General features: G+C 63.8%; 52 protein-coding genes (1 of these 52 running past the window's edge). 28 read left to right on the forward strand and 24 right to left on the reverse strand.

The features are described from left to right. Positions 1 to 215 precede the first annotated feature (215 nt). Positions 216 to 428: a hypervirulence associated TUDOR domain-containing protein gene (locus tag HZR81_RS12755; protein WP_161611888.1), complete on the forward strand. Its 213-nt coding sequence runs from the start codon at positions 216 to 218 to the stop codon at positions 426 to 428. A gap of 3 nt (positions 429 to 431) precedes the next feature. Beyond that, positions 432 to 1013 (forward strand): DUF488 domain-containing protein, encoded by a 582-nt coding sequence (locus tag HZR81_RS12760; RefSeq protein ID WP_500128296.1) that lies wholly within the window; start codon positions 432 to 434, stop codon positions 1011 to 1013. 44 nt (positions 1014 to 1057) lie between these two features. Here HZR81_RS12760 and HZR81_RS12765 read toward each other — a convergent pair whose 3' ends face one another. From HZR81_RS12765 to HZR81_RS12775, 3 genes are all read right to left on the reverse strand, one after another. Continuing rightward, on the reverse strand, positions 1058 to 1894 hold the full coding sequence (locus HZR81_RS12765) for a CvfB family protein (protein WP_500128297.1): 837 nt from the start codon (positions 1892 to 1894) through the stop codon (positions 1058 to 1060). A gap of 41 nt (positions 1895 to 1935) precedes the next feature. Continuing rightward, positions 1936 to 4263 (reverse strand): glucose/quinate/shikimate family membrane-bound PQQ-dependent dehydrogenase, encoded by a 2328-nt coding sequence (locus HZR81_RS12770; protein ID WP_500128298.1) that lies wholly within the window; start codon positions 4261 to 4263, stop codon positions 1936 to 1938. A gap of 168 nt (positions 4264 to 4431) precedes the next feature. Further along, positions 4432 to 5580 (reverse strand): PQQ-dependent sugar dehydrogenase, encoded by a 1149-nt coding sequence (locus HZR81_RS12775; protein WP_500128299.1) that lies wholly within the window; start codon positions 5578 to 5580, stop codon positions 4432 to 4434. Between the two features lie 180 nt (positions 5581 to 5760). On the opposite strand from HZR81_RS12775, the gene HZR81_RS12780 reads away from it, so the two are divergent. The 4 genes from HZR81_RS12780 (at position 5761) to HZR81_RS12795 (ending at position 8274) form a co-directional block, all read left to right on the forward strand. After that, entirely contained in the window at positions 5761 to 5940 is a 180-nt protein-coding gene (locus HZR81_RS12780; protein WP_267932459.1) for a PFL_1563 family small protein, read from the forward strand. Between the two features lie 82 nt (positions 5941 to 6022). Then, complete coding sequence (locus HZR81_RS12785) at positions 6023 to 6748, forward strand: RNA pseudouridine synthase (RefSeq protein ID WP_500128300.1); 726 nt, start codon at positions 6023 to 6025, stop codon at positions 6746 to 6748. 128 nt (positions 6749 to 6876) lie between these two features. After that, positions 6877 to 7647 (forward strand): PAAT family amino acid ABC transporter substrate-binding protein, encoded by a 771-nt coding sequence (locus HZR81_RS12790; RefSeq protein WP_500128301.1) that lies wholly within the window; start codon positions 6877 to 6879, stop codon positions 7645 to 7647. A 78-nt stretch (positions 7648 to 7725) separates the two neighbouring features. Beyond that, on the forward strand, positions 7726 to 8274 hold the full coding sequence (locus HZR81_RS12795) for a hypothetical protein (protein WP_063541409.1): 549 nt from the start codon (positions 7726 to 7728) through the stop codon (positions 8272 to 8274). A gap of 41 nt (positions 8275 to 8315) precedes the next feature. On the opposite strand, the gene HZR81_RS12800 is transcribed toward HZR81_RS12795, so the two are convergent. Next, positions 8316 to 8504: a hypothetical protein gene (locus HZR81_RS12800; protein ID WP_063541407.1), complete on the reverse strand. Its 189-nt coding sequence runs from the start codon at positions 8502 to 8504 to the stop codon at positions 8316 to 8318. Positions 8505 to 8680: 176 nt separating this feature from the next. On the opposite strand from HZR81_RS12800, the gene HZR81_RS12805 reads away from it, so the two are divergent. Next, the gene (locus HZR81_RS12805) at positions 8681 to 9541 is read left to right on the forward strand and encodes a DUF6279 family lipoprotein (protein WP_500128302.1); all 861 of its coding nucleotides are present in this window, start codon (positions 8681 to 8683) and stop codon (positions 9539 to 9541) included. A 10-nt stretch (positions 9542 to 9551) separates the two neighbouring features. Here HZR81_RS12805 and HZR81_RS12810 read toward each other — a convergent pair whose 3' ends face one another. Further along, a complete protein-coding gene (locus HZR81_RS12810; RefSeq protein ID WP_500128303.1) occupies positions 9552 to 13868 on the reverse strand; it encodes a DEAD/DEAH box helicase in 4317 nt (1438 codons plus the stop codon). A gap of 117 nt (positions 13869 to 13985) precedes the next feature. Here HZR81_RS12810 and HZR81_RS12815 point away from each other — a divergent pair, with 117 nt between their 5' ends. Further along, the gene (locus HZR81_RS12815; RefSeq protein WP_013982271.1) at positions 13986 to 14291 is read left to right on the forward strand and encodes a hypothetical protein; all 306 of its coding nucleotides are present in this window, start codon (positions 13986 to 13988) and stop codon (positions 14289 to 14291) included. A 9-nt stretch (positions 14292 to 14300) separates the two neighbouring features. Beyond that, positions 14301 to 14996, forward strand: coding sequence for an SDR family oxidoreductase (locus HZR81_RS12820; protein WP_500128304.1), 696 nt, complete (start codon positions 14301 to 14303; stop codon positions 14994 to 14996). 9 nt (positions 14997 to 15005) lie between these two features. Here the strand turns inward: HZR81_RS12820 and HZR81_RS12825 are convergent, their stop codons facing one another. Continuing rightward, on the reverse strand, positions 15006 to 15821 hold the full coding sequence (locus HZR81_RS12825; RefSeq protein WP_476477824.1) for an OBAP family protein: 816 nt from the start codon (positions 15819 to 15821) through the stop codon (positions 15006 to 15008). Between the two features lie 152 nt (positions 15822 to 15973). On the opposite strand from HZR81_RS12825, the gene egtB reads away from it, so the two are divergent. From egtB to HZR81_RS12840, 3 genes are read left to right on the forward strand one after another with little or no spacing between them, the layout of a single operon-like run. Next, positions 15974 to 17263 carry an ergothioneine biosynthesis protein EgtB gene (gene egtB, locus HZR81_RS12830; RefSeq protein WP_500128305.1) on the forward strand — a complete coding sequence of 430 codons (1290 nt, stop codon included), beginning with the start codon at positions 15974 to 15976 and terminating at the stop codon, positions 17261 to 17263. A 2-nt stretch (positions 17264 to 17265) separates the two neighbouring features. Continuing rightward, on the forward strand, positions 17266 to 18228 hold the full coding sequence (gene egtD / locus HZR81_RS12835; RefSeq protein ID WP_063541395.1) for an L-histidine N(alpha)-methyltransferase: 963 nt from the start codon (positions 17266 to 17268) through the stop codon (positions 18226 to 18228). A 3-nt stretch (positions 18229 to 18231) separates the two neighbouring features. Continuing rightward, complete coding sequence (locus HZR81_RS12840) at positions 18232 to 19995, forward strand: S8/S53 family peptidase (RefSeq protein WP_500128307.1); 1764 nt, start codon at positions 18232 to 18234, stop codon at positions 19993 to 19995. A 6-nt stretch (positions 19996 to 20001) separates the two neighbouring features. On the opposite strand, the gene HZR81_RS12845 is transcribed toward HZR81_RS12840, so the two are convergent. Further along, positions 20002 to 20475, reverse strand: coding sequence for a MarR family winged helix-turn-helix transcriptional regulator (locus HZR81_RS12845; RefSeq protein WP_110777701.1), 474 nt, complete (start codon positions 20473 to 20475; stop codon positions 20002 to 20004). Positions 20476 to 20650: 175 nt separating this feature from the next. Between HZR81_RS12845 and HZR81_RS12850 the strand changes: the two genes are divergently transcribed. From HZR81_RS12850 to HZR81_RS12870, 5 genes are all read left to right on the forward strand, one after another. Next, positions 20651 to 22423, forward strand: coding sequence for an N-acetylglutaminylglutamine amidotransferase (locus HZR81_RS12850; protein WP_133456310.1), 1773 nt, complete (start codon positions 20651 to 20653; stop codon positions 22421 to 22423). A 135-nt stretch (positions 22424 to 22558) separates the two neighbouring features. Next, the gene (gene ngg, locus HZR81_RS12855; protein ID WP_500128308.1) at positions 22559 to 24298 is read left to right on the forward strand and encodes an N-acetylglutaminylglutamine synthetase; all 1740 of its coding nucleotides are present in this window, start codon (positions 22559 to 22561) and stop codon (positions 24296 to 24298) included. Between the two features lie 119 nt (positions 24299 to 24417). After that, on the forward strand, positions 24418 to 25617 hold the full coding sequence (locus HZR81_RS12860; protein ID WP_133455971.1) for an osmoprotectant NAGGN system M42 family peptidase: 1200 nt from the start codon (positions 24418 to 24420) through the stop codon (positions 25615 to 25617). A gap of 195 nt (positions 25618 to 25812) precedes the next feature. Further along, entirely contained in the window at positions 25813 to 28557 is a 2745-nt protein-coding gene (locus tag HZR81_RS12865; protein ID WP_500128310.1) for a hybrid sensor histidine kinase/response regulator, read from the forward strand. Positions 28558 to 28600: 43 nt separating this feature from the next. Next, the gene (locus HZR81_RS12870) at positions 28601 to 28828 is read left to right on the forward strand and encodes a YheU family protein (RefSeq protein ID WP_063541387.1); all 228 of its coding nucleotides are present in this window, start codon (positions 28601 to 28603) and stop codon (positions 28826 to 28828) included. Positions 28829 to 28840: 12 nt separating this feature from the next. Here the strand turns inward: HZR81_RS12870 and HZR81_RS12875 are convergent, their stop codons facing one another. The 5 genes from HZR81_RS12875 to HZR81_RS12895 form a co-directional block, all read right to left on the reverse strand. Continuing rightward, positions 28841 to 29269, reverse strand: a complete 429-nt coding sequence (locus tag HZR81_RS12875; protein ID WP_011912607.1) for a hypothetical protein — start codon at positions 29267 to 29269, stop codon at positions 28841 to 28843. Between the two features lie 112 nt (positions 29270 to 29381). Then, a complete protein-coding gene (locus HZR81_RS12880) occupies positions 29382 to 30512 on the reverse strand; it encodes an MFS transporter (RefSeq protein WP_500128335.1) in 1131 nt (376 codons plus the stop codon). Between the two features lie 128 nt (positions 30513 to 30640). Then, complete coding sequence (locus tag HZR81_RS12885) at positions 30641 to 31450, reverse strand: SDR family oxidoreductase (RefSeq protein WP_042926125.1); 810 nt, start codon at positions 31448 to 31450, stop codon at positions 30641 to 30643. Between the two features lie 239 nt (positions 31451 to 31689). Next, positions 31690 to 33345: a cation acetate symporter gene (locus tag HZR81_RS12890; RefSeq protein WP_371104796.1), complete on the reverse strand. Its 1656-nt coding sequence runs from the start codon at positions 33343 to 33345 to the stop codon at positions 31690 to 31692. Further along, positions 33345 to 33659, reverse strand: a complete 315-nt coding sequence (locus tag HZR81_RS12895) for a DUF485 domain-containing protein (RefSeq protein ID WP_125862343.1) — start codon at positions 33657 to 33659, stop codon at positions 33345 to 33347. Before HZR81_RS12895 ends, HZR81_RS12890 begins: the two co-directional genes overlap by 1 nt. A 280-nt stretch (positions 33660 to 33939) precedes the next feature. On the opposite strand from HZR81_RS12895, the gene HZR81_RS12900 reads away from it, so the two are divergent. The 4 genes from HZR81_RS12900 to HZR81_RS12915 all read left to right on the forward strand — a co-directional run bounded on the left by HZR81_RS12900 (position 33940) and on the right by HZR81_RS12915 (position 37369). Beyond that, a complete protein-coding gene (locus tag HZR81_RS12900) occupies positions 33940 to 34161 on the forward strand; it encodes a DUF2061 domain-containing protein (protein WP_045631971.1) in 222 nt (73 codons plus the stop codon). Positions 34162 to 34379: 218 nt separating this feature from the next. Further along, a complete protein-coding gene (locus tag HZR81_RS12905; protein WP_200599882.1) occupies positions 34380 to 35672 on the forward strand; it encodes an alpha/beta fold hydrolase in 1293 nt (430 codons plus the stop codon). 4 nt (positions 35673 to 35676) lie between these two features. After that, positions 35677 to 36432, forward strand: coding sequence for an MlaA family lipoprotein (locus HZR81_RS12910; RefSeq protein WP_013982255.1), 756 nt, complete (start codon positions 35677 to 35679; stop codon positions 36430 to 36432). Positions 36433 to 36526: 94 nt separating this feature from the next. After that, positions 36527 to 37369 (forward strand): pirin family protein, encoded by an 843-nt coding sequence (locus HZR81_RS12915; RefSeq protein ID WP_444816617.1) that lies wholly within the window; start codon positions 36527 to 36529, stop codon positions 37367 to 37369. Positions 37370 to 37441: 72 nt separating this feature from the next. On the opposite strand, the gene HZR81_RS12920 is transcribed toward HZR81_RS12915, so the two are convergent. After that, positions 37442 to 38386, reverse strand: a complete 945-nt coding sequence (locus HZR81_RS12920; RefSeq protein ID WP_500128311.1) for a lipid A biosynthesis lauroyl acyltransferase — start codon at positions 38384 to 38386, stop codon at positions 37442 to 37444. Positions 38387 to 38544: 158 nt separating this feature from the next. Between HZR81_RS12920 and minC the strand changes: the two genes are divergently transcribed. From minC to HZR81_RS12945, 5 genes are all read left to right on the forward strand, one after another. Further along, complete coding sequence (minC, locus tag HZR81_RS12925; RefSeq protein WP_500128312.1) at positions 38545 to 39270, forward strand: septum site-determining protein MinC; 726 nt, start codon at positions 38545 to 38547, stop codon at positions 39268 to 39270. 95 nt (positions 39271 to 39365) lie between these two features. Further along, complete coding sequence (gene minD, locus HZR81_RS12930; RefSeq protein WP_013982251.1) at positions 39366 to 40181, forward strand: septum site-determining protein MinD; 816 nt, start codon at positions 39366 to 39368, stop codon at positions 40179 to 40181. Then, positions 40178 to 40435 carry a cell division topological specificity factor MinE gene (gene minE / locus HZR81_RS12935; RefSeq protein ID WP_003301267.1) on the forward strand — a complete coding sequence of 86 codons (258 nt, stop codon included), beginning with the start codon at positions 40178 to 40180 and terminating at the stop codon, positions 40433 to 40435. The genes minD and minE overlap by 4 nt, the downstream gene beginning before the upstream one ends. A 255-nt stretch (positions 40436 to 40690) precedes the next feature. After that, positions 40691 to 41326 carry an RluA family pseudouridine synthase gene (locus HZR81_RS12940; RefSeq protein ID WP_152481024.1) on the forward strand — a complete coding sequence of 212 codons (636 nt, stop codon included), beginning with the start codon at positions 40691 to 40693 and terminating at the stop codon, positions 41324 to 41326. A gap of 92 nt (positions 41327 to 41418) precedes the next feature. Beyond that, positions 41419 to 42708, forward strand: coding sequence for a M18 family aminopeptidase (locus tag HZR81_RS12945; protein WP_063541376.1), 1290 nt, complete (start codon positions 41419 to 41421; stop codon positions 42706 to 42708). Positions 42709 to 42757: 49 nt separating this feature from the next. Here HZR81_RS12945 and HZR81_RS12950 read toward each other — a convergent pair whose 3' ends face one another. Then, entirely contained in the window at positions 42758 to 43720 is a 963-nt protein-coding gene (locus HZR81_RS12950) for an NAD(P)H-quinone oxidoreductase (RefSeq protein ID WP_152481023.1), read from the reverse strand. A 175-nt stretch (positions 43721 to 43895) separates the two neighbouring features. Here HZR81_RS12950 and HZR81_RS12955 point away from each other — a divergent pair, with 175 nt between their 5' ends. Further along, positions 43896 to 45983, forward strand: a complete 2088-nt coding sequence (locus HZR81_RS12955; protein WP_152482058.1) for a carboxy terminal-processing peptidase — start codon at positions 43896 to 43898, stop codon at positions 45981 to 45983. A gap of 93 nt (positions 45984 to 46076) precedes the next feature. After that, positions 46077 to 47870, forward strand: a complete 1794-nt coding sequence (locus HZR81_RS12960; protein WP_500128313.1) for an EAL domain-containing protein — start codon at positions 46077 to 46079, stop codon at positions 47868 to 47870. On the opposite strand, the gene HZR81_RS12965 is transcribed toward HZR81_RS12960, so the two are convergent. From HZR81_RS12965 to flgH, 10 genes are all read right to left on the reverse strand, one after another. Beyond that, on the reverse strand, positions 47837 to 48304 hold the full coding sequence (locus tag HZR81_RS12965) for a tetratricopeptide repeat protein (protein ID WP_500128336.1): 468 nt from the start codon (positions 48302 to 48304) through the stop codon (positions 47837 to 47839). The two genes, HZR81_RS12960 and HZR81_RS12965, sit on opposite strands and share 34 nt — an antisense overlap. Positions 48305 to 48306: 2 nt before the next feature. Then, on the reverse strand, positions 48307 to 48684 hold the full coding sequence (locus tag HZR81_RS12970; protein ID WP_152481021.1) for a hypothetical protein: 378 nt from the start codon (positions 48682 to 48684) through the stop codon (positions 48307 to 48309). After that, a complete protein-coding gene (locus HZR81_RS12975) occupies positions 48681 to 49007 on the reverse strand; it encodes a helix-turn-helix domain-containing protein (protein ID WP_063541371.1) in 327 nt (108 codons plus the stop codon). Before HZR81_RS12975 ends, HZR81_RS12970 begins: the two co-directional genes overlap by 4 nt. Before the next feature lie 154 nt (positions 49008 to 49161). After that, positions 49162 to 49608: a YkvA family protein gene (locus HZR81_RS12980; protein WP_063541370.1), complete on the reverse strand. Its 447-nt coding sequence runs from the start codon at positions 49606 to 49608 to the stop codon at positions 49162 to 49164. Positions 49609 to 49981: 373 nt separating this feature from the next. Further along, positions 49982 to 50296, reverse strand: a complete 315-nt coding sequence (locus HZR81_RS12985; RefSeq protein ID WP_133455983.1) for a ComEA family DNA-binding protein — start codon at positions 50294 to 50296, stop codon at positions 49982 to 49984. A 122-nt stretch (positions 50297 to 50418) separates the two neighbouring features. Next, positions 50419 to 51648 (reverse strand): flagellar hook-associated protein FlgL, encoded by a 1230-nt coding sequence (gene flgL / locus HZR81_RS12990; RefSeq protein ID WP_500128314.1) that lies wholly within the window; start codon positions 51646 to 51648, stop codon positions 50419 to 50421. Positions 51649 to 51661: 13 nt separating this feature from the next. Continuing rightward, the gene (gene flgK, locus HZR81_RS12995; RefSeq protein WP_500128315.1) at positions 51662 to 53701 is read right to left on the reverse strand and encodes a flagellar hook-associated protein FlgK; all 2040 of its coding nucleotides are present in this window, start codon (positions 53699 to 53701) and stop codon (positions 51662 to 51664) included. A 3-nt stretch (positions 53702 to 53704) separates the two neighbouring features. Next, positions 53705 to 54880, reverse strand: coding sequence for a flagellar assembly peptidoglycan hydrolase FlgJ (gene flgJ, locus HZR81_RS13000; protein WP_500128316.1), 1176 nt, complete (start codon positions 54878 to 54880; stop codon positions 53705 to 53707). Positions 54881 to 54890: 10 nt separating this feature from the next. Further along, positions 54891 to 55991 (reverse strand): flagellar basal body P-ring protein FlgI, encoded by a 1101-nt coding sequence (locus HZR81_RS13005; RefSeq protein WP_156244624.1) that lies wholly within the window; start codon positions 55989 to 55991, stop codon positions 54891 to 54893. An 11-nt stretch (positions 55992 to 56002) separates the two neighbouring features. Further along, positions 56003 to 56585: the 3' portion of a flagellar basal body L-ring protein FlgH gene (gene flgH, locus HZR81_RS13010; protein WP_102840775.1), read on the reverse strand. 128 nt of this gene lie beyond the right edge of the window; 583 of the gene's 711 nt are visible here — the last part of the coding sequence; its start codon lies beyond the right edge, outside the window — the gene reads right to left on this strand; the stop codon is at positions 56003 to 56005.

A 56585-nucleotide genomic window follows, 5' to 3' on the forward strand; every position in this document is an offset into this window, starting at 1 on the left:
CTAGTTGGTTACCTGGCGCCAAAATGAGCGTCGGCTTTTTGAACTTTCGTGATCACCAGAGGGATTAACCGCTATCAAAGCTTGCCGACGAACGGTATATAGCGGAGCAGCGAAACAGCCCTTCGTGTCGGATAAAAAACCAAGTGCCGGAAACAACCGATCTTCATCGGCCGATGGCTGTCGGAAGCCTTACCGAACGACGAAACGGAGGCACCATGAGCCAGAAGTACAAAGTGGGCGATCACGTCAGCTGGAATTCGGAAGCAGGACGGGTCAGCGGTCACATCACCCGAGTGCACACGGCCGACACCGAATTCATGGGCCGCACACGGCGCGCCAGCCCGGACGAGCCGCAATACGAGATCAAGAGCGACAAGACCGACCATGTGGCGATGCATAAAGAGTCGGCGCTCAGGAAGCTGAGCTGAGGCATGGTTCAGCCAGCCACGGTGTGGACCATCGGCCACTCGACGCGCTCGCTGGAGCAGCTGATCGAGCTACTGCGCCACCATCAGATCGAGGCTATCGCCGACGTCCGCCGCTTTCCCGGCTCAAGGCGATTGCCGCAGTTCGGCGAGGCAGCCTTGCGCGAAGGTCTGGAAGCGCACGGACTGCACTATCAATGGATCGAGGAACTGGGCGGCAGACGGCGGCCTCTGAAGGATTCGTTAAACCTGGCCTGGCGCAACAGCTCGTTTCGCGGCTATGCCGACCATCTGCGCAGCGATGAATTCGACCGCGGCCTGCAGCGCCTACTGGAAATGGCGGCGCAACGGCGCACGGCGATGATGTGCGCCGAGGTGCTCTGGTGGCGCTGCCATCGTTCGCTGGTCTCGGACGTGTTGAAAATGCGCGGTATCGAAGTCCTGCATATCCAGGACGAGAAGCCGCCGGCCGCCCACCCGTTCACCGCCCCTGCCCGCCTGGTCGACGGGCAGCTGAGCTATGCGGAGGGCAAAGGCGAGTCGTTGAGAAAGGAAGTCGGCAGCGGGCAGATCAAGCTGGATCTGTAGCAGCCGCTGGGTGGTCACTGCGACCACCCGGCCAGGGGATTGGCTCAGGCGCGTTCGATGCGATCGGGGTGGATGACGATGCGGCCCTGCTTGTAAAGACCACCGATGGCCTTCTTGAAGTTGCCCTTGCTGACGCCGAAGCGGCGGGCAATTTCTTCGGCCGGGCTCTTGTCGCTGACATCCAGCGAGCCCTGGTTTTCTTCCAGTTTCTGCAGGATCAGCGCCTGCAGCGCATCGGTCGCCTCACTACCCACCGGCTGCAGGCTCAGGCTGATCTTGCCGTCGGGCCGCAGCTCCTTGATATAGCCACGCTCGCGCATGCCTCCACGGAGAAACTTGAACACCTCGTTCTTGTGAATCAGGCCCCAGTGCTGGCCATTGATGATCGCCTTGAAACCGAGATCGGTCGCCTCGACGATCAGCAGGTCCACCGCCTCTCCTACCTTGTAATTCGCCGCGGTCTTGTCCAGGTAGCGATCCAGGCGTGCCGTGGCGGTAATGCGTCGGGTGCGCTTGTCGACGTAGACGTAGACCACGCAGTAATCACCCACCTGCAGCGGCCGCTTCTCCTCCGAATGCGGCAAGAGCAAGTCCTTGGGCAGGCCCCAGTCGAGGAACAGGCCAACGCGGTTGATCTCCGCCACCTTCAGACTGGCGAATTCACCGACCTGCACCTTGGGCTTTTCGGTGATGGCGATCAGCTTGTCCTCGCTGTCGAGGTAGATGAAGACGTTCAGCCAGTCATCCACCTCGGTCGGCGTGTCCTTGGGGACGTAGCGGTTGGGCAGCAGGATTTCGCCGTCCGGGCCGCCGTCGAGATAGAGGCCGAAACCGGTGTGCTTGACGATCTGCAGGCTGTTGTAGCGTCCGATTGCGGCCATGTGGGCGGTCCCGAATATAAAGGCGGCGATTCTAGCGCCTGTCAGCGTGGCAATGCATAGGCGATCACCGAATCACCGGCTTTGGTGCCCAGCGAGCCATGTCCGCCGGCGACCACCACCACCATCTGCCGACCCGAGCGGCTCTCGTAGGTCATCGGCGTGGCCTGACCGCCGGCCGGCAGACGCGCTTTCCATAGTTCGCGGCCGGTGCTGACATCGTACGCACGCAGGTAGTAGTCCAGCGTGCCGCTCAAGAACGCCACACCCCCGGCGGTGAGCATCGGTCCGCCAAGGCTCGGCACGCCCATCTTGAACGGCAGCGGAATCGGCGCACGGTCGCGCACCGTGCCGTTCTTGCGCAGCCAATGCGTCTTGCCGGTACGCAGATCGGCGCCGGCCACGTAGCCCCACGGCGGCGCGGTGCATGGCAGGCCAATGGGCGATACGAAAGCCTTCAGCTCAACGGCGAAGGGCGAGCCGAAGTTCTCGTTGAGAAACGGCTCCTCCTCGGATACGTAAGTCGTCTCGGCGTCCTCGCGCGGAATCAGGCGCGAGGTGAATGCCAGATAGGCCGGCGCGCTGAACACCATCTGCCGCACCGGATCGACCGCTACCCCGCCCCAGTTGAACACGCCGAAATTGCCCGGATGCACCAGCGTGCCCTGCGTTGAAGGCGGCGTGTAACGGCCTTCGTAGCGCAAGGAATGGAACTGGATATGGCACATCATCTGGTCGATCAGCGTGGCGCCCCACAGGTCCTTGCCCTGCAGCTTCGGCGGCTCATAGGACAGTGCCGAGGCTGGCTGCGTCTTGGCGACCCAGTCGCCCTCGGCCGCGCCCTGCGGCGCCGGCACCTCGCGTACCGGCAGGATCGGCTCGCCCGTGCGACGGTCCAGCACATAAATGTCGCCCTGCTTGGTCGGCGCCACCAGCGCCGGGACCGGGCCCTCTTCGGTCTGGATATCGACCAGGCTTGGCTGCGCCGGCACGTCCATGTCCCACAGATCATGGCGCACGGTCTGGAACACCCAGCGCAGCTCGCCGCTCTCCAGATCCAGCGCAACGATCGAAGAAGAAAAGCGTTCGCTGTTCTCGCTCCGTCGACCACCCCATTGATCGGGCACCTGATTGCCCAGCGGCACGTAGATCAAACCCAGCGCCTCGTCTGCACTGGAAATGCTCCAGCTGTTCGGGCTGCTGGCGCTGTAGGTTTCACCCGCTGCAATGGGCGCGGTCTCGTCTGGATTGCCAGGATCCCAGTTCCACTTCAGCTCGCCGGTGTAGACGTCATAGGCACGGATCACTCCGGAAGGCTCATTGGCGCGAACATTGTCGTTCACCGCCCCGCCGATGATGACCAGGTCGCGCGCCACCACTGGCGGCGAGGTCGAGTAGTAGAAGCCCTCCTTGACGTGGGGCATGTTGGCCCACAGGTCCACCTCGCCGTTATCGCCAAAACCGGGACAGATCTCACCGGTCTTGGCATCCAGGGCGATCAGCCGCGCGTCGGCGGTGGGCATGAACAGCCGCTGGCGACAGCTCTGCGTCTCGTTGCCGGCCGGTGCGGCGTGGTAGGACAGCCCGCGACAGGTCAGATGTTGGCGGTTGACCGAATGCGGCACCTTGGGATCGAAGCGCCAGCGTTCCTGTCCGGTCTCGGCATCCAGTGCGATGACGAAGTTGTGCGGCGTGCACAGGTACAGGCTGTCATCGATCTTCAGCGGCGTGACTTCGTAGGTGGTCTCGTTCGGATCTTCGGGGCCGCGCAGGTCACCGGTATGGTAATGCCACACCGGCTCCAGACGCTCGACATTGGCCGGCGTGATCTGCGCCAGCGGCGAGTAGCGCTGACCGTGCTGCGTGCGCCCATAGGCATGCCAGTCGCCGGCCGGCACGCTGTCGGTAGCGGGCGCTTCTGCCAACGGTGGCGGCAGCATGCCCTTGATGTCATGGCTGTCGTGGCCGATGGCATAGACCGCCGTACCGCCCCACAGCAGCACCGCCAGCAGCAACGGCAGTGCAGCACCACCCCACGCACGCCAGCCGAAATGCTGCCAGCCCAGCCGCTGCACGACCCAAGGCATGAGCAGCCACAACCCGAGCGGCGCGATGATGCTGCCGCGAGGAGCCAGCTGCCACCAGTCGGGCCCTACCTCGTACAGGGCCCAACCGAGCGCCCCGAGCATGAGCAGTGCATAGACCCACAAGGCTGCGCGTCTGCGCATCAGCAGGAGGACGCCCGTCAGCAGAAAACCGCCAGCCACGACCGCGAAATACCAGGTGCCTCCGAGACTGATGACTTTCGCGCCGCCGGCAGCCAGCGCCAAGCCGATGACGATGCAGAACAATCCGCTGATGACCACAGCCACGGCATTTCTCCCTCGATCTTGTTATCGAACCCGTACAACCCCTTTCAGGGGGCCGCCATCAGCGGCCGCCTGAAAAGTGGGACAGGCAATGCGCGGGAATGCTCCGTGCCGATCGAAGATCGCTGCATCGGCCGCGGTCAGCCACCACGGCCATGTCGATCATAGACGTCAGCGGGATTCGAGCCCGACCTGCAGCAGCTTGCCGTTACCGGCATCGGTGAGCAGGTAGAGAAAGCCATCCGGCCCGACACGGACATCGCGTATGCGCGCGCCCATGTCCTTGAGCAGACGCTCCTCACCGACGATGCGATCGCCGTCCAGGCGCAGACGGATCAGTGACTGATCCACCAGAGCACCGATGAACAGGCTGTGCTGCCAGGCTGGGAAACGCTCGGCGTCGTAGAACGCCATGCCACTGACGCCGGGGGATTTCGTCCAGACGTGATGCGGCGGCTCGGTGCCCGGCACGGTCTTGCCCTTGGCTTCGGGGATCGGCAGCATGCTGTAGTTGATGCCATGGGTCGCCAGCGGCCAGCCATAGTTCTTGCCGGCTTGCGGAATGTTGATCTCGTCGCCGCCCCGCGGGCCGTGCTCGTGGGTCCAGAGCACTCCGCTCCAGGGGTTGAGTGCAGCGCCCTGCTGATTGCGGTGGCCATAGGACCAGATTTCCGGCCGCGCACCATCCTGGCCAACGTAGGGGTTGTCCTGCGGCACACTGCCGTCGGGCCGGATGCGCACCACCTTGCCCTGGTGCTTGTCGAGGTCCTGTGCAGTGGAGCGCTGATTGTTCTCACCCAGGGCGACGAATAGATGGCCGTCGCCATCGAACACCAGCCGCGAGCCGAAATGCACACCACTGGACAGCTTCGGTTGCTGGCGGAAGATCACCTTGAAGTTCTCCAGCCGGGACAGATCCTCACTGAGCCTACCGCGCCCTACGGCCGTTCCGGCCATGCCCTGTTCGCCGGCTTCGGCATAGCTGAGATACACCAGCCGGTCGGTCTGAAAGTCCGGCGACAACCGTACGTCCAGCAAGCCGCCCTGCGAGCGGGCGAATACATCCGGCACCCCGGCCAGCGGCTCGGAAAGATGGCCATCCAGATCGACCAGACGCAGATGTCCCGGCCGTTCGGTCACCAGCATCCGCTTGCCGTCCGGCAGAAAGGCCAATCCCCACGGGTTCTCCAGACCGGTGATGATTTCTTTCACCCTGACCGTGCCAGCCTCGCTGGGATATTCCTGCGGCTCGGCGACGAGCTGGAGCGAGAACGCACAACCGACGCCGAAGAGCGCGGAGCGAATGACGTGACGATGCATGGCGTTCCTCCCAAGTAGCCTGACGCGGCAAGCTCCGCGCCACAACGCTCTATTGAAGACCAGCGCGGCGCGGCAAGCGTTGCGAAAACACTTCAGGAAATGACCACCTGTAAAAAGCTGAACAAAATTTGATCAAATCTGTATAATGCCCGGTTCGACTGATTGAAGGAAAAGCGATCCATGGCCACCAAGACCACCACCGCCAAGCGCAAGCCCGAACCTGCTACCGAAACCAGCCAATCCCTTGCCGCACAGATGGCAGCCTTTCTCAAGGCTGGCGGCGAAATCCAGACCATCCCCAATGGCGTGAGCGGCCAGACCCAAGGCCCGTCCCGCCAGATCACCATCAGCAAGAAGTGATCGACTGATCCGAACCGCTTTCGGCGAGCCGTTCCATGGCTCGCCGCGTTCCGCCTCCCTTCTGATCCTTTTCGAGCATCCCATGACCGACCCCGTGCGCCTTGCCAAACGCGTCGCCGAGCAATTCGGCTGTTCCCGGCGCGAGGCCGAGCTGTATGTCGAGGGCGGCTGGGTCACCGTCGACGGCGAGCTGATCGAAGCGCCCTTCGTCAAGGTCGGGCCCGAACAGCGCATCGAGCTAAAGGCAGGTGCCACTGCCCGCGAAGTCGCCCCCGTCACCCTCTTGCTGCACAAGCCGGCCGGCCTGGCGATCGGAGCCGAGGCGGAACGCATCCGCCAGGTGCTGCTGGATGGCGAACACTGGCAGGACGATCCCAACCGCATCGAGCCACTGCAACGTCACCTGCTGCGGCAACACCATCTGCTGCCGCTGGATGATGACGCCAGCGGCCTGGCGATCTTCACTCAGCAGCGCGAAGTGATCCGTGTGCTGACCGGTGCACGGGACAAACCGGAGCAGGAGTACATCGTCGAAGTCACCGGCGAGGCCGAAGAAGGCGGCCTGGCGCTGCTGGCCAAGGGCATCGGTCATCGTGGCAAGATCCTGCCCAAGGCCAAGGTCAGCTGGCAGAGCGAGAGCCGCCTGCGCGTGGTGCTCAAGGAGCCCGCGCCGGGTGATGTACGCATGCTCTGCGAGGCCATCGGCCTGCGTGTCATCGCCAGCAAGCGCATCCGCATCGGCCGGCTGTCGATGGCCAAGTTGCCGGTGGGGCACTGGCGCTTCCTCGGCGAGCACGAACGCTTCTGACGCCTCGGCCCGAGCCCGCCCGCAGCGCCGGTCGGCGGAGCGCACTTGCCTAACGGGCAACTGTGAACCAGTCTTTGCCGCGTATCGCGGCAAATCGCCACGACATCTCACCCGAACACAGGATCGTGATGCGGACTCTTCTGCTCTGGCTGTTGATCTGTTTTTCAGCTCCGGCACTGGCAGCCGAGCCCGTCGCCGTCTGGGCGTACCAGCCCTCTCCTCCGTTCGCCTCCGGTCAAGGCCGCGGGCTCTCCGAGGCGCTGGTAGAGCTGCTCAATGAACACCCGAGCAATCAGGATCGTTTCGAGTTTCGCCTGAGTCAGCTGCCACGCAAGCGCCTCGACGCCCGGCTCGCCGCCAACGAGCCAGGCATCCTGCTCTGGGCCACGCCGGAATTCTTTCCCGAGCACCTGACCACCGGCGCCAGCTGGACGCCTCCGCTGCTCTGCGACATCCAGGATTTCGTTTCCCACCGTGACGCACCGGTCGACTACGATGGGCCACGCTCACTGCACGGCAAGCGTCTGGGCGGCATCCTCGGTCACCGCTACCGCGAGTTGCAACCCGACATCGACAAGGGATTGATCCGCCGCGAAGACGTGCACAGCGACCTGCAGAACCTGAACAAGCTCCTCTCCGAGCGCATCGATGTGGTGCTCATGCCACGCTCTTCCCGCCTGTTCTATAGCCTGACCGAGACATCGGCGGACCAGCTGTACGTCTCGCCCAAGCCGCTCTATGTCTTCGATCGCCACCTGCTGATGACTGCCAGCCTGCCCGCCGAAACCACACAATTCATGCAGCAGATGATTGCCGACCTGCCCCACAGCGCACGCTGGCTCAAGCTGCTCAGGCGCTACGGCCTGCACGAGATGAGCGCACCCTGCCCCAGATACTGAGCGAACGTAAGCGCCACTGGCGAATCGAAGCTGGCACACCGCATACTGGCGAAAAGAGAACGGAGTACCAATTCAGCCATGAAAAAGGCATTGCTGTTCGGCCTGTTTTTGGCCCTCGGCGGCTGCGCCAGCCAGTCCTGCGATCGCGTCTGGAGCGACAGCTGTCGAGCCGAGCGCCTGCTTTACCAGAACGACCTGATGCAGGCGAAGATCCTGATCTCGGTCGGCAACGAGGATGGCTACGAGCTGGCGCAGGCCCTGCTCGATCGCAGCGCGCGCCTCGACCGGCGGGGTGAAACCGAGTTCTACCAGGCGCTGCTACTGATCCGCCAGGGCCCGGAACCGTCCGAAGTGCTGCAACTGCTGGAGCAGGCCAAGCGCAAGGGTCATCCACATGCGGTGGCGTTGCTCTACAAGATCTATCAGGAACCCTACCTGCTCGCCGAAGCCGATCCGGAAAGGGCCGAGGGCTACCGCCAAGCCTATGGCGAGCTTGATGTCGCGCGCAGCGGTTACCCGTCGTTCGAAAAGTCGCTGGAACTGGTCGACCAGCTGGTCGCCCCGCCGCCGCCTGCCGCCGAATATCAGGCCCCCTGTCCGCAGCACTGCCTGGAGCAGGCCCGCTGACCCGTCATTGACACTTGTCGCGCCGCTCCAGACGGCGCCGCTTACGGTGCAGGGGTCTGCAAGATGCGTGGCTCCTGCTCGCCGTCAGCCACCGCACGGGCTTCCTGCTCGGAGCCATAGGGTCCCCCGATGATCGTGCCGTCCAGCTCCACGACCCAGCACACCGCCCAGGTCGGGCGCCAGGCCTTGGGTACGTCGTCGCCGCTGAGATGCTTGATCTGAGTGCTCATGGCTGCTCTCCACTGCTGTAGGAATGTCCACCGCCGCGCGCTACGCGGCGGGCGCTTATTCTGAAGACCACGGCATGGCCGACTTTGCTCGCCCCCGGCAAGCAGATCCCCCTTCGATCGAACCACCGCCAGCGCCTTGGCTCTACGGAAAAGGCGCCGACCGCGAGGAACCGAGGATGCGTACCACCCGACTGCTTGTGCTAACGCTGCTGATCGCGACGCTGCTGGCGGGCTGCAGTCGCGCCACGCTGGTCTATCGCAACCTCGACACGCTGATTCCCTGGACACTCAACGATTACCTGGACCTGGACCGCACCCAGCAGCGCGAACTGCGCCAACGGCTGCGCGAACATCTGGCCTGGCACTGCAGCACCCAGTTGCCGGAACTCCTTGCCAGGCTTGACCGGCTGGAGCGAAGCAGTGCCGACGGCCAACTCGAGCCGAGCGATCTGGAGCCACACTACCGCGGCGTACGCGACGCCATGCACAGCATCGCGGTGGAAGTCACCCCGACCGCCACCGATCTGCTGCGGGCATTGAACGACGCGCAAGTCGAGGAACTGCGCAAGGCGCTGGACGAGAACCGCCGTGAACACCGAGAGAAATACCTCGAGCCGCCCCTGGAGCAGCAGATCCGCGAACGCGCCGAGCGCATGCAGGAGCGCCTGCAATACTGGTTCGGCCCGCTGAACGCGCAGCAGCGCCAGCGCGTGCTGCGCTGGGCGCACACCCTGAGCGAGCAGAACAGCCGCTGGCTGCGCAACCGCGAGCAATGGCAGGCGATGCTGCTAGCCGCCGTCGAGCAGCGCCACGGCGGCGATTTCGATAAGCGTATCGCCCGGCTCTTGCAGGATCGCGAAGCGCTGCTGAACGAAGATGACCGCGCGGCGCTGCAACGCGCAGAACAGGCCGGTCTGGAACTGGTGGCCGACCTCCATCGTCTGGCCGACGACGGCCAGCGCGCCCATCTGAGCGGCCGGCTGGCGCAGCTGCAGAGCGACTTCGGCAGTCTGAAGTGCCTGGCCCAGGCCGGCTGACGGCCGGGCCTCAGCGCCCCGTCGAGGTCAGCCGGCGCAGGGCCTCACGCTGCGTCGGCTCGTCGAGGTCGAGCAACCACTGCGGCTTGCCCGCCACCAGCGCCGCCAGCGGCACGCCATCGCGGTAGAGGATGCGGTTGCCCGGCAGCGCCGGCACCTTGCTGCCCGGCAACAGCGTCCCCAACTGATTCAGCGGATCGACCGCCGAGACCGCCAGCAGCTCGCCCGCCAACGGTCGCTTGCGCACCTCGCGCAACAGCGCCAGCGCTTCCGGCAAGGCGAACTGCTCGCCCGCCACGCCTGCGACGAAACGCCCGCCGCGGATCTCGCCACGCGCTTCCAGCCGGTGGTAGACCCGCAACAGCTCGCGCCAGGGCGGCAACCAGTCCGCCTCGCGCGCCAGCAGTCGCCAGAACACCACGCCGTAACGGCGCAGCAGCACGCGGGCAATATGCTCCAGCGCCTGGATCGGAAGAACGGCGTGCCCGGCGACATCCCCCGCCACCGGCTTGCGCACAAGCGCCCAACGCCCCGCGTCGGCCATACTGCCGATAAAGGCGCCTCCGCGGGTTCGCCGCGCCGTGCGCGAACGCTTGCTGGCCGGCGTCAGCAGCGCGCGCAGGCCGGCGAAGCTGTCGGCGTTCACCAGCCCGACCGCCACCAGTTCGCCCAGGGCGTCCTCCAGTTCGCTGCGCAGCAGATGGGCATCGTGCTGCAGTTCGTCGAAGAACAGCGCGCCATGGGTCTGCAGGCAATCGAACACGCGCTGCGCCCGCGATGACAGTTCCGGCGCGGGCGCGTCGCTGGCCAATGCATGCCAGGCACCGAGCTGGCGCCGCGGCAACAGTACGATGGGCGTGCCACGTACCGGCCCGCCGCTGGCCTTGAGACGCCCGGACAGCCGCGTCCAGACAATGCGACCGGAGCGGCACAGCTCATCCAGCCAGGTGCTGCCGTAATCCTTCAGACGGGCCGGCAGCAAATCGCTTTCCCAGGCCGTCGCGGCCGCCTGGAAGCCTTCCAGCTGCTCGACCAGAGTGCCCAGCGCCTCGCGCCCCTGCATGCGGGTGCCCGCCGACAAATGCTGCCAGTCGGCGAGAAAGCGCATGCAGTCGGCAAGCTCCACCGGCTCGATCTCGCGGCGCAGGCGCTTGACCGTGTAGCGATGGATGCGCGCCAGCAGGTGCCGCTCGCACCACTCGTCCTCGCTCGCTCCCGGGCTGAAGCGCCCGCGCAGCACATAGCCCTGGGCCTCCAGACGGGTCAGCGCCAGCGCCACCGCCGAGGCCGGCAGGGCCAGCGGTCTAGCAATCAGCGGCACCGGCAGCGGCGCGAAACCGCTCAGACGGGCGCGGATCAGTTCCACCAGCGCCTCCTCTTCGTCGAGCAGCTGGTCATAGCCGGCCGGCAATGGCAGACGCGGCTCGCAGGCCGCCTGCGGATAGATCGAACGCAGCCAGGCCAGGCGCTCCAGCGGGGTCCAGAGCGCGCGGTCGTGAGCCACCTGCAGGCGTGTCGCCCGCCCCGCGCGGGCCAGCTCGGCGAGCCATTGCAGCCAGTGCGGCTGCCCCGCCGCCTCGGCCTCGGCGATGCAGCCCAGCGCCGTCAGCGCCTCATGCAGCTCGTCGCTGTTGCGCGCCTCCGGCCAGGCCTCCGCCCCCACCGCCGCTATCGCCTCGGGGTCCAGCGCGCCAAGGTCGTCGGCTGATTCCGGATCGCTCCAGCGACGGGCGAGCACCGCCTGGGTGCGTCGCTCTTCCAACGGGGCGTCGTCGAGAAAGGCGTACGGGCGCGCGCCGAGGATTTCCATGGCCAGTGGCGACGGCGCCGGCAGGTCACGTGTCAGCAGCTCGACCTCTCCCCGCTCCATGCGCCGCAGCAGCGCCAGCCAACCCTCGCTGTCCATGGCCTCGTGCAGGCAGTCGTCGAGGGTCTGGCGCACCAGCGGGTGGTCAGGAATCTCCCGTTCACCCACGATGTTCTCCAGGCAGGCCACCTGATCGGGGAACACCGTGGCCAGCAGGTCTTCGCTTTTCATCCGCTGCAGCTGCGGCGCCACCTTGCGCCCGCCGGCCATGCGCGGCAGGGCCAGCGCGGTAGTGGCGATCCAGCGCCAGCGCACGCCGAACAGCGGCGCGTCGAGCAGCGCCTGGATCAGCACCTGTTCGGCACTGGCCGAATGCAGGTAGCGCCAGACCTCATCCAGCGCGAAGCTGTGACTGGTCGACAGCGAGAGGATGATCGCGTCCTCGGTGGCTGCCGCCTGCAGCTCGAAGTTGAAGGTGCGACAGAAGCGCTTGCGCAGCGCCAGGCCCCAGGCGCGGTTGATGCGGCTGCCATAGGGCGAGTGGATCACCAGCTGGGTGCCGCCGGACTCATCGAAGAAGCGCTCCATGATCAGCCGCCGCTGGGTCGGCAACGCGCCCAGCGCCGCACGTGCACGGGACAGGTATTCGACGATCTGCTGCGCGGCTTCGCGTGGGATGCCCGGGGTACCGGCGAGCCAATCGATCACCGGCTGCAGGCGTTCGGCCGCTTGCGACTCGGCGCTGGCCAGCCGCTGGTCGATTTCCCCACGCAGGCGGGCGACCGCGAAGGACAGCTCGTCGCTGCGCCCTGGCGCTTCGCCGAGCCAGAACGGGATGCTTGGCGGCATGCCCTGGGCGTCCTCCACGCGCACCCGCCCCGCCTCGATCTTGAGGATGCGGTAGGAGGTGTTGCCGAGCTGGAACACGTCCCCGGCCAGGCTCTCCACGGCGAAATCCTCGTTCACCGTGCCGATGTTCAGCCCCTGCGGCTCCAGCAGCACGGCGTAGTCGGAGTTGTCGGCGATGGTGCCGCCGGAGGTCAGCGCGGTTAGCCGCCCGCCGCGGCGGCCGCGCAGGCTGCGGGTCGCCAGGTCGCGATGCAGATAGCCGCCGCGCGCGCCGTGGCGAGTGGTATAGCCTTCGGCGAGCATCCTCAGCAGCGCCTGATAAGTGGCGTCATCCAGCACCGCATAGGGCATCGCCCGGCGCAGCAGCGCCAGCAGCGCGTCCTCCTGCCATTCTCGGCTGGATACCTCGGCGACGATCTGCTGGGCCAGCACGTCCAGCGGCGCCGGGGGAATTCTCAGCGTGTCCAGTTCGCCGCGGCGCACGGCATCGAGCAGCGCGGCGCATTCGATCAGGTCATCACGCGAGCTGGGAAACAGGCGCCCCTTGGATACACCCGCCACCTGGTGACCGGCGCGTCCTACTCGCTGCAGGAAAGCGGCGATCGAGCGCGGCGAGCCGAGCTGGCAGACCAGTTCCACGTCGCCGATATCGATGCCCAGTTCCAGCGAGGCGGTGGCCACCAGCACCCGCAGTTCGCCGCGTTTGAGCTTCTGCTCGGCCGTCAGCCGCTGCTCGCGCGCCAGGCTGCCATGGTGCGCCGCCACCACCGCGCCGCCCAGCCGTTCGGCCAGATGGCGGGTGGTGCGCTCGGCCATGCGGCGCGTGTTGACGAACACCAGGGTGGTCCGATGCTCGCCGGCGAGCGCGGCCAGGCGGTCGTAGACCAGCGCCCAGGCATCGTTGCTCATCACCGCTTCCAGCGGCACCGGCGGGACTTCCAGCGCCAGGTCGCGGGCGCGGCCATGGCCAATATCGACGATTTCGCAAGGGCGCTCGGTTCCGACCAGAAAGCGCGCAACCGCGTCTATGGGCTTCTGTGTGGCGGACAACCCGACGCGCACCAGCGGTCGTTCGCAGAGCGCCTCCAGCCGCTCCAGCGACAACGCCAGGTGGCTGCCGCGCTTGTTGCCGGCGATGGCGTGAATCTCGTCGACGATCACGCTGCGCACATCGCGCAGCATCTGCCGCCCGGACTCGGAGCCGAGCAGCACGTAGAGCGATTCCGGCGTGGTGACCAGGATGTGCGGCACCCGCTTGCGCATCGCGTTGCGCTCGGCCTGCGGCGTGTCGCCGGTGCGCACAGCGGTGCGAATGTCCACCGGCGGCAGGCCGAGCCGTTGCAGCTCGGCGCCGATGCCGGCCAGCGGTTGCTCGAGGTTGATATGGATATCGTTGGACAGCGCCTTGAGCGGCGACACGTAGAGCACCTGGGTGCCGTCGACCAGCCCGCCCTCGGTCAGGCCCTGCTGCACCAGCGCGTCGATGGCAGCGAGAAAGGCGGTCAGCGTCTTGCCCGAACCGGTCGGCGCGGCGACCAGGGTCGAGCGACCGGCGCGTACCAACGGCCAGGCTGCTGCCTGAGCCGGTGTCGGGGCGGGAAAGCTGCGGGAAAACCAGCCCGCCACGGCGGGATGGAAGCGGCACAGCGGATCGGGGGCAGGCATGCTCATGCCGATGAATATGGTGCCGCGCCTGCCATTGCACAAGCGACAGCCGGTCGGCTGTGGGGAAACGGCACCGGCATATGGCGGTCAACTCCAGACAACGGCAACGCAACGGAGACGATCATGACCACAACGCCCCTGAGCCTGGACAACGCGATGCAACTGGCCTCGGAAGCCTTTCTGCCCTGTGGCTGCGTGACCAGCGCCAACCCCGAAGACGACAGCTTCGGTTTCACCGTGATGAACGGCAGCGGCGAAGAACTCGCCCGGGTGGCGCAGGTGCGCGACTACGCCGACCCGCTGCGCATGGCCCAGGTCATCGAGCAGACCCGCCAGGAGCTGATCGACAAGGGCTGTACCCTGGAGCCCTGGACGATGCCCTTCATCACCGACGCCAGCGCCATTCCGGAAACCACTCCGAACTACTGAGGAGGCGGCATGAGCGATCCCGTTCTGTTGATCACCGGCGCCTCGTCCGGGATCGGTGCGGCCACCGCGCGCCAGGCCGCCCAGGCCGGCTATCGCCTGGCACTGGCCGCGCGTTCGGCGGACAAGCTGCAGCGGCTGGTTGATGAAATCGGTTCGCAGCGCGCCATCGCCATCCGCTGCGACGTCACCGACCATGCCGACCAGCAGGCCATGGTGCAGCAGGTGCTGGAGCGCTTCGGCCAGCTCGATGCGGTCTACGCCAACGCCGGCATACCGGGCAGCGAAGGCGGCTTCAGCGCGGCCGACCCGGCGGTATGGAAGGAAATGCTGCTGACCAACGTCTACGGCGTCGGGCTGACGCTGCGCTGCACGCTCGACGCGCTCAAGGCCAGCCGCGGCCATCTGCTGCTCACCGGCTCGGCGGCCGGGCGCTTCGTCATTCCCGGTTCGATGTACAGCGCCAGCAAATGGGCGGTGACCGGCATGGGCCTGAGCGTGCGCGAGGAGCTGCGCGGCAGCGGTGTACGGGTCACGCTGATCGAGCCGGGCATGGTCGATACGCCGCTGTTCGACGAGCCGCCGGCTTACGCCCTGCAACCGGAGGACATCGGCCGTGCGGTGGTCTATGCCCTGTCGCAACCGGCCCATGTGGACGTCAACGAAATCCTGATCCGCCCGACACCACCCCTGCAGGACAGTCCATAGGCACGGCGTTCAGCGCGGGTCGCTGCGTTGCTGCTGTTGCTGCAGGTGGCCCGACTCGTTGATCTCCGCCGGACCGACCGTATCGCCATGCCGGTGTTCACCTGCGCCACGCACCCGCTGCAACTGGATGACCTCGCCCTGCTCCCAGGCATTGGCGGCAGGATGGACCGAGGGTTGTGGAATCGATTGGCGGTTGCGGCGGGTCTCCCGGGTATCCACGCCAATACGCCGATCGCGCGCCTTTTCCAGCGCCGGATCGAGCTGGCCGTCGGCGGTAAAGCCCATCATCAGCGCCGGAATACCGTAGGGCAGCTCCTTGTCGCGATCGGTGTGCCAGGTATGCCAGGTCTTGCCGTAGGTGCTGACCACCTGCTCCATCAGCTGCCGCTCCGCCACCTCAGGCAGGCCGGGCGCAACCAGGGTGCCGGACTTCACCTCGTAGTCGTGGCTGTGCCAGAGCTTCTTTTCCTCTTCCGGCAGCGTTTCGAACAGGCGCGCGCTGATGATGTATTCCACGCCCATCAGCTTGGCGTCGCGGCCGTTGCCGTCATAGATCAGCGCCTGCATCACCTCCTCGTTGAGGCGGGTGACATAGTGATGCGCCTCCATCTGTCCGTTCATGTCGCCGTTGTAGAAATGGAAGCCGTTGAGATAGGCGCTGACCGCGTTCAGCGGCGCCTGGCCCTGCAGCAAACGGGCGCCGGCCTCCAGCGCACGGGTCTCGGTACTTTTCGGCGCGCCCGCCGCCTCGGTGTAGGGTGCGGTGTCGTGCTGCCCGCAGGCCCCCAGAACGGCCGCGCTACAAAGGACCAGTGACTTTCGCATCGTTCGATCTCCTGCTTTGCTCATACGGGGAGTGACCACGTGCATTGCGCATTTCTTCACCACGGCCTACCCGTCCGGCAGAAACTTTTGCCCTTTGCCCCGTGTCGCTATGGGAGGCCGTTTCGGTCGCGCAAGAACCTAGGGGGACAGCCATGGGCAACCTGGCACAACAGCCGCATCCGGCATTGGCCGAACTCGATCAGTTGCTGCAGCGCTATCGACAGGTGCGCGCGACCAGCGAGGCGATCTGCGCGCCTCTGCAGATCGAGGATTACGTGATCCAGAGCACGCCGGAGGTCAGCCCGCCGAAATGGCACCTGGCGCATGTCACCTGGTTCTTCGAGACATTCGTACTGTTGCCCTACCTGCCGAGCTATCGATGCCAGAACAAGGCCTACGACTTTCTGTTCAATTCCTACTACCAGACCCACGGCGTGCCGTTCCCCAGGGCTCGACGCGGCATGCTTTCCCGCCCCGGGGTGAAGGAGGTCTATCGCTACCGCGAGCAGGTGGACCAGGCAATCGGCGAGCTGCTAGCCAACCCGCCTCGCGAGCAGGCCGCCGAGATCGTCCGGCGGGTCGGGCTGGGCTTGCAGCACGAGCAACAACATCAGGAACTGCTGCTGATGGACATCAAGCACATCCTGGCGCAGAACCCGCTGCATCCGGTCTATCGCGACGACCTGGCCAGCCCGTTGCCGAGCCGCCCGGCACGCCCCCGCTGGTATGACTATGCCGGTGGGGTGCAGCACATCGGCCATGCCGGCAGTGATTTCGCCTTCGATTGCGAAACGCCGCGGCATCGCCAGTTCGTCGAGGATTTCCAGCTTGCCGAGCGCCTGGTAACCAATGGCGAGTACCTGTCGTTCATCGCTGACGGCGGCTACGCCCGGCTGGAGCTGTGGCTTTCCGACGGCTGGGACCTGATCCAGCAGGCCGGCTGGAACGCACCGCTGTACTGGCTGCGAGAAGACGAAGCCTGGCATGAAATGACCTTGGGCGGGCTGCGCACGCTGGACCTGGAAGCACCGGTCTGCCACGTCAGCTACTACGAGGCTGATGCCTATGCACGCTGGGCCGGCGCACGCCTGCCGAGCGAGGCCGAGTGGGAGATGGCGGCGGCCGACCAGCCGCTACGTGGCAACTTTCTCGAGAGCGACTACCTGCAACCGGTCGCCGCGCCCACCGGCCACGACGGCCCGCTGCAGCTGTTCGGCGATGTCTGGGAATGGACAGCCAGCGCCTACCTGCCCTACCCCGGCTTCCGCCCGCTGGAAGGCAGCCTCGGTGAATACAACGGCAAATTCATGTCCGGCCAGATGGTGCTGCGCGGAGGCTGTTGCGCCACGCCGGAATCCCACGTGCGGGTCACCTACCGCAACTTCTTCCAGCCGGCGATGCGCTGGCAGTTCGCCGGGCTGCGCCTGGCACGAGGACTCTGAGCATGGCCCTGGCGATTCATTTTCACGATCAGCTGCAGCAGCCGCATGAGGCCTCGCTGCGCGACGAGACCCTGGCCGGATTCGCCGCCACACCGAAGTGGGCGTCACCGAAGTTCTTCTATGATCGGCGCGGGTCCGAGCTGTTCGAGCAGATATGCCGGCAGCCGGAGTACTACATCACCCGCACCGAGGAACAGATCCTTGCCGAGGCGGCCAACGACATCCTCGACATCGCCGGCCCTCACAGCGACCTGATCGAGCTGGGCAGCGGCGCCAGCCGCAAGGTCCGCCTGCTGCTGGAGGCGCTGCACCCGACCAGCTACCTGGGCATCGACATCTCCGAAGACTTCCTGCTCAGCAGCACCCAACGGCTGGCGGCGGACTATCCCTGGCTGGAAGTGCATGCCGCCTGTACCGACTTTTCCCATGAACTGAACCTGCCGGACGACTTCTCCAGCGAGCACCCGCTGGTGTTCTTCCCCGGCTCGAGCATCGGCAACTTCACCCCCGCCGAGGCCAGGGCCTTCCTGCAGCGTTTGCACGACGTGCTGCCGGCCGGCGGCGGGCTGCTGATCGGCGTCGACCTGGTCAAGGAGCGCGCCGTGCTCGAGGCCGCCTACAACGACCGCGCCCACGTAACCGCCGCCTTCAACCTCAACCTGCTGCAGCGCATCCGCAACGAGCTGGACAGCGACATCGACCCGTCGCGTTTCGTCCATCGAGCATTTTTCAACGAGAACGAATCGCGCATCGAGATGCATCTGATCAGCCCCGAGGCCCAGGACGTGACCATCGAAGGCCGGCGCTTTCATTTCGACGCCGGGGAAAGCCTGCACACGGAAAACTCCTACAAGTACACGCTGGAATCCTTCGTCGCGCTGGCGGACACAGCCGGTTTCGACTGCCGTGGCCAGTGGACCGATCGGCGCGAACTGTTCAGCGTGAACTACCTGCAACGACGCTGAACCATGACTGCATACCGCTCGAACGTCATCGCCCTGGGCCTACTGGGCGCCTTGCTGACACAAGCCGCTACAGCCGATCAGGACATGCGCATCACCCAGCTGCAGCGATGCGGTGACCTGTTCTCCAAGCAGGCGCTGAGCTGGTGCCTGCGAACCCGCGTACTTCCGGAAAGCGAGGTGGAGCTTAAGCTCGACGGTCGCCCGCTGCGTGCCGAGCAAATCCGCCGCGACGGCGAGCGCATGCGCCTGACCCTCGCGCCTGACGAGCTACGCAGCGGCCCGCTGTGGCTGGAGCACGGCGGCCGGCGCAGCAATCCGGTCTGGCTGTCGGCCGGACGTAGCCAGGTGGTCGCCGCCAGGGCGGATGAGGTGACGCGCAACATGGACGGGCTGACTACCTACGTCGATCTGGTCAGCCTGATCATCGAGGAAGACCATGAAGGCCTGGCGAAGGCACAGCAGCTGGCCGAGAAGTATGGGGCGAAGCTGGTCGGCGCCATCCCCCCGCTCAATACCTATCAGCTGCGCCTGCCGGTGGACAACCTGATCGAACGCGATGCCATGGTGTTGCGCCTGGGCAGCGAGGAAGGCGTGGATGCGGTGGTGATCGAGGAATCCGCTGCGGAAAACGAGGAGCAGGAACAGCCGAAGCAGCCGCGCCAACAGAACCGCGAATGGGCCGCCAACCGCTTCCTCGATGCGGTCGACTACTACCGTGAACGCATCCCGGACGGCCAGCGCGCCGCCGAGCGCAAGCCGGTGCGCATCGGCATCATCGAGCGCGCGGTGGACTTCGACGCGCCGCACTTCGCCGAATACCTGCAGCCCTGCGATCCGCGGCAGCAGCGCACCTGCCTCTACGCCCGCGACGCCGACAAGCCGGACAACCATGGCAGCAGCGTGACCGGCATTCTCGCCGCGCACGCCAGCGACGCCCGCGACCAGGGCTTTCTCGCCTCGCTGGACGGCACCGGACCGGGCTTCGAAGTGATCGTCGAGCGCAACTCGGATGCCGGCATCACCGCCAATGTCGCAGCCTCGGTGAATCTGGTCGAAGATGGCGCACGGATTCTCAACTGGAGCTGGGGTATCCATCGCATCGGCACCTTGGACGTGGAAGGCGAGCCGGTGGATTCGCTGCTGCGCTCGGGCATCGCCATGAGCGGCTACGAGGAGTTGCTGGAAGAGTTCTTCCTCTGGCTGCGCCGCGAGCACCCCGACGTGCTGGTGATCAATTCCGCCGGCAACGGCTCCGCTCACTCGAGCCGCGACGACTACCGCCTGCCCTCCTCCTTCATCACTGAGCAGCTGCTGGTGGTCGGTGGCCACGAGCGCAACGCCAAGAAAGAGGTTTCAGTGCAGCACCCGGACTACGTGCGCAAGCGCAAGTCGTCGAACGTCGACATGCGTGTGGACATCACCGCCGCCGCCTGCACCCGCGCCGCCAGCCTCAACCCCGAGCAGCGCGGCGACGTGCACTGCGGCACGTCCTACGCCACGCCACTGGTGGCCGGCGCGGTGGCGGCCATGCTGTCGGTCAATCCGGAACTCACCCCCGATCAGGTGCGTGAACTGCTGCGCCGCAGCGCCATGACCATCGGCCGCGATTCGGACTTCGAGCCGGCCGAGGCGGACGACCTGACGGCGCCGATCCTGCCGTCCGAGCGCGGTTATCGGCTGGATGACAACGATGTCGGCCGCTCGGCACGACTGGACATGCGCAAGGCGCTGGAACTGACGGTGAAGAGCCTGGAGAACCCGCGCTAGGTCACCTCACTCCATGTCGCCGCACAGCTCGGCGGCGCGCAGCAAAGCGGCAGTCAGCGCATGGCGTTCCCACTGCGGCAGTCCGGCGAACCGCGCACGGAATTCCGGTGGCAGCAAGGCTGGCGCGTCCTCCAGCAGTTCCCGGCCGCTGTCGCTGAGCAGCAGCCACTGGCGGCGACGATCCTGGTCGTCACGCTGACGCTGCAACAGCCCGCGTTCCTCGAGCCGATCCAGCTGACCGGACAGCGTCGCGGCGGTCAAGCTCACGCGCCGGCTCAGGGCGCTGGCGGTCATCTGTCCTTCGCCGGCCAGCACTTGCAGGATCATCAGCTGCACGGGGCTCAAGCCGCCGAAACGGGCGAGCCGCTTGGCATGCACCTCGGCGTCCTGCTGCAGTCGGCGCATGGCCTGGAACAGCGGCATCTCGAAGGCCTGGAGCCCGGCAAGATTATTTTCATTTGAAACGGTTTCTTCAGCCATGAATACGCTTTCATGTGGATCATTAACTTTGACATCAAAGCATTATTTTGCTTTGGTGTAAAAGATGACTGACCCGATCGAGCCTGAACCAGCGCCGCTGCGCTGGTCCGAAAAGCTGAACTTCGATGATGACGGGTCAGTCACACTCCCCAACGGCAAAACCGGTAAGGACTTTATGTGTGGCATAGCTGGAGAACTTCGTTTCGATAACCGCCCGGCCGACCTGGCCGCGGTTGAACGCATCACCCAACACCTGACTGCGCGCGGCCCCGACGCGTGCGGTTTTCACAGCCAGGGGCCGCTGGCGCTTGGCCACCGACGCCTGAAGATCATGGATCTGTGCGAGGCCTCCGGCCAGCCGATGATCGACTCGGCCCTCGGCCTGTCGATGGTCTTCAACGGCGCCATCTACAACTACCCCGAATTGCGTGCCGAGCTGGAAAATCTCGGCTATCGCTTCTTCTCCGAAGGCGACACCGAGGTACTGCTCAAAGGCTTCCACGCCTGGGGCGAGGCGTTGCTGCCGCGCCTGAACGGCATGTTCGCCTTCGCGATCTGGGAGCGCGACCGTCAGCAACTGTTCATTGCCCGCGACCGCCTCGGCGTCAAGCCGCTGTACCTGTCGCGCACCGACCAGCGCCTGCGCTTCGCCTCTTCGCTGCCGGCGCTGCTCAAGGGCGGCGATATCGCCGGCGTGCTGAATCCGGTGGCACTGAACCACTACATGAGCTTCCACGCGGTGGTGCCGGCGCCGGACACGCTGATTGCCGGCATCGAGAAGTTGCCGCCGGCCAGCTGGATGCGCATCGACGCCGACGGCACGACCACCACCGAACGCTGGTGGAACCTGCGCTTCGGCGCCCATGAGGAGGAACGCGACTACAGCTTCGAGGACTGGAAAAGCCTGACCCTGGACACCATGCGCGAGGCGGTGGCGATCCGTCAGCGCGCTGCAGTGGACGTCGGTGTGCTGCTTTCAGGAGGCGTCGATTCCAGCCTGCTGGTGGGCCTGCTGCGAGAGGCCGGTGTCGACGACAACCTGCTGACCTTCTCCATCGGCTTCGAAGACGCCGGCGGCGAGCGCGGCGACGAGTTCAAGTACTCGGACCTCATCGCCAAGCACTACAACACCCGCCATCATCAGCTGCGCATCCAGGAAAAGGAAATCCTCGAGCAGCTGCCGGCCGCCTTCCAGGCGATGAGCGAGCCAATGGTCAGCCATGACTGCATCGCCTTCTACCTGCTCTCGCGGGAAGTGGCCAAGCACTGCAAAGTGGTGCAGAGCGGTCAGGGCGCCGACGAACTGTTCGCCGGTTACCACTGGTATCCGCAGGTGGATGGCGCCGAGGACCCGGTGGCGGCCTACCTCGCTGCGTTCCGCGACCGCAGCTACGAGGAATACGCCGAAACCATGCAGCAGCAGTGGGTCAAGGGCGATTTCTCCGGCGAGTTCGTCCGTCAGCACTTCGCCCAGCCAGGGGCCGAGGCTGCGGTGGACAAGGCGCTGCGCATCGACAGCACGGTGATGCTGGTCGACGACCCGGTCAAACGCGTCGACAACATGACCATGGCCTGGGGCCTGGAGGCGCGCACGCCGTTTCTCGACTATCGCGTGGCCGAGCTGTCGGCACGCATCCCGGCGAAATTCAAGTTGCCGGAAGGCGGCAAGTACGTGCTCAAGGAAGCCGCACGCCAGGTGATCCCCGCCGCGGTGATCGACCGACCCAAGGGTTATTTCCCGGTGCCGGGCCTCAAGCACCTGCAGGGCGCCACGTTGAACTGGGTGCGCGAAATGCTGCTCGACCCCAGCCAGGAACGCGGGCTGTACAACCCGCAGATGCTGGAGAAGCTGCTCGCCGATCCGGATGGCCAGCTCACCCCGCTGCGCGGTTCAAAACTCTGGCAGCTGGCGGCGGTCAACCTATGGTTGAGCGAGCAAGGCCTTTAGGGGCCGCCGATGAGTTCGCCTTGTCGCGAAAGCCCCGATAACCCGCTCACGAACGGCTGCGGTTGGCTTGCATCAAGGGGCGGACACTTCGCCCCGCGACCCGCTGCTTCGTGACCTAGCATCAAGGAACGTACCATGCAGAAGTCCCAAGCCTACGGTCAGCGTCTGTTGCGCGGGCAGGCACCGACCTACCAGCGCTTGCAGGCACGCTTCGCGGAGGACGGCCACGAGGAGCCCTGCGGCCCGGTGACCCTGCACTGCGGCTGGGGCCGCATCCTGGTTGGCCACACTTATTCCGATCCGGCGCAGCTGGCGGCCGAACTGCTCAACGAGCAGGCCGGCGAGCGCGACATCGCGCTGTATGTCGCAGCGCCGCATCAGGTGCTGTCCTACGCACCACAACAGCTGTTCCTCGACCCCTCGGACACGCTGCGCATCTGGTTCAGCGACTATCGCCCCTCGCAAAAGCCCTTCCGCGGCTTCTGCGTACGCCGCGCACAGAGCGAGGCGGACTGGCATGCGATCAACGGCCTGTACCAGTCGCGCGGCATGATGCCGGTCGACCCGGAGCGCTGCACGCCTCGCGAAAAGGGCGGCCCGGTGTACTGGCTGGCCGAGGACGAAACCTCCGGACAGATCATCGGCAGCGTGATGGGCATCGATCACCACCGCGCTTTCAATGATCCGGAGAACGGCTCGAGCCTCTGGTGCCTGGCAGTCTCACCCAGTTGCCCGCGGCCCGGCGTCGGCGAGGCGCTGGTTCGCCATCTGATCGAGCACTACATGGGCCGTGGCCTGGCTTATCTGGATCTGTCCGTGCTGCACGACAATCAGCAGGCCAAGGCGCTCTACGCCAAGCTCGGCTTTCGTGATCTGCAGACCTTCACCGTCAAGCGCAAGAACAGCTTCAACCAGCCGCTGTTCCTCGGTCCGGGGCCGGAGGCCAAGCTCAACCCATACGCCAAGATCATCGTCGACGAAGCTCGCCGGCGTGGCATCGAGATCGAGATCAACGATGCCGAAGCCGGGCTGTTTACCCTGACCCAGGGCGGCCGGCGGGTGCGCTGCCGCGAGTCGCTTTCCGACCTGACCTCGGCGGTGAGCATGACCCTCTGCCAGGACAAGCGCCTGACTCACCGAACCCTCTCCCACGCTGGCATCCGCCTCCCGGCGCAGCAGCTGGCGGGCACACCGGCAGATAACGCGGCTTTCCTTGCCGAACACGGCAGCGTGGTGGTCAAGCCGGTGGACGGCGAACAGGGCATGGGGGTGGCGGTGGACCTGCGCGACGCCGTCGAGATGGAGGAAGCCTTTCAGCGCGCGCGGCAGTTCGACAGCCGCGTACTGCTAGAAAGTTTCCACCCGGGACTGGACCTGCGCATCGTGGTCATCGGCTACGAGGTGGTCGCCGCGGCAATCCGCCGGCCAGCGGAAGTGATTGGAGACGGTCGCACCAGCATCGGCGCGCTGATCGAGAAGCAGAGCCGGCGACGCCAGGCCGCCACCGGCGGCGAAAGTCATATTCCGCTGGATGAGGAAACCCAGCGCTGCTTGCGTGACGCAGGCTTCGAATTCGACAGCGTGCTGCCCGCCGGCCAGCGCCTGTCCGTGCGCCGTACCGCCAACCTGCATACCGGCGGCACGCTGGAGGATGTCACCGCTCAGCTGCATCCGGAGCTGAGCGATGCCGCGGTGCGCGCCGCCCGTGCGCTGGACATCCCGGTGGTCGGCCTGGACCTGCTGGTGCCGGCGCCGGACCAGCCGGAGTATGTCTTCATCGAAGCCAACGAGCGCGTCGGCCTGGCCAATCACGAGCCACAGCCGACCGCCGAGCGCTTCATCGACCTGCTCTTTCCGCTCAGCGTCGCCGGCTGAGCAACCCCGCCCGGCCTCGCGCCGGGCAGGCAGTCGATCCAGGGCACCCTGGTGCCCTTCGATTTTTCCCCATTCATCTCATTGGCTGGCTGCGAGCCGCCGCCCAACGGGAGGTTTCCATGACCGCAAAACTACCCGAACCCGACCTCAACTACCTGCAACGGGTACTGCTGGAAATGCTCGCCATTCCCAGCCCCACCGGTTTCACCGACACCATTGTGCGCTATGTCGCCGAGCGCCTGACCGAACTCGGCATCCCCTTCGAGCTGACCCGCCGCGGCACCATCCGCGCCACGCTCAAGGGTCGCCGCTACAGCCCGGACCGCGCAGTCGCCGCGCACCTCGACACCATCGGCGCGATCGTCCGCGAGGTTCACGACTCCGGCCGCCTCGGCCTGGCCCCCGTCGGCTGCTGGTCGAGCCGCTTCGCCGAAGGCAGCCGCGTCAGCGTTTTCACCGATACCGGGGTGATCCGCGGCAGCGTGTTGCCGCTGCTGGCGTCGGGGCATGCCTTCAACACTGCAGTGGACGAAGCGCCGGTCAGCTGGGACCACGTCGAACTGCGCCTGGATGCCTATACCTACAGCCACGCCGAAACCTGCGCGCTGGGGGTCAACGTCGGCGACTTCGTCGCCTTCGACCCGATGCCGGAATTCACCGAAAGCGGCTATATCAGCGCTCGCCACCTCGACGACAAGGCTGGTGTCGCCGCCCTGCTGGCGTCCCTCAAGGCCATCGTCGAAAGCGGTCGCGAGCCGCCGATCGACGTGCATCCGCTGTTCACCATCACCGAAGAGACCGGCTCAGGTGCGGCCGGCGCCCTGCCCTGGGACGTCAGCGAGTTTGTCGGCATCGATATTGCTCCGGCGGCCAAGGGCCAGGCCTCCAGCGAGCATGCGGTGACCGTGGCCATGCAGGATTCCGGCGGCCCTTACGATTTCCATTTGTCGCGCCATCTGCTCAAGCTGGCCGGTGAACACGAGATCCCGGTGCGCCGCGATCTGTTTCGCTATTACCACAGTGATGCCCAGTCGGCGATCGAAGCGGGTCACGACATTCGCACCGCGCTCCTGGCCTTCGGTTGCGACGCCACCCACGGCTATGAGCGCACCCATATCGACAGTCTCGCGGCAATGAGCCGACTGCTCTGCAGCTACATGCTGAGCCCGCCGGTGTTCGCCAGCGACGCCCATCACACCCAGGACTCCCTCGAACGCTTCAGCCACCAACTGGAGCACGAAGCGCAGATGGAGAATGACACCCGCGTGCCGCCAGTCGATACCCTTGTCGGCCGTCATGCCAACGAGCGCGACAGCTGAGCCAAAGGCTTACGTGACGAGGCGCTTTCTTCCGGCAGCCAAGGCTTGCCGCTCGACGTTTAACTCGGCAAAGTTAGCCGGACAAGGACGTGCGGCACTCTGAGGCGCCATGTAGAGCCCAAGGAATCGGTACCGTCACATCGCTCTACTAATATGTGCTGCCCGCTTCCGGGCAGTACCCTGCCGGATCAGATCATGTTGCCGCGTTCATGCCTGGCTCTGCTGCTGTTTTGCCTGTCGCTTCAGGCGTGGGCGTTCGCGCCCGTGGTTCTCGATTCGCTCGACACGCGCCAGCCGCTGGGTAACGGGACCCTCTACCTGGAAGACCCGAACGGCGAGCTGCACGTCGAGGAGGTCTTGGCCCTGCCCGACGACCGCTTCCGCGAGGTCAAGGGCGGGCACGTCAATGAAGGCAAGAACACATCGACCTGGTGGCTGCAGGCGACGCTGGACAATCGCCTGGATCAGCCGCTGAGCGGTTTCATCGAGATCAACTACCCTCTGCTGGACCATATCGAGCTGTATCTGCAGCACCCCGACGGCAGCCTCAGCCAACAGCTCACCGGTGATCGCTACCCCTTCGTCGACCGACCGGTGAAGGTGCGCAACTTCTGGTTTCCGGTGGAATTGCCGCCCGGCGACACCCGGCTGCTGCTGCGCATCAAGACCACCAGCACCCTCTACGTCCCGCTGTACTTTGGCACCTACAACTCCAGTGCTGCACAGCATGAAGAGCTGAGCGGCCTGAGCGGCGCGTTCTACGGCGTGCTGTTCGCGATGTTCTGCTACAACCTGTTCCTGTTCGCTTCGCTGCGCGAGCCGGCCTATTTCTGGTACCTGATCTACACGGTCAATGTCGGGCTGTTCGCCCTGTCGTTCGACGGTTTTCTGGTCAAGTGGCTGGCCGATGACGGTGGGCTGGTCGCACAGGGCATCTACGTGCTGATGTTCAGCCACTGCCTGATTGCCATCCAGTTCAGCCGGCACTTCCTGCATACCCGCGAGTTGTTCCCCGGGCTCGACCTGGTACTGCGCTGCACCTTGCTGGTGGCGCTCGGCAGCATGCTTTCCGGGTTGCTGCTGGACGTGCAGACCTGGAGCATTCTGGCCAGCATCACCGTGATCGTCACCTCGACCGGCCTGCTGCTCACCGGCGCTTTCGTCTGGCGCCGCGGCGTGCGTTACGGGGTGTACTACACCCTGGCCTGGGGCGTGCTCCTCGCTTCCTTCATCCTGGTAACCGCTGGTTCCCTGGGCTTCGAGCTGCTCGGCCTGTACGGCTCGGCGGTGGTCAAGGCCAGCGTCGCCTTCGAACTGATCACCCTGTCCATCGGCCTCGCCGACCGCATCAACCTGCTCAAGGAAGAAGGCTACCGTTCGCGCGAGGCCGCCGAGCGGGCCGCCAGCGAGAACGAGGCGAAGAGCCGCTTCCTGGCCAAGATGAGCCACGAAATTCGCACCCCGCTGAACGGCGTGCTCGGCATGCTCGAACTGCTGCGCGAGACGCCGCTGGACCGCAGCCAGCAGTTCTACTTGGACACCATCTCCAGCTCCGGCAACTCGCTGATGGCGGTGATCAACGACATCCTCGACTACGCCCGCATCGGCTCGGGCAAGCTGAGCCTCGAGGACATCGACTTCGATCTGGAAATACTGATTTCCGAAACCATCCGGCTGTTCACCGCACAGGCACTGGAAAAGCAGCTGAGCCTGCACGTCGGCCTCGAGCCTGGCGTGCCGCGGCGCATTCGCGGCGACCCGACACGCCTCAAACAGATCCTCATGAACCTGCTGAGCAATGCGCTGAAATTCACCGAGCACGGTCACGTGGTGCTGGAGGTTTCCTGCCGCCGGACGCAAGACGGTGAGCCTCGCCTGGTGTTCTGCGTCAGCGACAGCGGCATCGGCATGCGCCAGGAAGTGCTCGCACAGCTGTTCGAATCCTTTGCCCAGGGCGACTCCAGCACGACGCGCCGCTACGGTGGCAGCGGCCTCGGGCTGGCGATCAGCAAGGAGCTGGTGGAAATGATGAACGGCCATATCGAGGTACAGAGTACGCCGGGCCGCGGCAGTCGTTTCTGTTTCGAGATACCGCTGCATGCCGCCACGGATGGAGAAGATTCGCTGGCGCAGCTGCTCGCCGGCCGCCCCGCCCTGCTCGCGTCTCAGGATGCACAGGGCCTGGAAGCGCTGAGCCACCTGCTGCGCCGCTGGGGCATGCGCACCGAGCGATGCCAGACGCCGGAACGGCTGCCCGACTATCTCTGCGATTTCACCGCACCGCCGCTGCTGGTGCTGCTGGCGCCCTGGCCCGGCAGCCCCACCGAGTGGCTGGCGCGCTTGCGCCCGCATCTGGAGCCCAATCAGCGCGTGCTGATGCTCTATTCACCGATCCATGAGCCGCCGCCACCCTCGCCTGGGATACGTCTCATCAGCCTGGCGTTGCCGCTGCAGAGCACGCCGCTACGCGAAGCGCTGCAGACGCTGTATGCGCAAGAGCCTCCGCTGACCGGTGAGCCTGCCTCTGCAGCCGTCGCACCTCGGCACGACGAACCGTGCATCCTCGTCGCCGAGGACAACCCGGTGAACCAGATGGTGGTGCGCGGGCTGCTCAAGAAGCGGGGCTATGCTGTGCAGCTGGCCGACAATGGTCGCCAGGCGGTCGATCTCTACCGCCGTGATCCCGCAGCGGTGCAGCTGATCCTGATGGACTGCGAGATGCCGGAGCTCGACGGCTTCGAGGCCAGTCGGCAGATACGCAAGTTCGAGGCGGACCGCCAGTTACCCGCGGTGCCGATCATCGCGGTAACTGCCCATGTACTGGCCGAACATCGCCAGCGAGGCCTCGAGGCCGGAATGGACGAGTTCATTGGCAAACCGCTGGAAAGCCAACAGCTGTATGCTTGCCTGGACAACTACCTACAGGACGTCGCGTTCTAGGCCGCATCCCTCGTGGCCAGCCCGATGCCGACGAAGACGACCCATGCTCATACCCCACGACCAGCTCGAATCGGACACCCTGACCCGCCTGATCGAGGACTTCGTCACCCGTGACGGCACCGACAACGGCGACGAAACCCCGCTGGACACCCGGGTCGCGCGGGTCCGCCGCGCGCTGGACAGGGGCGAAGCCGTGATCGTCTTCGACGCTGACAGTCAGCAATGCCAGCTCGCACTGAAGCGCGACGTGCCGAAGGAATGGCTGGACTGACGCCTCAGCGCATCAGCCGAGCAACCCGCTTTCCCGCTCCCAGGCGCACCGCATGCGCATATCGCTGTGCTGCGGGCTGTGACTGCCCGTTTCGGTTTCCCAGCGAAAGGTGTGGGTGCCGTTGAGTTCGGTCTCCAGGTGCACCACGGCGCTGGTCCAGTAAAGCTGCTTGAGCAGCGCCTCGAAACGCTGCACCCACAACGCCCACTCGTACTCCACAGCGCGATAGCTGGCGCCGAAATGGATCACCTGGGTCTGGTACAAGCCCAGGTCCTCGTCACGGCAGAAGGAAAACATCTCGCGGCCGATGAACGGCCAGGCCTCACCCTGCGGCAACGCCTGCACGGCGGCGAGATTGTGCGCCCGGCGCTGGCGGCACTGCTCGAGGTCGGCGGACGGCCAATCGCGGATACAGCCATAAACGATGGATTCAGACTCCAAGCAGAACTCCGGCGCGCTAGGTTGGGACAGGGACGGCGAGCTTTCTAGCACAGCATGGCGAGCCGGTCATCCGCGGCACGGCAAGCGGTGACGCAAGCCACAGCAGGACCACTCAGCGCTCGACATGGCGTGGCCGCAGGCGCATCGCGAGCAGCGACATGCACGCCGCCATGCCGGTCAGCACCAGGAACGGCATGCGGTAGTCCCCGGCCAGATCGCGGCCGAGTCCGGCCAGCACCGGGGTCAGGCAGGCCAGGCAGTAGCCGGTGCAAAGCATCATCGCGGTGAGCCGACTGACGGCCAGCGGCGTACCGGCTTCGTACATCGGCGAGATCAGCGCCAGGGAAAAGGTGCCATTGAGCGCAACACCCAGCAGCATGCAGACCAGCAACGGCTGCCAGCCGGGTCGCAGCGCGATCAGAGCCAGGCACAGCGTCGCCAGCACACCGCAGGTCGCCATGATGCGATGACGGTTGCCCAGGCGCTGCGCCAGCCAGGGCATGGCGAAGGCGCTCGGCAGGCCGATCAGCATGAAGCCACTGAAGAACGCATTGCTCTGCAGCAGGCTGTAGCCCACCTCGTGATAACGCGCCACCAGCCAGGTGGCCAGCGCGTAGAACAGCCCGGCCTGCAGCGCGAAGTAGATGCTCAGCAGCCAGGCCCGCGGCTCCTTCCAGGGCAGGCCGGCAGCGCTTTCACTGGCAGCTTCCGGCTGATTGGGCAGACGCAGCCAGATCAGCAGCGCCATTACCGCTGGCAACGCCCAGACCGCCAGACCGGCATTCCACTGCTGGCCCAACGCTTCGGTGGCCGGCGCCGTCAGCACGACGCCGAGGGTCCCGCCCACCGCCATGCTCAGCGAGTACCAGGCGGCGACCTTGCCCATGCGTTCGAGAAAGTAACGTTTGATGAAACCGGACAACAACGGCCCGGCAACGGCGATGCCGGCGCCGACCAGGCCGGCGGTGCCGATCAGCAGAACGGCGTTGTGGCCGAACAGCCGCAACAGCAATGCCACGCCGATCAGCCCGAGGCACAGCGCGATGCTGCGCTCCAGCCCGAAACGCACGGCCAGCCGCGGCGCCAGGGGGGCGAGCAAGCCCATCAGCAGAACCGGCAAGGCCGTGGTGAGACTGATCAGACCGCGAGAAAGCGAAAGCTCTTCGGCGATGCGCTCGATCAGCGGAGCGAAGGAGGTAATACCTGGGCGCAGGTTGATGGCGGCCAGCACCAGCGCCAGCATCAGCAGCCCGCGGGATGGAAAATTCACAAGCGATCCATAGGGTTACGGCGAAAAAAGCCGGACAGGCAACCCTACTCCCCGCCCCTCCCCGAGGCAACCGCAGCGGCCGCCGAAGCGGCCGGGCAGTCTCAGAGCGCCTTGCTCTTGGCGCGTTTCTTTTCGGCCAGCAGCGCCATCTCGTCGTAGATCGCCTGAGGGTTCTGCTGCTTGACCTTCCAGGCCATACGGCCCTCGTCGTGCGGCAGGATCATGAACTCGCCCTTGGCGACCTGCTGGTGGATGTAGTCAGCGATGTCCGCCGCAGTAATCGGCGAGGACTCCAGCAGCTTGCCGATCTGCGCCTTCACGTTCGGCGTCGGGCCGCGGAAGGAATCCAGCAGGTTGGTCTGGAAGAACGACGGGCAGACCACATGCACGCCGACCTCGGCCTGGCGCAGCTCGGCCAGCAGGCTTTCCGACAGCGCCACCACGCCGGCCTTCGCCACGTTGTAGTTGCTCATGCCCGGTGCCTGCATCAGCGCCGCCATCGATGCGATGTTGATGATCTTGCCCTTGCTCTTCTGTACTAACGGCAGGAACGCCTTGCAGCCCTTGACCACGCCCATCAGGTTGATCGCGATCTGCCAGTCCCAGTCCTCCAGCGACAGCTCGTCGAAGAAGCCGCCGGAAGCCACACCGGCGTTGTTGACCACGATATCGATGCCGCCAAGCTTCTCCTCGCAGGCCTGGGCGAAGGCGATCAGCTGGCTGTAGTCACGCACGTCGCAGCGCATGGTGAAGCCGTCACCGCCCGCTTCGCGGACCATTTTCAGGGTTTCCGCCAGGCCGCCTTCGTTGACATCGGAAAGCGCCAGCTGCCAGCCCTCACGCGCCCAGCGCAGGGCAATCTCGCGACCGAGCCCGGAGCCGGCACCGGTAATCATCATGCGGTTGTGCATCGTTGTGCTGCCTTTAGTTGTTCGGGTAGTGGCAGCGAGTCTAGCGAATGCCGGGGCACGGACCGGCATCCATCAGACTGCTGAATGCCCTTGGCAAACCCGCGGCTCATGGGGCTGACCGCGCGGTTCCGGGCAGGCAATATGGCGGCAGCATGGGCTCGCTATAGCTGCACGAGCGACCTGCGCCACGAATAAAAAAGGGCAGCCCGAGGGCTGCCCTTGTTTCTGCCAGCATTGCGTCAGTGCGCGACGGCACCGGTGGCACCCAGGCCGGTCTGCGAACGAACGAACTGGGCGAAGAAGCGCTCGCGCTCCTCACCGGCACGCTTGGACTTGTCGGTGACCGAGAAGAACCAGATGCCGATGAACGCGGCGGCCATCGAGAACAGCGCCGGGTATTTGTAGGGGAAGATTGCCTCGGCATAACCGAACACGTCGACCCATACGGTCGGGCTGATGATGGTCAACAGCAACGCAGTGAACAGCCCCAGCGAGCCACCGAACAGCGCGCCGCGGGTGCTCAGGCCCTTCCAGTACATGGAAAGGAACAGCACCGGGAAGTTGCAGCTGGCGGCGATGGAGAATGCCAGGCCGACCATGAAGGCGATGTTCTGCTTCTCGAAGATGATGCCGAGCAGAATCGCCACCACGCCCAGAGTCAGGGTAGTCAGCTTGGTCACGCGCATCTCGTCCTCTTCCCGCGCCTTGCCCTGCTTGATCACGCAGGCATAGAGGTCATGTGAAACCGCCGAGGCACCTGCCAGGGTCAGACCCGCCACGACGGCGAGAATGGTGGCGAAGGCGACCGCGGAGATGAAGCCGAGGAACAGGTTGCCGCCCACCGCGCTGGCCAGGTGGATGGCGACCATGTTGGTGCCGCCGACGATGGCGCCGGTCACGTCCTTGAAGTCCGGGTTGGTGCTGACCAGCAGGATCGCGCCGAAGCCGATGATGAAGGTCAGGATGTAGAAGTAGCCGATGAAGCCGGTGGCGTAGAACACGCTCTTGCGCGCTTCCTTGGCGTCGGAGACGGTAAAGAAGCGCATCAGGATGTGCGGCAGGCCAGCGGTGCCGAACATCAGCGCCAGTCCGAGCGAGATCGCCGACACCGGATCGGAAACCAGGCCGCCCGGGCTCATGATCTGCGCGCCCTTTTCATGGATCTTCACTGCTTCGGCGAACAGGCTGCCGAAGTCGAAGCCAACGCTCTTCATCACCATGATGGCCATGAAAGAGGCGCCGGACAGCAGCAGGACCGCCTTGATGATCTGCACCCAGGTGGTGGCGAGCATGCCGCCGAACAGCACGTACATGACCATCAGCACACCGACCAGCACCACGGCTACGTAGTAGTCCAGGCCGAACAGCAGCTGGATCAGCTTGCCGGCGCCGACCATCTGCGCGATCAGGTAGAAGGCCACCACGATCAGCGAACCAAACGCCGAGAGCAGACGGATCTGAGTCTGGCCCAGGCGATAGGACGCCACGTCGGAGAAGGTGAACTTGCCCAGGTTGCGCAGGCGCTCGGCCATCAGGAAGAGGATGATCGGCCAGCCGACGAGGAAGCCGATGGAGTAGATCAGGCCGTCGTAGCCACTGGTGTAGACCAGCGCGGAAATGCCCAGGAAGGATGCCGCCGACATGAAGTCACCGGCAATCGCCAGACCGTTCTGGAAGCCGGTGATGCTACCACCCGCGGTGTAGTAGTCAGCCGTGGAGGTGTTGCGCTTGGCCGCCCACTTGGTGATGCCCATGGTGAAGACGATGAACACCACGAACATGATGATGGCGGTGTAGTTGGTGGCCTGTTTCTGGACTTCGCCGGTGATGGCATCGGCGAGAAGCACAGGCGAGACTGCCAACAGCAGGGCAGACATCAGAAAACGCAGGATCATTATTGCTGTGCCTCGTTGAGGATTTCCTGGTTGATGCGATCGAACTCACCATTGGCACGCTGCACATAGACACCGGTCAGGATGAACGCCATGAAGATCACCCCGACGCCAACCGGGATACCCCAGGTGGTCACGGTATTGGCGGACAGCGGAATGCCGAGGATCCTTGGCTCGAAGGCGATCAGCAGGATGAACGCCAGGTAGGCGCTGAGCATGACGGCCGATAGCAGCCAGGCAAAACGGCCACGCTTGGCAACCAGCTCCTGGAAACGCGGATTGGCATAGATCTGCCGGTAAACATTTTCATTGTGCATTGGAATCTGTCTCCACGGTCGCTACCCCCCGGTGGGAGCAGGGGCGGCTACTTTAGGCTTGGGTCGGATGAACACCACCCGACTTTGGTCTGAATGCGGCTTGCGAAAGGCCCGACATAGAGCCCTCGAACCGCGCGAATAGGCGCCTGGCAACAATTCCAAACACAAATAGTGTGGCGCTATGTCGCACATGCAAAACGGTGATTTCAGTCATTGGATGAATTTCACCCAGACTTTCTACATCACGAGAACGATTCTCGACTGCACAAGGAGACAGGCCATGCTCAAGACCGTGACGTTCACCCTGATGCACTTCTGCATCGCCTTTTCGGTGACCTACGCACTGACCGGCAGCATCGCCATCGGCGGACTGGTCGCTGCCATCGAGCCGCTGTGCAATTCGGTAGGTTTCTACTTCCACGAGAAGGTCTGGCAGCGATTCGAACGCAACAAGCGTCGCGCCGCCATTCCCAAGCATGCCTGGCTGCATCATCAGGCGTGATGACCGCGGCAGACGAGCCACTTAGCCCGGCGGTTCGCCAGCGACCGTCGGTCGTCGACATTTTCCATTCCCGCACAAGGGATCGAATTCCCCGCGCTGCTGCCATAGTGATGTTGGCTTGCTCTGCGCTGCCAATGCAGTTCTGATGGGACAGGCGGCACGATGCATCGGTTGCCGCCTCGCTACAGGCCGCGATGGCCTGGCTACGGAGATACACCATGCAGCTGTTGTTGTGCCTGACCACCCTGCTCGCTCTGATCGTTACGCCGCTGCATGCGGCCGATCTCAGCGTCGAAGAGTACGGCTACCCCCTGGGCAACCCTTTCGAGGCGACCATCGCCGGCACGCCGAGCGCATTGCGCGCAGAGGTTCCCAGTGACGACGCCATCGACCAGGCTGATTACAGCCTGCGTCTGCGGCCGGAGCGCGAATTCACCCTGCCGGACAACTTCTGGCCGGTCAAACAGCTGCGTTATCGCCTGGCGCGCCAGGGCGGGCCGGCGCCGCTGATCTTCATCATCTCCGGTACCGGTGCGCATTACACGGCAGGCAAGACCGAGGCCCTCAAGCGGCTGTTCTATGGCGCCGGCTACCACGTGGTGCAGCTGTCTTCACCGACCAGTTACGACTTCATGTCCGCGGCCTCGCGCTACGCCACACCGGGCATCAGTACCGACGATGCCAAGGACCTCTACCGGGTCATGCAGGCCATTCGCGCCAGGCACCACAAGCTGCCGGTCACCGAATTCCACCTCACCGGCTACAGCCTCGGCGCACTGAACGCGGCGTTCGTCAGCCAACTGGACGAAACCCGCCGCAGCTTCAACTTCAAGCGCGTACTGCTGCTCAACCCGCCGGTGAACCTCTACACCTCGGTCGGCAACCTGGACAAATTGGTGCAGACCCGCGTCGAAGGCATCGACGACCACACCACCTTCTATGAGGTGGTGCTGGAAAAGCTCACCCGCTACTACCGGCAGCGCGGCTACATCGACCTCGACGAGGCGATGCTCTACGACTTCCAGCAGTCGGCGCTGAAGCTCAGCGACGAGCAGATGGCCATGCTGATCGGCTCGGTGTTCCGTTTTTCCGCGGCCGACATCAATTTCACCTCGGACCTGATCAACCGTCGCGGGCTGATCGTGCCGCAGGACTATCCGATCAACGAGGGCACGCGTCTGGAGCCATTCTTCAAGCGCGCCCTGCTCTGCGATTTCGACTGCTACATCACCGAGCAGCTGATTCCCATGTGGCGGGCGCAGTACGACGGCGGCAGCCTGCCGCAGCTGATCCAGCAGGTCAGCCTTTACGCCCTTGAGGATTATCTGCGCCAGAGCCCGAAGATCGCGGTCATGCACAATGCAGACGACCTGATCCTCGGTGCCGGTGATATCGGCTTCCTGCGCCGCACCTTCGGCGACCGTCTGACGCTGTACCCGCGCGGCGGCCACTGCGGCAATCTCACCTACCGCGTCAACGCCCAACACATGCTGGAGTTCTTCCGTGGCTAAAGGAATGCTGTTGCCGCTGCTGCTGCTCAGTGGTCTGGCCTTCGCCGACACACCGGCGGTCGACGAGGATGGTTTCACCCATCCGTTACGCAACCTGGAGTTCAATCCGGGGCTGGACCAACGTGAGTTCGAGCGCGCTACCTTTCAGGCGCTGGACGTCTACGACCCGTTCGAATCGGTCAACCGGCGCATCTACCACTTCAACTACCGGCTCGATCAATGGGTGATGCTGCCGGTGGTGCGAGGCTATCGCTATGTCACGCCGCAACCGGTGCGCACCGGCGTGAGCAACTTCTTCGCCAACCTCGGGGAGATTCCGACGCTGTTCAACAGCGTCGCGCAGCTCAAGGGACAGCGTGCGGCGAATGCCACCGCCCGCTTTCTGTTCAACAGCATTCTGGGCGTCGGCGGACTCTGGGACCCGGCCACGCGCATGGGTCTGGTGCGCCAGAGCGAGGACTTCGGCCAGACACTCGGGTATTGGGGCGTTCCCCAGGGGCCCTACCTGATCATTCCGGCTCTCGGCCCCTCCAACCTGCGCGATGCCACCGGTCGCGTCACCGATTTCGCCGTCGAGCGACAGGTCGATTTCCTCCAGTACGCCGAGACCACCGGTGGCGAGTTGAGCCTGACCGCGTTGCGCGCCATCAACGCCCGCCACGTCACCAGCTTCCGTTACGGCCAGCTCAACTCGCCGTTCGAGTACGAGAAGGTGCGCTATGTGTATAGCCGTGCGCGGGATCTGATGGTGGAGGAATGATCCAACTAATTGATTGGTTATAGCGATAATGCGCAACCGTTAATCGAAGCCGTACGTTTACGCTGGAGAGATTCCAGACCGAGAGGCATTCGATATGTCCCAGCGTGAAATCCTTTCCATCACCACCGGCCGCCCGACTTCCGATGGCGCCGGCGTCAGTCTTACGCGCGTATTTGGCGGCGCCGCGCCGGAGCGCTTCGATCCGTTCCTGATGCTCGACGAGTTCGGCTCCAACGATCCCGACGAGTACATCGCCGGCTTTCCGCCACATCCGCACCGCGGCTTCGAAACCATCACCTATATGCTCGAGGGGCGCATGCGTCACGAGGATCACATGGGCAATGTCGGGCGGCTAGAAAGTGGTGGCGTGCAGTGGATGACCGCAGCGCGCGGTGTAATCCACAGCGAAATGCCGGAGCAGGAGCAAGGCCTCATGCGCGGCTTCCAGCTGTGGCTGAACCTGCCCGCCCACGCCAAGCTCGGCGAGCCGGGCTACCGTGACTTCGCACCGGCGGAAATTCCACAGCTGACGCTGCCAGGTGGCGTACAGGCGAAAGTCATCGCCGGCACGCTGAAGGTCGACGGCATCGAGCAGCCGGGCGTCGTGCAGCGTCCGGATACCGAGCCGCAGCTTTTTGATCTGCATCTGCCGGCCGGTAGCGGCATCAGCCCGCAGGTGCCGGAAGGCCATCGGCTGTTGCTTTATGTCTACGAGGGTGCGCTGCGCGTTGGCGAACAAACGTTGGCCAAGGGTCAGCTGGCGCGCCTGTCCGAGCATGGCGAGCTGCGGTTGCACAGCGGGTCGGACACGCGAGTGCTGCTATTGGCCGGACGCCCCTTGGGCGAACCCATCGTGCAGTACGGCCCTTTCGTGATGAACAGCCGCGAGGAGATCGAGCAGGCGCTGCGAGATTTCCGCGATGGAAGTTTGGCGTGACCGATATGGTGGGCCAAGGCCCGCCCCGCCGAGTCCCGCCATTGAAGCACTGCCGGTGAGGCGAAACGCCAACTACGCTGCCTTGCGCTTCTTTTTCTTGTACAGCCCCGGCTCGCCGTCCGGCCGGGTCTTGAAGCGCCGGTGCGCCCAGAGATACTGCTCAGGCAGGGCGCTGACGGCCTCCTCGACCCACTGATTGATGCGCAGACAATCGGCCTCCTCGCTCTCGCCAGGGAAATCCTCCAGCGGTGGATGGATCACCAGCCGATAACCCGAACCATCCGCCAGGCGCTCCTGCGTGAACGGTACGACCTTGGCCCTGCCTAGCCGAGCGAACTTGGTGGTGGCGGTCACCGTGGCGGCCTGGATACCGAACAGCGGTACGAACAGACTCTGCTTGCGGCCATAGTCCTGATCGGGCGCGTACCAGATGGCGCGGCCGGCACGCAGCACCTTGAGCATGGCCCGCACGTCTTCCCGTTCGATGGCGCTGGCGTCGCGGTTGTGCCGCTCGCGTCCGCGGCGCTGTACATAGTCGAACAGCGGATTCTTGTGCTCGCGGTACATGCCATCGATAGTATGGCGCTGACCGAGCAACGCGGCGCCTATCTCCAGCGTGGTGAAATGCAGCGCCATCAGGATCACCCCCTGCCCGGCCGCCTGGGCCTGCTGCAGATGCTCCAGTCCCTCGATCGTTGCCAGCCGTTGCAGGCGCGCCTGCGGCCACCACCAGCTCATCGCCATCTCGAAGAAAGCAATGCCGGTGGACGCGAAGTTCTCGCGCAACAGGCGTTCACGCTGCGCCTGGCTGAGCCAGGGAAAGCACAGCTCCAGATTACGTCGCGCGATATAGCGCCGGGAGCCGGCGAAGCGAAACATCAGCGCACCGAGGCCACGGCCCAATTGCAGCAGGAGCGGATACGGCAGTTGCACCAGCAACCAGAGCAGCCCCAGCCCCAGCCACAGTGGCCAGAAGCGCGGATGCAGGAAGTACGCACGAAACTGAGGACGGTCCATGAAAAGCTCGACAACCGATGAAGCGACGCATTCTAGCGGCAAACGCCGAGCTTGACCGAGCCTCGGCGCACCGGCGATCGCCCGGGACGCACTCGGCGGGTTGCAGGCAGCGACACACCTCGTTATAAGTCCTCGCCATTTACCGCAGCAGGCAGACCATGAGCCAAGCCGACCTCCCCGACCTGACCCCAGCCTTCCAGCTCAAGGGCAGCATGCTCGCTATCACCGTGCTGGAGCTGGCCAGCAACGACATCGAACGCCTCGACGAACAGCTCGCGGCCAAGGTCGAGCAGGCCCCAGACTTTTTCAACAATACGCCGCTGGTCCTGGCGCTGGACAAGTTGCCCGAGACAGCGCGGGAAATCGATATCAAGGCATTGGTCGCGCTCTGCCGCAAGCATCGGCTGCGTACCCTGGCCCTGCGCGCCAGCGAGCCGGCGCATATCGAAGCCGCTGCAGCGCTGGATCTGCCGGTCCTGCCGCCTTCGGGGGCTCGCGAGCGCCAGGTCGACCTGGCATCGAAGGCACCGGCCAAGCCAGCCGAACCGGTCTACCGCCCGACCCGCGTGGTCACCACGCCCATCCGCGGCGGCCAGCAGATCTACGCACAGGGCGGCGACCTCATCGTACTGGCGCCGGTAAGCCCCGGTGCGGAACTTCTCGCCGATGGCAACATCCATGTCTACGGTCCGCTTCGCGGTCGCGCCCTGGCAGGCATAAAGGGCGATACTTCGGCGCGGATCTTCTGCCAGCAGCTCGCAGCGGAAATGGTCTCCATCGCCGGCCAATACAAGGTCGCCGAGGACCTGCGACGCGATCCTCTCTGGGCTGAAGCGGTACGCATCAGCCTCTCCGGCGACGTGTTGAACATCACCCGCCTTTAACGGATACTGCCGCGAATTTTCAAGGACCAAACGGGCAATCCTGACGCCAAAACCGGCGGAAGGTCCCGATTTTTCAATTTTTAGGGTGAATCACCTTGGCCAAGATCATCGTAGTCACTTCCGGCAAAGGTGGCGTTGGTAAAACCACCACCAGCGCCGCCATCGGTACCGGCCTCGCTCTGCGCGGCCACAAGACTGTCATCGTCGACTTCGACGTCGGTCTGCGGAACCTCGACTTGATCATGGGCTGCGAGCGCCGGGTGGTTTACGACTTCGTCAACGTCATCAATGGCGATGCCACCCTGACCCAGTCCCTGATCAAGGACAAGCGTCTGGAGAACCTCTACGTGCTGGCTGCCAGCCAGACGCGCGACAAGGACGCCCTGACCCAGGAAGGCGTCGGCAAGGTGATCGACGAGCTGGGCAAGAACTTCGAATACGTCATCTGCGACTCCCCGGCGGGCATCGAGAAAGGTGCGCATCTGGCCATGTACTTCGCCGACGAAGCCATCGTCGTGACCAACCCGGAAGTCTCCTCGGTACGCGACTCCGACCGCATGCTCGGCCTGTTGGCCAGCAAGTCGCGTCGCGCCGAAAACGGCGAAGAGCCGATCAAGGAACACCTGCTGCTGACCCGCTACAACCCTGAGCGCGTCACCAAGGGCGAAATGCTCGGCGTCGAAGACGTCGAGGAAATTCTCTCCATCCGCCTGCTGGGCGTGATCCCCGAGTCGCAGGCTGTGCTCAAGGCGTCCAACCAGGGCATCCCGGTGATCCTCGATGACCAGAGCGACGCCGGTCAGGCCTACAGCGACGCGGTGGACCGCCTGCTGGGCAAGGAAGTGGCGCACCGCTTCCTCGACGTCAAGAAGCCTGGCTTCCTGCAACGACTTTTCGGAGGCCGCGAATGAACCTCTTCGACTTCTTCCGTGAACGCAAGAAGAAGGAAACACCGGCCGCCATTGCCAAGGAACGCCTGCAGATCATCGTCGCCCACGAACGCGGCCAGCGCACCGAGCCGGACTACCTGCCGGCATTGCAGAAGGAGCTGGTCGAGGTGATCCGCAAGTACGTCAACATCGACAGCGATCAGGTTCAGGTCGCCCTCGAGGATCAGGGCAGCTGCTCGATTCTCGAACTCAATATCACCCTGCCGGACCGCTGAGAACCTTTACACGATCTGCTGCGCGTCGGCCCTGCTGCGTTATAAACAGGCTCGGAATGCTCATTTACTTCAGTAAACTCCGCTTCCTCGCCTGTTTGATTCGCTGACGCTCACCCTTCGGGCCAGCCTTTGGCTGTTACTCCCGTTGGTCGTTGCGCCTTGCAGGACTCTAGCTCGCTAGACCGTGAAACGGTTCTGAGCACGGCAGCAGAAGCGGAGGCCCACGGGTCGCCGTCTTCGTTTGTGGGAAGAACAATGCCTCTTAGCAACATCCAGATCATTTACCAGGACGCCGCCCTGCTGGTGATCAACAAGCCGACCCTGCTGCTCTCCGTGCCAGGGCGGGCCGAAGACAATCGTGACTGTCTGGTGACCCGCCTGCAGGAGAACGGCTACCCCGAAGCCCGCATCGTGCACCGCCTGGACTGGGAGACCTCCGGGCTCATCGTGCTCGCCCGCGACGCCGATACGCACCGCGAGCTGTCCCGTCAGTTTCATGACCGCGAAACGGAAAAGGCCTATACCGCGCTGTGCTGGGGCCAGCCGGAGCAGGACAGTGGCAGCATCGACCTGCCGCTGCGTTACGACCCGCCAACCAAGCCACGACATGTGGTCGATCACGAACTGGGCAAGCATGCGCTGACCTTCTGGCGCGTACTCGAACGCTGCGGCGACTACAGTCGCGTCGAACTGACCCCGATCACCGGGCGCTCTCACCAGCTGCGGGTGCACATGCTGTCGATCGGTCACCCATTGCTCGGCGACCGGCTTTACGCGCATGAACAGGCGCTGCATGCGCATGAGCGGCTGTGCCTGCACGCCAGTATGCTTACCCTAACTCATCCGCAGACCGGCGAGCGCCTGCGCTTCGAGTGCCCGGCGCCGTTCTAGAAGCGATCCACTACACCTGCGAGCCAGACACTGCGCTTATTACCGGCAGGTGAATGCGATAGACTTCGTGACCTTGCAGTCCGGAGTCCGAAATGCGCAAAGCTCTCAACCAAGGCCTGATCGAGTACCTGCAGGCATCGCCCACCCCGTTCCATGCCACCCAGAATCTCGCCCAGGCACTGCAGGCGGCCGGCTACCGTGCGCTGGATGAGCGCGAGGTCTGGCACACCGAACCTGGTGGACGCTACTACGTCACCCGTAACGATTCGGCCATCGTGGCGTTTCAGCTGGGCAGCAAATCGCTGGTCGAGCACGGCCTGCGTCTGGTCGGAGCCCACACCGACAGCCCCTGTCTGCGTGTGAAGCCACAGCCGGAACTGCAGCGCCAGGGTTTCTGGCAAGTAGGAGTCGAAGTCTACGGCGGCGCCCTGCTGGCCCCCTGGTTCGACCGCGATCTGTCCCTGGCCGGACGGGTGACCTACAGCCGGGATGGTCGCATCGAGAGCCAGCTGATCGATTTCAAGCTGCCGATCGCAACGATCCCCAACCTGGCAATTCACCTCAACCGGGAAGCCAATCAGGGTTGGGCGATCAACGCGCAAAATGAGCTACCGCCGATCCTCGCGCAGATTGCCAGCCAGGAAAGCCCGGACTTCCGTGCACTGCTCGCCGATCAGCTCGGCCGTGAGCATGGGCTGGTCGCCGATGTGGTGCTGGATTTCGAACTGAGTTTCTACGACACCCAGAGCGCCGCGGTCATCGGCCTGCATGGGGATTTCATCGCGGGGGCACGGCTGGACAACCTGCTGTCGTGCTTTGCCGGCTTGCAGGCCCTGCTCGCGGCCGAGCGCGAACATACCTGCGTGCTGGTCTGCACCGACCACGAGGAAGTCGGCTCCACTTCCATGTGCGGCGCGGACGGTCCGTTCCTGGAGCAGGTACTGCGTCGCCTGTTACCGGACGAGGACGATTTCCAGCGTGCGGTCAGCCATTCGCTGCTGATCTCCGCGGACAATGCCCACGCGGTTCACCCGAACTATGCGGACAAGCACGACGGCAATCACGGGCCGAAGCTTAACGCCGGCCCGGTGATCAAGGTGAACAACAACCAGCGCTACGCCACCAGCAGCGAAACCGCCGGGTTCTTCCGTCATCTCTGTCTGGAAAACGAAGTGCCGGTGCAGAGCTTCGTCACTCGCAGCGACATGGGCTGTGGCTCTACGATCGGCCCGATCACCGCCAGCCAGCTGGGCGTGCGCACCGTCGACATCGGCCTGCCGACCTTCGCCATGCATTCGATTCGCGAGCTCGCAGGAAGCCAGGACCTGGCGCACCTGGTCAAGGTGCTGACCGCTTTCTTTGCGAGCAGCCAGCTGCCTTGAGCCTTCCCGGCAAGGCCCGCGATCGCCGCGAGCCTGCCGGAGTACTCGGTCAGGACAGCGCGCTGTCGACCACCAGGGCCAGCTTGCCGGACACGGTATTGCTGGCCAGCGCGTCGAATGCGGCCTCGACATCGCCAATGGCGAAGGTTCGCTCCAGGCGCGGCGACAGCTTGCCCTGGGTGAATAGCGGCCAGACCTTCTCTTCCATCTCCGCCAGCAAGCCGGCCTTGTAGTCGGCGTCGCGGCTGCGCAGGGTGGAACCGATCAGCTGGATACGCTTGGCCAGCAGCCCCGCCAGGTCCATCTCGGCCTTGCGCCCGCCCATCAGGCCAATCATCACCCAGCGTCCATCCATCGCCAGCAGCTGCATGTTCAGCGCGGCGTACTTGGCGCCGACCGGATCGAGGATCATGTCGAACGGGCCGAAGTCACGCAACGCCTCCAGCGAATCACTACGCAGCACGCCGCCCTGCGCGCCCAGCGACTCGCAGTAGGCCAGGCGCTCGGCCGAGCCGACGCTGACCCAGCAGGGATTGCCGAATGCCTTGCACAGCTGGATAGCCGCCGAGCCGACACCACTGGCGCCGGCATGCAGCAGCACCTTGTCCCCGGCCAGCAACGCGCCGAGGCGGTAGAGATTGAGCCAGGCGGTGGCGTATACCTCGGGAATCGCAGCCGCTTCGTGCAGCGACATGCCTTCCGGCACCGGCAGCACGTGGCGGGCATCAACGACCACCTCTTCGGCCATGCCACCGCCGGCCAGCAGGGTGCAGACGCGATCACCCACCTTCCAGCGACTGCGTCCGTTAACCTCGGCGATCACGCCGGCACACTCCAGCCCGAGTATGTCGGTCACACCTGCAGGCGGTGGGTAATGTCCGGCACGCTGCAGCAGGTCGGCCCGGTTCAGCCCAGCGGCGGCCACGCGAATGCGCACCTCGCCCTCGCTGCAGGTCGGGGCTGGTCGCTCGGCCCACTCCAGATGACCCTCGATACCTTGCAATGCCTTCATGCTGCCTCCATAGTGGTTCTTATCTATGCCCACCCGACCGATCACTCGCTGGCCTTCTTTTGACCACCTGTACCATCGGGCTCGTGCTTTCCACCGCCGGACGGAAAACCGAACCGGCGCTTACTGTAGATGGCCTAATATGCGTTATTCCCTTGCCTCACGTCGCCCCCACGCCATGAAACGTACGCTGACCTGCACCGTTCTCGCCGTTTTCTTCGGCCTTCAAGCATCCCTGGCAATGGCCAAAGCGGTCAGTACGCCAGAGAGCTGGGAGTACTTGCAACCCGACCGCGACCAGGTGATCGCCAGCCTGAACGTCGTCGAGTTGCTCAAGCGCCACCACTACAACAAGCCACCGCTGAACGATGCACGCTCGGCGAAGATTTTTGACAGCTACATCCAGATGCTCGATCCATCGCGTAGCTACTTCCTGGCATCCGACCTCGAGGAATTCGGCAAGTGGCGCAACCAATTCGATGACTTTCTCAAAGGCGGCAATCTCGAGCCAGGATTCACGATCTACAAGCGCCATCTCGAGCGCCTGCAGAATCGTCTGAACTACGCGCTTAGCCTGCTCGACAAGGGCGTCGACCACTTCGACTTCACCATCGACGAGGAGCTGCTAGTCGATCGGGAGAAGGCCGCCTGGGCCAAGGATGCGGCCGCGCTCGACGACCTCTGGCGCAAGCGGGTCAAGGATGAAGTGCTGCGCCTGAAGATCGCCGGCAAAGAGCCCAAGGCTATCGAGGAACTGCTGACCAAGCGCTACAAGAATCAGCTAGCGCGTCTCAACCAGACGCGCGGTGAAGACGTGTTCCAGACCTACATCAACGCCTTCGCCCAATCCTATGATCCGCACACGCAGTACCTGTCGCCGGACAACGCCGAGAATTTCGACATCAACATGAGCCTGTCGCTGGAAGGCATCGGCGCGGTGCTGCAAAGCGACAATGAACACGTCAAGATCGTACGCTTGGTGCCGGCCGGCCCGGCAGAAAAGAGCAAGCAGCTTGCCCCAGCCGACAAGATCATCGGCGTCGCTCAGGGCGAAGACGAGATGATCGATGTCATCGGCTGGCGTCTGGATGAGGTGGTCAAGCTGATCCGTGGCCCGAAGGGCTCGGTCGTCCGCCTGGAGGTGATTCCGGCGAGCAACGCTCCGAACGATCAGAACAGCAAGGTCGTCGCCATTACTCGTGAGGCGGTGAAGCTCGAAGAACAGGCTGCGAAGAAGTCTGTGCTGAACCTCGCGCATCAGGGCCAGAACTTCAAGCTCGGCGTGATCGAGATTCCCGCGTTCTACCTCGACTTCAAAGCGCTACGTGCCGGCGACCAGAATTACAAGAGCACGACACGCGATGTGAAGAAGTTGCTGTCCGAGCTGGAAGCGGAAAAGGTCGACGGCGTGGTGATCGACTTGCGCAACAACGGCGGCGGCTCGCTGCAGGAAGCCACCGAACTCACCGGCCTGTTCATCGACCAGGGTCCCACGGTGTTGGTGCGCAACAGTGACGGGCGTGTCGACGTGCTGGCCGACGAGCAGACCGGCGCATTCTACAAAGGGCCGTTGGCCGTGCTGGTGAATCGCCTGTCGGCATCTGCATCCGAGATCTTCGCCGGTGCCATGCAGGACTATCACCGCGCACTGATTCTCGGCGGTCAGACGTTCGGCAAGGGCACCGTGCAAACCATCCAGCCGCTGAACCATGGCGAACTGAAGCTCACCCTGGCCAAGTTCTACCGCGTATCCGGGCAGAGCACCCAGCACCAGGGGGTGATCCCGGACATCGCCTATCCAGCCGATGTCGACACCAAGGAAATCGGAGAAAGTGCACTGCCGGAAGCGCTGCCATGGGACAGCATTCGTGCGGCGATCAACCCGGAAATGAATCCGTTCAAGCCGTTCCTCGCCGAGCTCAAGGCGCGCCATGAAGCACGTACCGGAGAGAATCCGGACTTCGTCTTTACCCGCGACCGCCTTGCATTAGCGCAAGAGCTAATGCACGAAACCACTGTCAGCCTCAACGAGGAAAAGCGTCGCGCGCAGCAGGCGGATATCGAAAAGCGTCAGCTGGCCTTGGAAAATGCGCTGCGTCTGGCCAAGGGCGAAGAGCCACTGGCCAAGCTTGAAAGCGAAGACGAAAACACAGCGCCACATGACGACATGGACAAACCCAAGCCCGAGGACGACGCCTACCTTTCCGAAAGCGGGCGCATCCTGCTCGACTATCTCGGCCTGAGTTCGGCCATGGCCAAGCACTGACCAACGGCCTCGATGTCATCAAACTGACATGGCGCAAGCGTGAAATGAAAGGGCCACCATCGTGGCCCTTCTTTTTTCCATCCAGAGAACGCCATGACAGTCACCGAGCAGTTGAGCACGCTGGGACATATCCTTGCTCACGGGGACATCACCACCCTCTTTCAGCCGATCGTTTCGCTCTCGGAGCGGCGCATTCTTGGTTATGAGGCGCTTAGCCGCGGCCCTTCCAACGGTCCGCTGCATTCGCCTATTAACCTGCTCACCACCGCGCGCCATGCCGGGCGGCTGAATGAGCTGGAAATGACCTGCCGGGAAACGGCCTGCCGACGCTACAGCCAAGGAGCGCTGCGCGGCAAACTCTTCCTCAACGCTTCACCAGAAACTTTGCTCGAAGCCAGTCACAAGCCTGGACGTACGCTCGAACTGCTGCAGACTTACGGCATCCCGGCGGACAAGGTGGTCATCGAGCTGACCGAACAGGCCCCCGCCGATGATCTCGAATTGCTGGACAAGGCGCTTCATCACTATCGCTCGATGGGCTTCAGCATTGCTCTGGACGACCTTGGCGCAGGCTACTCCAGCTTGCGGCTTTGGTCGCAGCTGCGCCCCGACTACGTGAAGATCGATCGTTATTTCATCGACGGCATCCACCTCGACCCGGTGAAACGCGAGTTCGTCGAATCGATTCTGAAGATCGCCCGCGCCGCGCGCGCTCAGGTCATCGCCGAGGGTATCGAGCTTCGTGAGGAGCTGACCGTGCTGGCCAGCATGGGTATCGACCTGGTGCAGGGCTATCTGCTCGGCCGTCCTCAGGAGCTGCCGGCCCAGGACATCGAAGAAGTCCTGCCCTCAGCGGACGCCCACCACACGGGCTTCAGCGATGAAACCTGCGACCTGTCCGCCCTGCTTATGCGTCAGCCTGCCATGTCAGCGGAGCGGCCTGTGGCCGAATTGCTCGAGGCCTTTCGTCTCCAGCCCAGTCTGAATTCCATCGCAGTGCTGGATGATGAAGCCCGGCCGGTAGGTATCGTGCATCGCAATCTCATCTCGGATGCTCTGCTCAAACCATTCGCGACCGAGCTGCTTGCCCGAAAGCCGGTCAGCCGCCTGATGAGTTCCGATTTCCTTGCCGTGGAACTTGGGCAGTCCTTGCAGCAAGTCAGCCGGCTGCTCACCAGCCGAGCCCGCCAGCGCATCGAGGAAGACTTCGTCATCACTCAGGCCGGGCGTTACCACGGCCTGGGCCGAGTGATTGACGTGCTGAGGCTGATAACCGAACTGAAGATCCGACAGGCAAGGCATGCCAATCCACTGACGCTGCTGCCCGGCAACGTTCCGATCCAGCAGTCGCTGACGCGACTGCTGCTGCAACGTCGGCCAGCGCTGGTCTGCTATGTGGATATCGACAACTTCAAGCCGTTCAACGACCTTTACGGGTATGCGAAGGGCGACGAGGTACTTCTTTGTCTGGCTCAATGCCTGAATGAGCGGATCGACCGCCGGCTGGACTTCGTTGGCCACATTGGCGGTGACGATTTTATGCTGGTGCTCGGCGGCGACGACTGGGAGCACCGCATCGAGCAGCTACAGCGGGACTTCCAGTGCCGCAGCGGGGCTTACTACAAACGTGAGCATGTCGCAGAGGGCTTCTTTACAGCCACCAGTCGCGATGGCCAGGAGCAGCGCTATGCCCTGCCAACCCTGTCGATCGGCGTCGTCAAGGTAAGGCCCGAATGTACCGACCACCTGGATGCCGGCAGGCTTGCAGCGCTGGCATCGGAGGCCAAGCGTCACGCGAAGAAGATCAGTGGGCCGAGCTATCACCTCATCGACACGGCGGTATTGGCAGGCAGTCATAGCCCCAGCTCTGCGGCCCTGGTCTTATAGCGATCAGCTTCCATCGGGTCGGCGGTTAAGCCATGCCCTCCGGCCCGGAAGAGCTGTTCGAGTCTTACCGCAGCCAGCGGATGCCCTGCCTCGGCCGCCTGCTTCCACCAGCGCGCAGCCTCGCTGCCATCAGGGCCATGAGACGCGTCTTCGCTCAGGCTGATGACCCCCATCTGGTAGGCGGCCTTTACGTCACCGGCCTTGGCGGCCAGACGTAACAAGCGTACCCCTTCCTGCTTGGCACCGAACCCTCGTCCACGAAAATAAAGGATATGCCCATAGAAGCTCTGCGCTCCCACGTCACCCAGCGACGCCATACGGGCGAACTGCCCTTCCATCCAGCGCCAGAGTTTGGGCTGCTGTACGGCTTTGCGCGAGATCATCAGTTTGCGAGCCGTGAAGTAGCCAAGCCTTGCGCGTAGCTTCCACAACAGCATCAGGGAACCTCCGGATAGTCGAATTCAAACACCCGGGCCACTTCGCCTGCATGCCAGGAGGCCGCGGCAGAGCCATCGGCGGGTCCGTTAAAGCGTCCTAGCCGTGCGGCACATTCGAAAAAGCCGGTTCGCGGAAGGCGGCTCGCCCCCTGGCTGATGACCAGTGCGCTGCGCAACGGACGCTCCGAGCGCGCATCGAGCGCAGCCAGATACTCTAGCGCGGCGGTTAGTGTCTGCATCGCTGGGGTCGGCAACTGGAGCCGCTCGACCAGGGCGCGATAGGTCACCAGATGGCGCTGCTGACGTGCATCATCCAGCTCGTCGAGCAATGCCTGCCAGTGCTGCCGGCTGATGGATACGGTGGCATTCTGGCTCAAGCGTCATCCTCCCAGCCAGCGATTTCCAACGCCCTGGCCAACGCTCGCCGAATCGCTCCACCCGGCTCGCGCTCGCCAGCTTCAATCAGATCCAGATAGGCCGGGCTGATACCGACCGCTCGGGCCAGAAGCTCTACGCTCATGCCCTTGGCCTCTCGCAGTGCGGTCAGCCGGCTGAGAGAGGGCGCCTGTTCGGGACCGGAGGTTTGACCGGAATCAGCCGGCGCGCGTGCACCGACTGCCTTCAGAAGCGCCTGATATTCGTCCCAAGGCAGTACGGCATACTCCGGCGAGCCGTCGCGCATGATGACCTGAACATTCATCCGTTTTCCCCAGGCTTGTGCAATCAGAGGCGGAATCTTAACAGCCTGCGGAGCTGGTTGAAGCTACCCTGCCGGTGCTCTAGGCGGTGAATCGGGATCAATGCCGCAATTGCATGGTCGCGACCGCCCAGCGGGCCGCTTGCAGACAGAGACCTTAGCGGACCGCATGATCTGCTCGGGACTCATCCAGGCTCGGCAGGCGGTCCATCTCTGCCTGATGCGCGGGCGTCTGCGCCTGTTTCCAGCTACGGAACGCATCCAGTTCGGTTGACCACTTGCGCATGATCCAGCCCAGTACCGCAAGGTCGTCTATGAAGCCGAGGCCCGGCAGCCAGTCGGGAATGGCATCAATAGGCGTAATGAAATAGAGCAGCCCTGCCACCACAGCTACCAGCGCCTGCGGACTGACGGCTCGGTATTCGCCGCGCCACCACGCCACGCAGAGCGCCTGAAACAGCTTCAGGTCCTCACGAAGCCCCTTCACCAGACCCCGCCGCGATGATTTGCGGGCCACGGCGAGTAAAAGCGCAGGTATTTTGCCCGCCCTGATTAAGCGTTGCGCGAGCGGGAAGTAACGCATCAGATTCCAGGGAGCTTTCATATGCTTCGCCTCCAACCTGCGTCATCCCTGACGTTCAGGACGTTATCCACCGAACCTGTGGATAACCTTGTGAACAGTTTATGGATGACTGCCGCAAAAGCCCTATCTACGGGGGCATCAGACAGATCGGTGTTTTTTTACCCAACGAGCCAAAGCATTGAAAATCAATGACTTAGGACGAAGCGAAGGGCAGCTGAGAATAAGAGGCAGCGAACCTTGAGCAGCCTATTACGAATGTGCATAACCGCCAGTTGTCAATGGCTGCATACACACTTTGACTGACGGCTGAGTAGAGCGTTCGGCCTTAAGAGTGTCGGCCGCACGGCAGGGAAACAGAAGGCCAACCTGGATAGCCGGCCCTCCGATGTCTCGCTTATTGAAGGCTGAGCTGGCTGCGGATCTTTTCCAGAGTTGCAGAGCCGATGCCGTTCACTTCAAGCAGCTCGTCGACCGAACTGAACGGTCCATGTTCATCGCGATAGGCGACGATGGCCCGCGCCTTGGTGGCGCCGATACCTTTGAGTTCACGGTCCAGCGTCTCCGCATCGGCGCTGTTCAGATTCACGGACGCCTGAACGGCGACGGCCTGCTCCTGCTCTACGGGGGACGATTGGGTTGCGGCATAACTGCAAAAAGTGGCGCTGGAGAGGGCGGCGAAGGCAGCCGCAGCAAGAAAAGCTTTGCGCATGTTCATATCCCTATGAAATTGAAGTGGCTATGCGGGACTTCCTGCTCCGCGCCAACCAATCTAGCCACCCCACAGACGATGTCAAAACCAAGCCGCGTTTATGCGAACCTCGTCAAAACTATTCAGCGCATGGCGTTGAACAGATTCAGGCCGCTGATTTTTACGTAGCTCTGCTGCGCAGCCTCGAGGATCACTGTCTGGAAAGACAAACGCGAAAGCGCCTCGGCGTAGTCCAACTCACGCAGCTCGGCCTGAACGGACTTGTTCACCAGGGTGACGTCCTCGTTGTCGGTCTGAGTCGTCTCGATGACGTTCAGGCGAGCACCGATGTTGCCGCGAGCCGCATCGACGCTGATCATGCCGTGGTCGAGATTGGTCAGGGCTACGGCGACTGAGTCACGGACCCCACCACTGCTTGTAGTAGGCTCTTCCAGAGCAGAGCGAAGATTGGCGATGGTATCGAGAATGCCTTGCTTTTCCGCGACCGGCACTTTGCCTTGAACCAGAATCTCGGAGCCAGTCGGCGGCTGCCCCCCGACAAACAGCGTTACGCCGCCGTACACAAGTTTGTCATCGCTATCATTGTCGTTATCCAGATTGCTTGTGCCGAGCGAAACCTCCGCCCCACCGTCCTTAGGCATGCCGAATACTTGGTACTTGCCTTCCACAACCGGATCGAAGGCTATTCGGATTCCCCGATAGTTGGAGAACGCAACCTCATCACTAACCAAAGGTGACGAAACAGGAAAACCGAGACTATTCGGATCATCTACCTCGAGGCGTCCCGCATTGGTCACATTTTCGAAAATCGATTTGCCGTTGTCGCTGATCGCAATATTCAGGGAGCTGGCAATCTGCAGCTTCCGCTGGCCTTCGTCGCCCTGATAGCTGTAGCTGCCTTCCCCGTCGCGCACGAACGGCTGCGTCTTTCCCTGAAAGCCTGAGAACAGATATTCGCCACGGGCGTTGCGCGTATTCATCAACGACAACAGCTCGTCTTCGCGTTCGGTCAGCTCCGCTGCAATCGATTTACGGTCTTCAGCGCTCAGACCACCATTGCCCGCCTGCACGGCCAGTTCTCGCACGCGCTGCAGGACGGTGTTTACCGAATTGAGCGTGACCTCCTCCTGGGTGAGGCTGTTCTTCGCGGCAGTCAGGTTGGCGTTGTACTGACCCAGCACATTCTGCTGCTGCTCCAGTTGCAGCAGACGCACGGACGCGACCGGATCATCCGCTGGCGTGAGAATGCGGTTGCCAGTGCTGATCTGCTCCTGGGTGCGGGTCGCGTTGGCGTAATTACGCTGCAGACCGGCGACGCCGTTATTGAACGCTTGCAGGGTGGAAATGCGCATGGGGGCGGACCTATTACCTGAAGGAGCTGATCAATGTATCGAACAAGGAGCGAGCAACTTGAATGATCTGGGCCGAGGCGTTGTAGTACTGCTCGAACTTGATCAGATTTGCCGCCTCTTCATCCAGGTTCACCGCCGACAGCGAGTCACGGTTGTCAGTGGCCTGCTTGAGGATCGAGCCCGTCGCTTCACTGTCCATTCGCGCCTGGGCCGTCAGCGTACCGACGCGCTCGACCAGTTCGCCGTAGCCATCGGTAAAGCTGAAGCCGGAGCTATTCACAGCAGCATCCACGCCTACTGTCTGCTTCGTTTGCAGATCGACCAGCTTCAGCGCATTGCGGTTATCGGAGACGCCACCAGAATTGAAGCCAATGGAGAATGTGTCCGTGCCCTGGGGCTTTCCGCTCATCGTAAGCTCAAATTGATATCCGTCCGCCTCCAGAACCAGCGAATTGCTCTGCCCCAAATTGATGGTGGTGGTCGGCGAAAACGTGATTAAAGGTGGTTGGATGCTGTTATCGACATTGCGAAAGCGTGCCGTGCCGCCAGTTATCTCTAGCGTATTTGGTGCTGTGAAGTTAATGCTCGCGCCTTCATTCCCGAACAGATCCCGCAGCGCAGTCATGCTGATGGGCGAAGGGCCGGCAATCATGTTTGGCTGGCTAATTACCCCGGTGCCTGCGTTCTGCGGTCCGGCTCCAGCCCGTACCGGCGCCGCGAACGCCAGTTGATCGGCCTGATCCAGCGTCGCCCGGATGTCGGACGCACCCCGGCGGGTTGGCTGGAGACTGAACTTGTCGCCAGCCGCCGGCGCCGGACTGCCGAGCACAATCTGGAAGCCCTGGCTCTTGTTGTCCTTGTCAGTGATCGACAACGTGCCAGGCGGTACGCTGTCCGTAACGGTCATCAGCTGGTTGTCGCTCAGGCGCCTTACCTTGTAGCTGCTACCGTCGTATTCCATCAGATAGTCACTGGTAGTCAGCAAGCTGGTATCGGTGATGTTCATTACCGGCTGTGCGTTGCTGTTACCGGCAAAGGCGTTAACCCGCAGCTTGCCTAGCGCTTCGGTGTTGTAGTTGCCGAACAATGCCGTACCGACCTGCCCCTTCAGATCGAGCCCCTGCCCGAGCTGCGTGTTGACCTGATCGCTAACGGCCAGCGCCAGACGGCCCAGCGAGTTCATGGTCGAATCCAGCACTTCCTCGCGATAGCGGATCAGGCCGCCCAGCTCGCCACCGGTGATCTGCGAGGTGACGCCCTGTCGGGATCCGCCGCTCACGAACTGGACCTCATGACGGTTGGGGTCGCCCTGTCCCGGGACCACCTCGAGCCGCGCCGCCGCGCTGCCAACCACCAGTGGCTGACCACTGCCGATGAAGATGTTGAAGCTACTGTCGTCCTGCGGCACCACCGTCACGCCGATATAGCCGGACAACTGGCGGACCGCTTCATCGCGCGCGTCGAGCAGGTCGTTCGGCTGCTTGCCGTTGGCCGCGGCGACGGCGATGGCCTCGTTGAGACTACCGATGCTGCCGGCCAGACGATTGACCTGGTCGGTGACGGCGGCCATCTGCTTGTTGGTGAAATTGTTCTGCTCGGAGAGCCGGTCGTAGACCGTATTGAAGCGCCGCGCCAAACCTTCGGCCTCGGCCAGCACCAACTGGCGCGCCGGAATATTTGCCGGGTCCTCGGCCGCGGTCTGCAGCGCCGAAAAGAAGCTCTGCAACGAGGGCGTGATGCCGGTGGTGGTGCCAGCGAGCAGTGAGTCGAGCTGGTCGATCTGGCTCTTGTATGCCTCGACGTCGCGGTTCAGCGATGTGCTGCTGCGCAGTTGGCTGGTCAGGAACTCGCTGTAGGAGCGCCGCACGTCGACCAGCGATGTGCCCGAACCGATGTAACCGGCACCGCTGAACTGCGGCGAACGAGTCGCCTGGGACGCATCCTGACGGCTGTAGCCAGGCGTGTTGACGTTGGTGATGTTGTGGCCGGTGATGGACAGCTGGGTCTTGCTGGCGGCCAGGCCGGACAGGCCAATACTCAATAGGTCAGCCATGATTTAACCTCTGGTCCGCATGGCGGGCACCGAATTCGCATCGGCGACGGTTTGATAGGTCTGCATCTTGCGCGCGATCTGACTGATCTTGCGTGCGTACTGGGGGTCGGTGGCGTAGCCGGCCTTTTGCAGCTCATTGACGAAGCGCTCCGAATCGCCGGTGTTGCTTGCCACTTGAATGGCGGTGCGATAACGATCGTTGTTTTCCAGCAGGCTGACGAAATCATCGAAGCTCTGCTCGAACGAATCGTAGGCACGGAAGCCTGCCTTCTCGCGGGTCGCCTTGCCGTTGACGTATTCGGTGGTCGTTACGGTGGCGGAGGCACCTTTCCAGCCGGTTGCCTTGATACCGAACAGGTTGTGGCTGTTGCTGCCATCGGCCTGGCGGATCATGGATTTGCCCCAGCCGGTTTCCAGCGCGGCTTGCGCGACCAGGAATCGCGGCTCGATACCCAGGCGCTCGGCAGCCTTCTCGGCCATCGGCAGCATGGTGGTAATGAACTCTTCGGACGAATTGAAGCGCGTCTTGCTCGGTGAACTGGGCGCGCTCTTCTCCACGCCATTGACCGTCAACGGCCGGTCTTTCGGCGGAACGAACGCCGTGGCGGGCTTCCAGTCGACATTGACCAGCGGCTGCACGCCTTCGGCAGCCGCCGTCGGAGCGGTCGCCGATACGTTGGCCAGCTGGCGATCGCTCGCCTTGCCCGGCAGCGCCAGCCGACGCTGATTGAGCAGGCGCGAATCATCCCGGCCGGACTCGACCGCAGCCGCCGTCGGCTTGCTCGGCCAGGCCGCGCCCTCGGTTCGTGCGACCTGGGCAAACGGGTTGTTGCGCGTCACCGTCTCGGTCTGCTTGCTCAACTGGCGCACCAGCACGTCCGCCAGCCCGATGCCGCCGCCCTCCTTCGAGAGGCTGACCGACAGCTGCTGGTCGTACATGTCCTGGTATTGCTTGGTCGCCTGGCTGTTCAGCGGGTTGTCCTTGGCCAGCACTTCGGTAGCCGAGCGCATCGACTTGAGCATCTCGTTGAGGAACAACGACTCGAATTCCTGCGCAACCTTGCGCACGTTCTCCTCACCATCGCGGTCCTTGCCGACCTTGAGCTGGCTGAGGCGATTGAGATCGTTGTAACTGCCGCTGTCGAGGGCGCGCGCCCCGCTGCCGAGTCGGTTTTCCATGTCGCTTTCCTTAGATCACGATCAGATCGGCTTGCAGCGCGCCAGCCTGCTTCAGGGCTTCCAGAATGGCCATCAGGTCGCTGGGCGCAGCACCCACCTGATTCACCGCCCGGACGATCTCATCCAGCGTGGTGCCCGGACCGAACTTGAACATCGGTTTGGCTTCTTCTTCGGCTTTCACCTTCGAGTTGGGTACCACCACGGTCTGCCCATCGGAGAACGGCTCGGGCTGGCTAACCTGCGGGTCCTCGGTAATGGTGACCGTCAGGCTGCCGTGGGTAACCGCGGCAGGCTGGACCCGCACGTTCTGGCCGATGACGATGGTACCTGTACGCGAGTTGATGATGACCTTGGCCACCGCTTGGCCGACCTCGACCTCAAGATTCTCCAGAATCGACAGGTAATCCACCCGCTGACTCGGATCCAGCGGCGCAGTCACGCTGATCGAGCCGCCATCCAGCGCCTGAGCCACGCCCGGGCCGAGCAGGTCATTGATCTGGTCGACAATGTTCTTGGCCGTGGTGAAATCCGGACGGTTGAGGTTCAGCGTCAGCGTGTTGCCCTGATTGAAGCCGCTCGGCACGGGTCGCTCGACCGTCGCGCCCCCTGGAATACGGCCCGCCGACGGCGAGTTGACGGTGATCCGCGAGCCGTCGGCACCACCGGCATCGAAGCCGCCCACCACCAGGTTGCCCTGGGCGATGGCATAGACGTTGCCATCGATCCCCTTGAGTGGCGCCATCAGCAGGCTGCCGCCGCGCAGGCTCTTGGCGTTGCCGATAGACGAGACGGTGATGTCGATGGTCTGGCCCGGCTTGGCGAACGGCGGCAGCTCGGCATGAATCGATACCGCGGCGACATTCTTCAGCTGGATATTGCCGCCTGCCGGCACCTTGATGCCGAACTGCGCCAGCATGTTGTTGAAGGTCTGCACCGTAAATGGCGTCTGGGTGGTCTGGTCACCGCTGCCGTTCAGGCCGACGACCAGGCCGTAGCCGATCAGCTGGTTGCTGCGCACGCCGTGAATGGTCGCGACATCCTTCAGTCGTTCGGCATGAGCTGACGCACCGATGGCGAGCAATCCGAGGAAGACGATGGCTTTTCTAATCATCTTCATGCCCCTCAGAACGGCCAAAGCGGGCTAACGAAGAAACGGCTCAGCCATCCCGGCTGGCTCGCATCAGCAAAAGCACCGGTGCCCGAGTAAGTGATGCGTGCATCAGCCACGCGCGTCGAGGAAACAGTGTTATCGGTAGAGATATCGTCCGAACGCACAAGGCCGGCGATACGTACCAGCTCGTCGCCGGTGTTGAGGGTCAGCCACTTCTCGCCGCGTACGGCCAGAATGCCATTGGGCAGTACTTCGGAGACGGTCACAGTGATCGAACCGGACAGGCTGTTGCTCTGTCCAGCCTGGCCGGCGCCATTGGTCGAGCTGGAACCGCCAAACTGCGTATCCAACGAAAGCGGACCGCCGTCACGGAGGAGCCCCGCAGCAGGGTTATTCACGCTCACCGCATTGCCCAGGAGCGATGTAAGGCCCATTTCCACATTACTGTCTTTGGAAATCTTCGAGCTGGCATTTTTGCTCGCCTGGGTACGCTCATTGAGGGTGATCGTGATGATGTCCCCTACGCGAAATGCCTTGCGGTCGTCGTAGAGATTGGTCTCGAAGCCCGCCTGGTAGATCGCGCCATTGTTCTGC

The organism is Pseudomonas sp. LM13 (assembly GCF_041381355.1).
Lineage (GTDB): Bacteria > Pseudomonadota > Gammaproteobacteria > Pseudomonadales > Pseudomonadaceae > Stutzerimonas > Stutzerimonas frequens.

Excerpts from the sequence above, each read along its gene's own strand:
- HZR81_RS12785 (WP_500128300.1), top strand. The coding sequence starts at position 6,023 with ATGACCGACCCCGTGCGCCTTGCCAAACGCGTCGCCGAGCAATTCGGC.
- HZR81_RS12815 (WP_013982271.1), top strand. The coding sequence starts at position 13,986 with ATGACCACAACGCCCCTGAGCCTGGACAACGCGATGCAACTGGCCTCG.
- HZR81_RS12895 (WP_125862343.1), bottom strand. The coding sequence starts at position 33,659 with ATGCACAATGAAAATGTTTACCGGCAGATCTATGCCAATCCGCGTTTC.
- egtD (WP_063541395.1), top strand. The coding sequence starts at position 17,266 with ATGGCCCTGGCGATTCATTTTCACGATCAGCTGCAGCAGCCGCATGAG.
- HZR81_RS12865 (WP_500128310.1), top strand. The coding sequence starts at position 25,813 with ATGTTGCCGCGTTCATGCCTGGCTCTGCTGCTGTTTTGCCTGTCGCTT.
- ngg (WP_500128308.1), top strand. The coding sequence starts at position 22,559 with ATGCAGAAGTCCCAAGCCTACGGTCAGCGTCTGTTGCGCGGGCAGGCA.
- HZR81_RS12905 (WP_200599882.1), top strand. The coding sequence starts at position 34,380 with ATGCAGCTGTTGTTGTGCCTGACCACCCTGCTCGCTCTGATCGTTACG.
- HZR81_RS12920 (WP_500128311.1), bottom strand. The coding sequence starts at position 38,386 with ATGGACCGTCCTCAGTTTCGTGCGTACTTCCTGCATCCGCGCTTCTGG.
- HZR81_RS12840 (WP_500128307.1), top strand. The coding sequence starts at position 18,232 with ATGACTGCATACCGCTCGAACGTCATCGCCCTGGGCCTACTGGGCGCC.
- HZR81_RS12915 (WP_444816617.1), top strand. The coding sequence starts at position 36,527 with ATGTCCCAGCGTGAAATCCTTTCCATCACCACCGGCCGCCCGACTTCC.
- HZR81_RS12800 (WP_063541407.1), bottom strand. The coding sequence starts at position 8,504 with ATGAGCACTCAGATCAAGCATCTCAGCGGCGACGACGTACCCAAGGCC.
- HZR81_RS12950 (WP_152481023.1), bottom strand. The coding sequence starts at position 43,720 with ATGAAGGCATTGCAAGGTATCGAGGGTCATCTGGAGTGGGCCGAGCGA.
- flgJ (WP_500128316.1), bottom strand. The coding sequence starts at position 54,880 with ATGGAAAACCGACTCGGCAGCGGGGCGCGCGCCCTCGACAGCGGCAGT.
- HZR81_RS12820 (WP_500128304.1), top strand. The coding sequence starts at position 14,301 with ATGAGCGATCCCGTTCTGTTGATCACCGGCGCCTCGTCCGGGATCGGT.
- HZR81_RS12885 (WP_042926125.1), bottom strand. The coding sequence starts at position 31,450 with ATGCACAACCGCATGATGATTACCGGTGCCGGCTCCGGGCTCGGTCGC.
- HZR81_RS12880 (WP_500128335.1), bottom strand. The coding sequence starts at position 30,512 with ATGCTGGCGCTGGTGCTGGCCGCCATCAACCTGCGCCCAGGTATTACC.
- HZR81_RS12765 (WP_500128297.1), bottom strand. The coding sequence starts at position 1,894 with ATGGCCGCAATCGGACGCTACAACAGCCTGCAGATCGTCAAGCACACC.
- HZR81_RS12810 (WP_500128303.1), bottom strand. The coding sequence starts at position 13,868 with ATGAGCATGCCTGCCCCCGATCCGCTGTGCCGCTTCCATCCCGCCGTG.
- HZR81_RS12900 (WP_045631971.1), top strand. The coding sequence starts at position 33,940 with ATGCTCAAGACCGTGACGTTCACCCTGATGCACTTCTGCATCGCCTTT.
- HZR81_RS12780 (WP_267932459.1), top strand. The coding sequence starts at position 5,761 with ATGGCCACCAAGACCACCACCGCCAAGCGCAAGCCCGAACCTGCTACC.
- HZR81_RS12795 (WP_063541409.1), top strand. The coding sequence starts at position 7,726 with ATGAAAAAGGCATTGCTGTTCGGCCTGTTTTTGGCCCTCGGCGGCTGC.
- HZR81_RS12975 (WP_063541371.1), bottom strand. The coding sequence starts at position 49,007 with ATGAATGTTCAGGTCATCATGCGCGACGGCTCGCCGGAGTATGCCGTA.
- HZR81_RS13005 (WP_156244624.1), bottom strand. The coding sequence starts at position 55,991 with ATGATTAGAAAAGCCATCGTCTTCCTCGGATTGCTCGCCATCGGTGCG.
- flgL (WP_500128314.1), bottom strand. The coding sequence starts at position 51,648 with ATGCGCATTTCCACCCTGCAAGCGTTCAATAACGGCGTCGCCGGTCTG.
- HZR81_RS12825 (WP_476477824.1), bottom strand. The coding sequence starts at position 15,821 with ATGCGAAAGTCACTGGTCCTTTGTAGCGCGGCCGTTCTGGGGGCCTGC.
- HZR81_RS12850 (WP_133456310.1), top strand. The coding sequence starts at position 20,651 with ATGTGTGGCATAGCTGGAGAACTTCGTTTCGATAACCGCCCGGCCGAC.
- HZR81_RS12940 (WP_152481024.1), top strand. The coding sequence starts at position 40,691 with ATGCCTCTTAGCAACATCCAGATCATTTACCAGGACGCCGCCCTGCTG.
- egtB (WP_500128305.1), top strand. The coding sequence starts at position 15,974 with ATGGGCAACCTGGCACAACAGCCGCATCCGGCATTGGCCGAACTCGAT.
- HZR81_RS12755 (WP_161611888.1), top strand. The coding sequence starts at position 216 with ATGAGCCAGAAGTACAAAGTGGGCGATCACGTCAGCTGGAATTCGGAA.
- HZR81_RS12775 (WP_500128299.1), bottom strand. The coding sequence starts at position 5,580 with ATGCATCGTCACGTCATTCGCTCCGCGCTCTTCGGCGTCGGTTGTGCG.
- minE (WP_003301267.1), top strand. The coding sequence starts at position 40,178 with ATGAACCTCTTCGACTTCTTCCGTGAACGCAAGAAGAAGGAAACACCG.
- HZR81_RS12760 (WP_500128296.1), top strand. The coding sequence starts at position 432 with ATGGTTCAGCCAGCCACGGTGTGGACCATCGGCCACTCGACGCGCTCG.
- HZR81_RS12945 (WP_063541376.1), top strand. The coding sequence starts at position 41,419 with ATGCGCAAAGCTCTCAACCAAGGCCTGATCGAGTACCTGCAGGCATCG.
- HZR81_RS12910 (WP_013982255.1), top strand. The coding sequence starts at position 35,677 with ATGCTGTTGCCGCTGCTGCTGCTCAGTGGTCTGGCCTTCGCCGACACA.
- HZR81_RS12955 (WP_152482058.1), top strand. The coding sequence starts at position 43,896 with ATGAAACGTACGCTGACCTGCACCGTTCTCGCCGTTTTCTTCGGCCTT.
- minC (WP_500128312.1), top strand. The coding sequence starts at position 38,545 with ATGAGCCAAGCCGACCTCCCCGACCTGACCCCAGCCTTCCAGCTCAAG.
- HZR81_RS12805 (WP_500128302.1), top strand. The coding sequence starts at position 8,681 with ATGCGTACCACCCGACTGCTTGTGCTAACGCTGCTGATCGCGACGCTG.
- HZR81_RS12860 (WP_133455971.1), top strand. The coding sequence starts at position 24,418 with ATGACCGCAAAACTACCCGAACCCGACCTCAACTACCTGCAACGGGTA.
- HZR81_RS12960 (WP_500128313.1), top strand. The coding sequence starts at position 46,077 with ATGACAGTCACCGAGCAGTTGAGCACGCTGGGACATATCCTTGCTCAC.
- flgK (WP_500128315.1), bottom strand. The coding sequence starts at position 53,701 with ATGGCTGACCTATTGAGTATTGGCCTGTCCGGCCTGGCCGCCAGCAAG.
- HZR81_RS12870 (WP_063541387.1), top strand. The coding sequence starts at position 28,601 with ATGCTCATACCCCACGACCAGCTCGAATCGGACACCCTGACCCGCCTG.
- HZR81_RS12845 (WP_110777701.1), bottom strand. The coding sequence starts at position 20,475 with ATGGCTGAAGAAACCGTTTCAAATGAAAATAATCTTGCCGGGCTCCAG.
- HZR81_RS12890 (WP_371104796.1), bottom strand. The coding sequence starts at position 33,345 with ATGATCCTGCGTTTTCTGATGTCTGCCCTGCTGTTGGCAGTCTCGCCT.
- HZR81_RS12985 (WP_133455983.1), bottom strand. The coding sequence starts at position 50,296 with ATGCGCAAAGCTTTTCTTGCTGCGGCTGCCTTCGCCGCCCTCTCCAGC.
- HZR81_RS12980 (WP_063541370.1), bottom strand. The coding sequence starts at position 49,608 with ATGAAAGCTCCCTGGAATCTGATGCGTTACTTCCCGCTCGCGCAACGC.
- HZR81_RS12790 (WP_500128301.1), top strand. The coding sequence starts at position 6,877 with ATGCGGACTCTTCTGCTCTGGCTGTTGATCTGTTTTTCAGCTCCGGCA.